Origin of the sequence: Chryseolinea serpens, assembly GCF_900129725.1 — a bacterium.
Lineage (GTDB): Bacteria > Bacteroidota > Bacteroidia > Cytophagales > Cyclobacteriaceae > Chryseolinea > Chryseolinea serpens.
Genome location: NZ_FQWQ01000002.1, coordinates 1 through 57,671, shown reverse-complemented (window position 1 = coordinate 57,671; position 57,671 = coordinate 1). Strand labels below are relative to the sequence as shown.

At 52.0% G+C, this 57,671-nt stretch carries 55 protein-coding genes and 1 pseudogene (1 of these 56 running past the window's edge); 44 read left to right on the top strand and 12 right to left on the bottom strand.

Translation table 11 applies throughout. The annotated features are described in order from the left end of the window. Positions 1-227, top strand: partial view of an arginase gene (locus BUB30_RS14355; protein WP_073135304.1) — the final stretch only. The gene continues 733 nt to the left of window position 1, outside the view; 227 of the gene's 960 nt are visible here — the last part of the coding sequence; its start codon lies beyond the left edge, outside the window; the stop codon is at positions 225-227. Positions 228-320: 93 nt separating this feature from the next. On the opposite strand, the gene BUB30_RS14350 is transcribed toward BUB30_RS14355, so the two are convergent. After that, complete coding sequence (locus BUB30_RS14350; RefSeq protein WP_073135302.1) at positions 321-968, bottom strand: SRPBCC family protein; 648 nt, start codon at positions 966-968, stop codon at positions 321-323. 262 nt (positions 969-1,230) lie between these two features. Between BUB30_RS14350 and BUB30_RS14345 the strand changes: the two genes are divergently transcribed. The 6 genes from BUB30_RS14345 to BUB30_RS14320 all read left to right on the top strand — a co-directional run bounded on the left by BUB30_RS14345 (position 1,231) and on the right by BUB30_RS14320 (position 6,870). Further along, on the top strand, positions 1,231-2,208 hold the full coding sequence (locus BUB30_RS14345; RefSeq protein WP_073135300.1) for a deoxyhypusine synthase family protein: 978 nt from the start codon (positions 1,231-1,233) through the stop codon (positions 2,206-2,208). A 186-nt stretch (positions 2,209-2,394) separates the two neighbouring features. Further along, complete coding sequence (gene argS / locus BUB30_RS14340; RefSeq protein WP_073135298.1) at positions 2,395-4,182, top strand: arginine--tRNA ligase; 1,788 nt, start codon at positions 2,395-2,397, stop codon at positions 4,180-4,182. Positions 4,183-4,380: 198 nt separating this feature from the next. After that, complete coding sequence (locus BUB30_RS14335) at positions 4,381-4,881, top strand: glutathione peroxidase (protein ID WP_245804101.1); 501 nt, start codon at positions 4,381-4,383, stop codon at positions 4,879-4,881. Then, a complete protein-coding gene (locus BUB30_RS14330) occupies positions 4,868-5,428 on the top strand; it encodes a glutathione peroxidase (protein ID WP_073135296.1) in 561 nt (186 codons plus the stop codon). Before BUB30_RS14335 ends, BUB30_RS14330 begins: the two co-directional genes overlap by 14 nt. Positions 5,429-5,455: 27 nt before the next feature. Then, the gene (locus tag BUB30_RS14325) at positions 5,456-5,914 is read left to right on the top strand and encodes a hypothetical protein (protein WP_073135294.1); all 459 of its coding nucleotides are present in this window, start codon (positions 5,456-5,458) and stop codon (positions 5,912-5,914) included. Positions 5,915-5,973: 59 nt separating this feature from the next. Then, a complete protein-coding gene (locus tag BUB30_RS14320) occupies positions 5,974-6,870 on the top strand; it encodes a 1,4-dihydroxy-2-naphthoate polyprenyltransferase (RefSeq protein WP_073135292.1) in 897 nt (298 codons plus the stop codon). A gap of 76 nt (positions 6,871-6,946) precedes the next feature. Here BUB30_RS14320 and BUB30_RS35625 read toward each other — a convergent pair. From BUB30_RS35625 to BUB30_RS14295, 5 genes and pseudogenes are all read right to left on the bottom strand, one after another. Next, positions 6,947-7,549 (bottom strand): annotated as a pseudogene (locus BUB30_RS35625) (YoaK family protein); the annotation flags it as partial. 77 nt (positions 7,550-7,626) lie between these two features. Then, the gene (locus BUB30_RS14310) at positions 7,627-8,097 is read right to left on the bottom strand and encodes a hypothetical protein (protein ID WP_073135288.1); all 471 of its coding nucleotides are present in this window, start codon (positions 8,095-8,097) and stop codon (positions 7,627-7,629) included. Between the two features lie 22 nt (positions 8,098-8,119). Further along, on the bottom strand, positions 8,120-8,599 hold the full coding sequence (locus BUB30_RS14305) for a hypothetical protein (protein WP_073135286.1): 480 nt from the start codon (positions 8,597-8,599) through the stop codon (positions 8,120-8,122). A 129-nt stretch (positions 8,600-8,728) separates the two neighbouring features. Further along, on the bottom strand, positions 8,729-10,108 hold the full coding sequence (locus tag BUB30_RS14300; RefSeq protein WP_073135284.1) for a HAMP domain-containing sensor histidine kinase: 1,380 nt from the start codon (positions 10,106-10,108) through the stop codon (positions 8,729-8,731). Then, the gene (locus BUB30_RS14295) at positions 10,105-10,797 is read right to left on the bottom strand and encodes a response regulator transcription factor (RefSeq protein WP_073135282.1); all 693 of its coding nucleotides are present in this window, start codon (positions 10,795-10,797) and stop codon (positions 10,105-10,107) included. The genes BUB30_RS14300 and BUB30_RS14295 overlap by 4 nt, the downstream gene beginning before the upstream one ends. 208 nt (positions 10,798-11,005) lie before the next feature. Here BUB30_RS14295 and BUB30_RS14290 point away from each other — a divergent pair, with 208 nt between their 5' ends. After that, positions 11,006-11,752, top strand: coding sequence for a phosphatase PAP2 family protein (locus BUB30_RS14290; protein WP_084138127.1), 747 nt, complete (start codon positions 11,006-11,008; stop codon positions 11,750-11,752). Between the two features lie 52 nt (positions 11,753-11,804). On the opposite strand, the gene BUB30_RS14285 is transcribed toward BUB30_RS14290, so the two are convergent. Beyond that, on the bottom strand, positions 11,805-14,243 hold the full coding sequence (locus BUB30_RS14285) for an ABC transporter permease (RefSeq protein WP_084138126.1): 2,439 nt from the start codon (positions 14,241-14,243) through the stop codon (positions 11,805-11,807). Between the two features lie 270 nt (positions 14,244-14,513). Here BUB30_RS14285 and BUB30_RS14280 point away from each other — a divergent pair, with 270 nt between their 5' ends. From BUB30_RS14280 to BUB30_RS14115, 34 genes are all read left to right on the top strand, one after another. Then, on the top strand, positions 14,514-15,137 hold the full coding sequence (locus BUB30_RS14280) for a DUF4136 domain-containing protein (RefSeq protein ID WP_178377113.1): 624 nt from the start codon (positions 14,514-14,516) through the stop codon (positions 15,135-15,137). A gap of 1 nt (position 15,138) precedes the next feature. Next, on the top strand, positions 15,139-15,753 hold the full coding sequence (locus BUB30_RS14275; protein ID WP_073135276.1) for an outer membrane beta-barrel protein: 615 nt from the start codon (positions 15,139-15,141) through the stop codon (positions 15,751-15,753). Positions 15,754-15,835: 82 nt separating this feature from the next. After that, positions 15,836-17,362 carry a glutamine-hydrolyzing GMP synthase gene (guaA, locus tag BUB30_RS14270; RefSeq protein WP_073135274.1) on the top strand — a complete coding sequence of 509 codons (1,527 nt, stop codon included), beginning with the start codon at positions 15,836-15,838 and terminating at the stop codon, positions 17,360-17,362. A gap of 116 nt (positions 17,363-17,478) precedes the next feature. Then, on the top strand, positions 17,479-19,200 hold the full coding sequence (locus tag BUB30_RS14265; RefSeq protein WP_073135272.1) for an ABC transporter substrate-binding protein: 1,722 nt from the start codon (positions 17,479-17,481) through the stop codon (positions 19,198-19,200). A gap of 89 nt (positions 19,201-19,289) precedes the next feature. Beyond that, positions 19,290-20,579, top strand: coding sequence for a glutamate-1-semialdehyde 2,1-aminomutase (gene hemL / locus BUB30_RS14260; RefSeq protein ID WP_073135270.1), 1,290 nt, complete (start codon positions 19,290-19,292; stop codon positions 20,577-20,579). A gap of 247 nt (positions 20,580-20,826) precedes the next feature. Then, entirely contained in the window at positions 20,827-23,310 is a 2,484-nt protein-coding gene (locus BUB30_RS14255; protein ID WP_073135268.1) for a GAF domain-containing protein, read from the top strand. Positions 23,311-23,484: 174 nt separating this feature from the next. Next, a complete protein-coding gene (locus BUB30_RS14250) occupies positions 23,485-24,531 on the top strand; it encodes a hypothetical protein (protein WP_143164928.1) in 1,047 nt (348 codons plus the stop codon). A gap of 521 nt (positions 24,532-25,052) precedes the next feature. After that, positions 25,053-25,583: an REP-associated tyrosine transposase gene (locus BUB30_RS14240; RefSeq protein WP_073135262.1), complete on the top strand. Its 531-nt coding sequence runs from the start codon at positions 25,053-25,055 to the stop codon at positions 25,581-25,583. A 367-nt stretch (positions 25,584-25,950) separates the two neighbouring features. Continuing rightward, positions 25,951-27,492 (top strand): flexirubin biosynthesis tyrosine ammonia-lyase FlxA, encoded by a 1,542-nt coding sequence (locus BUB30_RS14235; protein WP_073135260.1) that lies wholly within the window; start codon positions 25,951-25,953, stop codon positions 27,490-27,492. Further along, complete coding sequence (gene fabG / locus BUB30_RS14230) at positions 27,493-28,221, top strand: flexirubin biosynthesis SDR family reductase FlxB (RefSeq protein WP_073135258.1); 729 nt, start codon at positions 27,493-27,495, stop codon at positions 28,219-28,221. Positions 28,222-28,374: 153 nt separating this feature from the next. Next, on the top strand, positions 28,375-29,598 hold the full coding sequence (locus BUB30_RS14225; protein ID WP_073135256.1) for a beta-ketoacyl-[acyl-carrier-protein] synthase family protein: 1,224 nt from the start codon (positions 28,375-28,377) through the stop codon (positions 29,596-29,598). 3 nt (positions 29,599-29,601) lie between these two features. Next, positions 29,602-29,856 carry an acyl carrier protein gene (locus BUB30_RS14220; RefSeq protein WP_073135254.1) on the top strand — a complete coding sequence of 85 codons (255 nt, stop codon included), beginning with the start codon at positions 29,602-29,604 and terminating at the stop codon, positions 29,854-29,856. An 8-nt stretch (positions 29,857-29,864) separates the two neighbouring features. Continuing rightward, positions 29,865-30,749, top strand: a complete 885-nt coding sequence (locus BUB30_RS14215) for an LpxL/LpxP family acyltransferase (RefSeq protein WP_073135252.1) — start codon at positions 29,865-29,867, stop codon at positions 30,747-30,749. A gap of 18 nt (positions 30,750-30,767) precedes the next feature. After that, entirely contained in the window at positions 30,768-31,193 is a 426-nt protein-coding gene (locus BUB30_RS14210; protein ID WP_073135250.1) for a hotdog family protein, read from the top strand. An 11-nt stretch (positions 31,194-31,204) separates the two neighbouring features. Next, entirely contained in the window at positions 31,205-31,849 is a 645-nt protein-coding gene (locus tag BUB30_RS14205; RefSeq protein ID WP_073135248.1) for a hypothetical protein, read from the top strand. A 62-nt stretch (positions 31,850-31,911) separates the two neighbouring features. Beyond that, a complete protein-coding gene (locus BUB30_RS14200) occupies positions 31,912-32,331 on the top strand; it encodes an acyl-CoA thioesterase (protein ID WP_394334002.1) in 420 nt (139 codons plus the stop codon). Continuing rightward, positions 32,328-33,437: a beta-ketoacyl-[acyl-carrier-protein] synthase family protein gene (locus BUB30_RS14195; protein ID WP_073135244.1), complete on the top strand. Its 1,110-nt coding sequence runs from the start codon at positions 32,328-32,330 to the stop codon at positions 33,435-33,437. Before BUB30_RS14200 ends, BUB30_RS14195 begins: the two co-directional genes overlap by 4 nt. An 11-nt stretch (positions 33,438-33,448) precedes the next feature. Next, entirely contained in the window at positions 33,449-34,522 is a 1,074-nt protein-coding gene (locus tag BUB30_RS14190) for a methyltransferase (RefSeq protein WP_073135242.1), read from the top strand. A 138-nt stretch (positions 34,523-34,660) separates the two neighbouring features. Next, positions 34,661-35,902: an NAD(P)/FAD-dependent oxidoreductase gene (locus tag BUB30_RS14185; protein WP_073135240.1), complete on the top strand. Its 1,242-nt coding sequence runs from the start codon at positions 34,661-34,663 to the stop codon at positions 35,900-35,902. 3 nt (positions 35,903-35,905) lie between these two features. Next, entirely contained in the window at positions 35,906-36,511 is a 606-nt protein-coding gene (locus tag BUB30_RS14180) for a beta-ketoacyl-[acyl-carrier-protein] synthase family protein (RefSeq protein ID WP_073135238.1), read from the top strand. A 3-nt stretch (positions 36,512-36,514) separates the two neighbouring features. Continuing rightward, positions 36,515-36,772 (top strand): phosphopantetheine-binding protein, encoded by a 258-nt coding sequence (locus BUB30_RS14175; RefSeq protein WP_073135236.1) that lies wholly within the window; start codon positions 36,515-36,517, stop codon positions 36,770-36,772. 4 nt (positions 36,773-36,776) lie between these two features. Continuing rightward, the gene (locus tag BUB30_RS14170; RefSeq protein ID WP_143164927.1) at positions 36,777-37,973 is read left to right on the top strand and encodes a beta-ketoacyl-[acyl-carrier-protein] synthase family protein; all 1,197 of its coding nucleotides are present in this window, start codon (positions 36,777-36,779) and stop codon (positions 37,971-37,973) included. Between the two features lie 34 nt (positions 37,974-38,007). Then, entirely contained in the window at positions 38,008-39,036 is a 1,029-nt protein-coding gene (locus BUB30_RS14165; protein ID WP_084138123.1) for a beta-ketoacyl synthase N-terminal-like domain-containing protein, read from the top strand. Then, positions 39,030-39,803, top strand: coding sequence for a polysaccharide deacetylase family protein (locus BUB30_RS14160; protein ID WP_073135234.1), 774 nt, complete (start codon positions 39,030-39,032; stop codon positions 39,801-39,803). The genes BUB30_RS14165 and BUB30_RS14160 overlap by 7 nt, the downstream gene beginning before the upstream one ends. Next, positions 39,796-40,458: a flexirubin biosynthesis/transport protein LolA2 gene (locus tag BUB30_RS14155; RefSeq protein ID WP_073135232.1), complete on the top strand. Its 663-nt coding sequence runs from the start codon at positions 39,796-39,798 to the stop codon at positions 40,456-40,458. The genes BUB30_RS14160 and BUB30_RS14155 overlap by 8 nt, the downstream gene beginning before the upstream one ends. Then, positions 40,439-41,062, top strand: a complete 624-nt coding sequence (locus BUB30_RS14150) for a flexirubin biosynthesis protein LolB2 (protein WP_073135230.1) — start codon at positions 40,439-40,441, stop codon at positions 41,060-41,062. Before BUB30_RS14155 ends, BUB30_RS14150 begins: the two co-directional genes overlap by 20 nt. After that, entirely contained in the window at positions 41,059-41,427 is a 369-nt protein-coding gene (locus BUB30_RS14145) for an ApeI family dehydratase (RefSeq protein ID WP_084138122.1), read from the top strand. The genes BUB30_RS14150 and BUB30_RS14145 overlap by 4 nt, the downstream gene beginning before the upstream one ends. Beyond that, positions 41,427-42,257 carry a glycosyltransferase family 2 protein gene (locus BUB30_RS14140; RefSeq protein WP_245804099.1) on the top strand — a complete coding sequence of 277 codons (831 nt, stop codon included), beginning with the start codon at positions 41,427-41,429 and terminating at the stop codon, positions 42,255-42,257. Before BUB30_RS14145 ends, BUB30_RS14140 begins: the two co-directional genes overlap by 1 nt. Positions 42,258-42,271: 14 nt before the next feature. Further along, complete coding sequence (locus tag BUB30_RS35620; protein WP_245804098.1) at positions 42,272-42,607, top strand: DUF2062 domain-containing protein; 336 nt, start codon at positions 42,272-42,274, stop codon at positions 42,605-42,607. A 2-nt stretch (positions 42,608-42,609) separates the two neighbouring features. After that, a complete protein-coding gene (locus tag BUB30_RS14135) occupies positions 42,610-46,443 on the top strand; it encodes a trifunctional MMPL family transporter/lysophospholipid acyltransferase/class I SAM-dependent methyltransferase (RefSeq protein ID WP_073135226.1) in 3,834 nt (1,277 codons plus the stop codon). A 53-nt stretch (positions 46,444-46,496) separates the two neighbouring features. After that, positions 46,497-48,020: a phytoene desaturase family protein gene (locus tag BUB30_RS14130; protein WP_073135224.1), complete on the top strand. Its 1,524-nt coding sequence runs from the start codon at positions 46,497-46,499 to the stop codon at positions 48,018-48,020. Further along, the gene (locus BUB30_RS14125) at positions 48,001-49,659 is read left to right on the top strand and encodes a C45 family autoproteolytic acyltransferase/hydrolase (RefSeq protein ID WP_073135222.1); all 1,659 of its coding nucleotides are present in this window, start codon (positions 48,001-48,003) and stop codon (positions 49,657-49,659) included. The genes BUB30_RS14130 and BUB30_RS14125 overlap by 20 nt, the downstream gene beginning before the upstream one ends. Then, positions 49,656-50,030: a holo-ACP synthase gene (acpS, locus tag BUB30_RS14120; protein ID WP_073135220.1), complete on the top strand. Its 375-nt coding sequence runs from the start codon at positions 49,656-49,658 to the stop codon at positions 50,028-50,030. The genes BUB30_RS14125 and acpS overlap by 4 nt, the downstream gene beginning before the upstream one ends. Beyond that, a complete protein-coding gene (locus BUB30_RS14115) occupies positions 50,027-51,319 on the top strand; it encodes a flexirubin biosynthesis putative acyl-CoA ligase FlxY (protein WP_073135218.1) in 1,293 nt (430 codons plus the stop codon). Before acpS ends, BUB30_RS14115 begins: the two co-directional genes overlap by 4 nt. A gap of 55 nt (positions 51,320-51,374) precedes the next feature. On the opposite strand, the gene BUB30_RS14110 is transcribed toward BUB30_RS14115, so the two are convergent. Beyond that, the gene (locus BUB30_RS14110) at positions 51,375-52,121 is read right to left on the bottom strand and encodes a coiled-coil domain-containing protein (RefSeq protein ID WP_143164926.1); all 747 of its coding nucleotides are present in this window, start codon (positions 52,119-52,121) and stop codon (positions 51,375-51,377) included. A gap of 335 nt (positions 52,122-52,456) precedes the next feature. On the opposite strand from BUB30_RS14110, the gene BUB30_RS14105 reads away from it, so the two are divergent. Then, positions 52,457-53,773 carry a sialidase family protein gene (locus BUB30_RS14105; RefSeq protein ID WP_073135214.1) on the top strand — a complete coding sequence of 439 codons (1,317 nt, stop codon included), beginning with the start codon at positions 52,457-52,459 and terminating at the stop codon, positions 53,771-53,773. 94 nt (positions 53,774-53,867) lie between these two features. Here the strand turns inward: BUB30_RS14105 and BUB30_RS14100 are convergent, their stop codons facing one another. The 3 genes from BUB30_RS14100 to BUB30_RS14090 form a co-directional block, all read right to left on the bottom strand. Then, positions 53,868-54,494: a DsbA family oxidoreductase gene (locus BUB30_RS14100; protein WP_262485807.1), complete on the bottom strand. Its 627-nt coding sequence runs from the start codon at positions 54,492-54,494 to the stop codon at positions 53,868-53,870. Between the two features lie 248 nt (positions 54,495-54,742). Then, a complete protein-coding gene (locus BUB30_RS14095; protein ID WP_073135210.1) occupies positions 54,743-55,408 on the bottom strand; it encodes a hypothetical protein in 666 nt (221 codons plus the stop codon). A 29-nt stretch (positions 55,409-55,437) separates the two neighbouring features. Beyond that, entirely contained in the window at positions 55,438-56,202 is a 765-nt protein-coding gene (locus BUB30_RS14090; RefSeq protein WP_178377112.1) for a MarR family transcriptional regulator, read from the bottom strand. A gap of 971 nt (positions 56,203-57,173) precedes the next feature. Between BUB30_RS14090 and BUB30_RS14085 the strand changes: the two genes are divergently transcribed. Next, positions 57,174-57,377, top strand: a complete 204-nt coding sequence (locus tag BUB30_RS14085) for a hypothetical protein (protein WP_221408721.1) — start codon at positions 57,174-57,176, stop codon at positions 57,375-57,377. 55 nt (positions 57,378-57,432) lie between these two features. Here BUB30_RS14085 and BUB30_RS14080 read toward each other — a convergent pair. Further along, on the bottom strand, positions 57,433-57,671 hold a 239-nt coding region (locus BUB30_RS14080), incomplete at its 5' end, for an ATP-binding protein (protein WP_178377111.1).

The window sequence follows — 57,671 nt, the reverse complement described above, 5'->3', positions numbered from 1 at the left end:
ATTCAACTGTTTCCACCGGAACCGGTATGCCGCTGCCGGGTGGGCTCAGTATTGAGGAAGCGAAGATATTAAACGCCGCGCTGGCGAAAAGTCCTAAAGTTTGTGCCTGGGAGGTAAGCGAGGTCAATCCTACGCTGGATACTGAGAATCGGATGGCGGACAGCGCTTTTGAGATCCTGCAGGCAACGGCGCAGGCTGTTATGGGACGACCCGTGCTAGCGCAATAATTTTCACCGCCTCACCTTCGCTAAAGCTACGGCGAGCAAGCAAAGCCAACGCAAAGTCGCTTTGCGTTGGCTTTGCAGCTTTACCCGTAAATGTTACTTTGCTCCGGGCTCCAATAGCGCTACGTACTCCTCGATCGTCGTCATGATGTTGCTTCGGATGATGGGATCCGTGAGGAACTTTGGAATGCCGATCGGCATCGACAATATCCGGTAGGTCACCTTTACTTGTTTTGGCCCGATTTGCTCCAGTGTCCAACTGCCCGAGAGCTTCATCCGGGTCACGCCGTCGCGCTTCGGGGCTAATGTTTCGTTCACGCGCGATTCGAAGGTGATGAAGAGCTTTCGCATCGGGATGGTTTCCACAACTTTATATTCGAGAAAATGGTCCTGGTCGCTGACCGGCCAGGGAATGTCGTGGTAGGAGTACTCCTGCCAGGTGGTGGTGTCTTCCCGTTGCAGGTATACTTTGAATTCGGCCACATGGCCCTGCCAGTCCTTGATCTTCTTTTCGTCGCGGATGAGGCGGAGGCCAGCAAAGATGGTGTTGTTGAAATAGAATTCGCCTTTCACTTCACGCGCCTTCACGGGGGGATTGGACGCCGGAAAAATGATCCACCGTTCGTAGATGGAAACCGTGCCATCCTTTTTCACGAGGGTGAAACCCTCCTTGTCTTGCGCCAACGCCTGGGTGCAGGCAAAGAGCAGGAATAGGATGGAGGCTGATGATGGGTATTGGCGCATAATTGTATTTGAGAGACAAATGGTCCACCGCAAAGATGCCGGTTAGGGCACAAAGGTTGCTACGGGGCGTTTTTGGGTGCCGGGTTGTTGGGGAGAAAGGATTTTGGGGTGTCCGATGTTCATATCAACTTACAATATAACGATCGCGATCCGGGCAACGTGCATGGAATCCGGCAGGCGATAAAAATACTCCTTAAACTTCGGCCTTTTTCCTTAATTTCGCCCCCAAATTGAAGTTTTATCCCTATTTAAAATATTTGTCATGAGCCAAACCGCACCGATCTCTTCCTTTATCGAAAAGCACTATCTGCACTTCAACGCTGCCGCCCTGGTGGATGCCGCGAAGGCCTATAAGACCCATATTGCCTCCGGAAAGAAAATGATGGTCACCCTGGCCGGCGCCATGAGCACCGCCGAATTGGGTCTGAGCTTTGCCGAAATGATCCGCCAGGATAAGGTCCAGATCATTTCCTGCACCGGCGCCAACCTGGAAGAAGACATCATGAACCTGGTGGCCCATTCGCACTACAAACGCATCCCCAACTATCGCGACCTGACCCCCGAACAAGAGTGGGACTTGCTCCAAAATCACCTCAACCGCGTAACCGACACCTGTATTCCCGAAGAAGAGGCCTTCCGCAAATTGCAAAAGCACTTGTACAAAGTGTGGAAAGATGCCGAAGACAAGGGCGAACGCCTCTTCCCCCACGAATTCATGTTCCGCATGCTGAACAGCGGCGACTTGAAAGCAGAATACGAGATCGATCCTAAAAACTCCTGGATGATCGCCGCCGCCGAACGCAACATGCCGATGGTGGTGCCCGGATGGGAAGACTCCACGATGGGTAACATTTTCGCTTCCTACGTATTCACGGGCGAGCTGAAGGCGTCGACCATGAAGAGCGGTATCGAATACATGGCCTGGCTGGCCGACTGGTATATCAAAAATTCGGGTAAAGACGGCATTGGGTTCTTCCAGATCGGTGGTGGTATCGCCGGTGACTTCCCCATTTGCGTCGTGCCCATGCTCCACCAGGATCTTGAAAAAGACAACGTGCCGTTCTGGAGCTATTTCTGCCAGATCAGCGACTCGACCACCAGCTATGGTTCATATTCCGGCGCGGTTCCCAACGAGAAGATCACGTGGGGCAAGCTGAGCATAGAGACACCGAAGTTCATCATCGAGAGCGATGCTACCATCGTGGCTCCTTTGATGTTTGCTTATGTGCTTGGGTGGTAAGACTAATCGCAGTAAAAATATTAAACCGCAAAGGCGCTAAGAACCCTCCTTCGCTAAAGCTTCGGCGGGCAAGCAGCAAGGAGGACGCAGAGAAGGGCTTTGCGCTAACTTTGCGATCTCTGCCCGCCCGCCGAAGCTTTTGCGAAGGAGGGCGCCCTTTGCAGTAAAACATTTCTCTCAGCTTTCATGAATCTGGATTCAACACTCCGCACCGAAATACAAAAAGCGCTCACCGCACTCTTCAACCAAACGGTAGAAGCCGTGCAGCTGCAACCGACAAACCAGGAGTTTGAAGGTTCGCACACACTGGTATGCTTCCCCCTCACCAAGCTCTCGCGCAAAGGGCCGGAAGAAACGGCGCGCCTGGTGGGCGACTACCTTGTGCAGCACTCGGGCGTCGTGAGCCGCTTCAACGTGGTGAAAGGTTTTCTGAACCTCGTGCTGAACGATCGGGTTTGGCTGGACGTGTTTCAATCTATTTTCGTGAACCCGAATTATGGTCAGCTTTCTCCCAACGGGGAAGAGATCATGATCGAGTATTCATCGCCCAACACCAACAAGCCGCTGCACCTGGGGCACTTGCGCAATAATTTTCTTGGCTACAGTGTGGCGGAGATCTACAAGGCGAATGGTTACAAAGTGCACAAGGTACAGATCATCAACGACCGCGGTATACACATCTGCAAGTCGATGGCGGCGTGGCAACTGTATGGCCAGGGTGAGAACCCCGAAAACACCGGCATGAAAGGCGACCATTTGGTGGGGAAGTATTATGTTGAGTTCGATAAAAAATACAAAGCAGAAATCGCGGACCTGATAGGCCAGGGCATGAGTGAAGAGGAGGCCGGCAAGAAGGCCCCGATCATGCAACTGGCGGTGGAACTCCTGCGCAAATGGGAACAGAGGGACCCGGAAACTGTCGCTCTCTGGAAGACCATGAATGGCTGGGTGTACAGCGGCTTCGATGCCACCTACAAACGCATGGGCGTTGACTTCGAAAAGCTTTATTACGAATCGGACACTTACCTGCTGGGCAAGGAAGAAGTATTGAAAGGCGTTGAGAAAGGTGTATTCTTCAAAAAAGAAGACGGCTCGGTTTGGGTGGACCTCACGGCCGATGGCCTCGATCAAAAAGTATTGTTGCGCTCGGATGGCACCTCGGTATATATGACCCAAGATATCGGTACGGCGATCCTCCGCTTCACCGATTTCCCAAAGATCATGGGCCAGGTCTACACGGTGGGCAACGAACAGGAGTATCACTTCAAGGTATTGTTCCTCATCCTGCAAAAGCTTGGCTTCGACTGGGCCAAACGTTGCTTCCATTTATCCTACGGCATGGTGGACCTACCCACCGGCAAAATGAAATCGCGCGAAGGCACCGTAGTGGATGCCGACGACCTGATGCAGGAGATGGTGGACGAAGCCGAAAAACAAACCCGCGAACTGGGTAAAGTCGACGAGATCACGGAGGAGGAGGCGCTGAAATTATTCGAGATGATCGGTCTGGGCGCCCTGAAGTTTTTCCTGCTCAAGGTAGATCCCAAGAAACGCATGTTGTTCGACCCCAACGAATCCATCCAATTGCAAGGATTCACGGGCCCCTTCATCCAATACACGCACGCCCGCATCCGGGCCATCATTCGCAAGGCCGAGAGCATGGATATTGTATGTACGGAAGCCGACCTGAAACAAGTTGACGCTCTCGAACCCGCAGAACGCGATGCGCTCAATGTGTTGAGCCTTTTCGAAAGCCGCGTCAAGGAAGCTGCCCGCGAATACTCGCCGGCCGTCATCGCCAACTACGCCTTTGACCTGGCCAAGGAATACAACAAATTCTACCAAAACATCCCCATCTTCAACGAAACCAACCCCGCCCGCCTCAGGTTCCGAATAGCCTTCTCCAAAGCGACCGCCGATGCTATTAAAAAAGCTATGAATTTGCTGGGGATTGCCGTTCCGGAAAAGATGTAAGGATAGACTATTTCATCGGTAAACTTTACTACAAAGCTCACACGCCGAAGCCGCACTAACCTCCTGGCTCCTGGCTACCGGCTCCTGGCTCCTGAATTGTCACGCATCTGGTTACGCTACCCAAAATGTGATAAAAGGATGCTGGAAATGCGGAACAAATCGTAAATTTTCATGTTGATATAAAAGCGCAACTACCCTATGAAAACTCTCATTGTTACCTTTTTATTCCTGATCCCGACCATGGCCTCTTCCGTGTATGATTTCAAAAAGACGGCGATCGACGGAAAGGTCATTGATTTTGCCAAGTATAAAGGCAAGCCGCTGCTCATTGTGAACACCGCTTCCAAATGCGGCTTCACACCACAGTATGCCGAGCTGCAAAAACTGCAGGACCAGTATGGCAGCAAAGTGACCATCCTGGGTTTCCCCGCCAACAATTTTGGCGCGCAAGAACCCGGCACGAACGTGGAGATCTCTGAATTTTGTCAGAAGAATTATGGCGTGACGTTCCAGATGTTTGAAAAAGTATCGGTGAAAGGCAGTGACCAGGATGAACTTTATGCCTGGTTGAAAGAAAAGACCGGCGAAGAACCCAGCTGGAATTTCTGCAAATACCTGGTGAAGCCCGACGGCACGGTGAAATTCTTTCCTTCGAAAGTAAGCCCGCTCGACAAGCAAATTATTGATGCGATTAATTAAAGCAGCCCTTACGGTTATCGTTGTTATGAGCCTTGCCGCGTTTATTTCCAGTAAAATAGCTTCCGGCAAGGCCGGACCTGTCGAGGGTACGATCTACGATTTCAAGATCGCTGCCCTCGACGGTACCGTTATCGATTTTGCCCAATACAAAGGCAAGCCCCTCCTCATCGTGAACACCGCCTCCAAATGCGGCTTCACACCGCAGTATGCCGACCTGGAAAAGCTGTCTGAGAACTATGGTGGCAAGGTCGTGGTGCTCGGGTTCCCCGCCAACAATTTTCTGTGGCAAGAGCCCGGCTCGAGTGAAGAGATTGCGGCCTTTTGCCAGAAGAATTATGGCGTGACCTTCCAGATGTTTGAAAAGATCTCGGTGAAAGGACGCGACAAACACCCGCTCTACAAATGGTTGGAAGCTAAGACCGGCGAAACACCCTCCTGGAACTTTTGCAAATACGTGGTGAGCGCCGATGGCAACACGGTAAAATTCTTTTCCTCCAAAGTAAATCCGCTGGACAAGCAGATTATCGATGCCTTGGGGCAACCCTGACTTCCATTGAATCTTAACGAATGCGCGATGCTTGACCTGGCGATCAAAGGAGAATTGTTGAACGCCTGCAAAAAATACGCGGAGCAGCGACTGGCCACGGCCACGCAGGCCATGCACCATGCCCAACAAGCCGCCAACGAAGAAGGCAAGAGCAGCGCCGGCGACAAATACGAGACCGGTCGGGCCATGGCGCAGATCGAACGCGACAAGGCCGCCCAGCAGGCGCAGGAAGCCCTAAAGCTCAAACAAGCGCTCGACCACCTGGATGGCCTGCATCATCATCAGAAAGTGACGACCGGCAGCGTGGTGGCCACCGCCCACTATAACTTTTACATTGCCATCGGTGCGGGAAAAATGACCGTATCGGGTCTGGATTTTATTGTTGTGGGGCCCGGTTCACCCCTGGGAAAATCGTTGATGGGATTGACCGTGAACGATGCATTTACGTTTAACAATCAGCATCACAAGATTCTGCAGGTCCTGTAGGCGATCCCCGTAAACACCTCGGGGAATTTGAATTATATTCGCCCATATTTTCGAACATCATGGATATTAAAGTCTGGTTACAAGCCTTCCGCCTGCGCACGTTGCCACTGGCGTTGTCATGCATTGCGATGGGGGGATTTTTGGCCGCTTCGGCTGGCGCCTTCCGGTGGGACATTTTCCTGCTCTGCATTCTTACCACGATCTTTTTACAAGTCTTATCCAATCTCGCCAACGACTATGGCGACTCCGTGAATGGTGCCGACCATGCCGGGCGCAAAGGTCCGCAGCGGGCCGTACAAAGCGGGGCCATCACGGCCGCACAGATGAAGACGGCGGTGGTCATTTTTGTTTTGCTTTGTTTGGGCAGCGGCATCGCTTTGCTGCTCGTCTCCTTTGGATTGAATTGGAATGCGTTGCTGTTTTTCTTCGGCCTTGGTGTGTTGAGCATCCTGGCAGCCATCGCCTACACGGTGGGCAAGAAGCCCTATGGTTATGTCGGCCTCGGCGATTTTTCGGTATTGATCTTTTTTGGATTGGTAGGGGTGATGGGTTCCTACTATTTGTTCACGCAACAGCTGTCATGGCGCGAAATCCTTCCCGCCTTGAGCTGTGGGTTTTTCTCGATCGGCGTGCTGAACGTGAACAACATTCGCGACATCGAGTCTGATAGGGCGGCAGGGAAGTTTTCCATCCCTGTCCGCATCGGCAGGAGCAGTGCCGTGGCCTATCATTGGTTTTTATTGTGTGGAGGATTGCTGTCGGCCGTGTTGTACACCGTGCTCACGTATCATTCGCCGTGGCAGTTCCTGTTCCTGCTCAGCGCACCGTTGTTTCTTCGCAACGGGATGGCGGTCCAGCGGAAGCCTTCTCATGAGCTGGATCCTTTCCTGAAACAAATGGCTTTGTCAACGCTCGTCTTTGTGCTGTTGTTCGGTGTGGGATTGATGGTGGCGTAGGCGAGAGGCGCTTCGTTCCCAGGGTCAGGACCAGGCGCAAGAGGCCAACATAAATAACGTCATACAGCACGACCAACATCAGCAGGATACAAACGACGTAGAAGATCCCGAACTGCAACCCGGGGTAAATCAATCCCGCGGTAAGCGCACCGGTTATGAAGGCAAAAAAGGTGGAGGCGATCAATTTTGCTTTGTTGACCAGTTCGGTGTTGTTGCGGAATTTTTCCTTGGTAAACATCGACAATAAAATCCCCAGGTCAGTCGTGGCGCCCGTAAGGTGCGTTGTCTTCACGGCAAAGTTCGAGATGCCCGCCGTGAGTCCATTTTGCAAACCCATGGCAAAAAACATAATCGCCAGCAGCACTTCCGTTTCACGCAAGGTTTCCTGGTAAACGAATTGCCCGTAAAGTCCCACTATCAACAAGCACCCCATTTCTAAAATCACGGGCACCGCATGCGCGGTGTACTGGCCGCGGCGCCGGAAATGGATCACGATGAAATTGGAAGTGAAGCTGCCGGCGAAGAATAAGAATATCCACCCGATGACCATGAGCACCTGGTAATAATCTCCTTTGGTCATCTCTGCCGCAAAAATGGCAAAGTAGCCCGTCACGTTCGAAGAGAACGAGAAGAAGATGAGGAACGAAGCCACGTTCACCATGCCGGCGATGAACGCCATGAGGGTGCCCAGACGTAGGTTGTCGTTCAAGGTTCTGCGGTGACTATAGCGGCGTAGCACGTTATTTTTTTTTTTGTTTATCGGTGAAAGGTCAGTTTGGCGATGCCCTTCACTTGCATGTCGGAGTCGAAGTTCAGGATCATCTGTTCGTTGGTCAATGCCGTCAGGTTGTAGTGCTCCACGGTGTGGTCGCGGTGCTCGAGTTCGAGGATGTGGCCGCGGCCTTTCAGTTTCCAGCGGATGACTTTTACCGTGTGGGGACCTTCGAGCGTGAGCGTGCCGTCGGGGTGAAATTTCCAGGTTTCGGCGGAATGGATCATGAGGTGTTTACCGAGCTGATCCTTGACCGACTGCGCGATGGTGTCGCGGTCTTTCAACCGTTGCTTATCGGCCGGCGTGCTCACTTTTTCGTACTCCCACGACTGCTCGCTCCAGGTGCCCACGATCATTTGCTCCGGGCCGGACACGTGGCTTTTCGCCCACGCGAAACCGACAAGGGTCACGAGGATCAGCAAAACACAAACAGGCCACATCGACTTGATCTTCATAGTCCTATCACGTTAGAAATTTCTAAACAGCACTCACAAATAATTCAGTCAGCAGGTCGCGTTCCGGTGCGTAGGCATGCGACTCCAGGTCGACCTCGCGAAAAGGAACGGCCGATTTCCGGATGATCGGTGCCGGGTCGAAGCTCTGTTTGCGGGAAGCGGCCGGCGTGTGTGCAAGGATCGCTTCATCGATGCCGTTCATTTCGGCCATGATCTGAAAAGCGTCTACACTGCGCGCATGGAAAAGCTCGAAGCGGATGCTCTGTATTTTTTCCGGATATTTATTTTGGATCACCGCGCAGCCCTCGCTGAAGGCGGTGGTCACCGCAGCCTCGATGATTTTTTTTGGAGAATAGAACAACAAGTCGGTGATGGAATCGGGGAGCGAGGTGCAATACAGAAAGATCACATCCAATTCGACTGCGCTGGTTGCAGCGACGTGTTTCAGCAACAGCAAGGGAGTGATCGTAAAATCGGTCGGTATCAAAATAGTCTTGCGCATAGCCGTATGTTTTTTTGTGCAAGATGTGCCCGCCGGGTTAAGACGGCTTAAAAATGAAATTAAAATGCCATGAAAGCGGATTAAAATGTGATTAAAGACGGCTTTCTGAGCTGGAAACGGAGGGTTCGTTCAATGCTGGCCGATGTTTTCGAGGGGAAAGGTGAGGCGTACGGTGGTGCCTTCATTCACCGCGGAGGTCACCACGATCGTGGCGCGATGCTGTCGCATGATGTTGCGCGCCAAGGGCAGGCCGATACCGTAGCCCTCAAAATTGTGGGTGTTTGAAGCGCGATAGAAGGGGTCGTAGATATAGGCCATCTCCGATGGCGGAATGCCGATGCCGGTGTCCTGGACCACCACGATCACGCTGTCGTCGGTTGAGCCGATGGAAAGCTTTACGGGCTGGTGTGATGAATATTTGCAGCCATTGCTCACGATGTTGGAGATGGCCAGGTGGAGCAGCTGCGAGTTGCCTTTTATTTTTAGTTTGAGGTGATTGTCGGGCATCAGGCTCAGATCGATATTCACTTTGTTTTTAGGATTCATCTTTTCGATGGTCTCCTTCACATCCCAGACCAACTGGTCTACGCGCACGATCTCCATTTTCACTTTCTTGCCATCAAAACCGGTCTGTGCCAGGAAAAGCAGGGATTTTGTGATCCGCTCCAATCGCTCGGCCTCGTTTAGAATGATGCCGATGGTTTCGCGATATTCCTCGTGGCTGCGTGTCTTGGCAAGTGCCACGTCTGCTTCGCCGATAATGGCCGTGAGCGGCGTGCCCAATTCATGGGAAGCATTGCTGATGAAATTGTTTTGTGTGGCAAACGATGTTTCCAACCGGTCGAGCATGGTGTTGAAGGTGTTCTTCAGCTCATTCACATCGTCGTGGACGCTGGAGGCCTGCAAGCGAAGGTGTAGATTTTGTGAATTGATATCCTTCACCTGGTTGGTGATCTGGCGGACGGGCAGAAACACATAGCGCGAAAACCAAATGGAAACCGACAATACCAACAACGCCACCACCACGATGGCGATTCCCATAATGCTTCGCAGGTTGGTCAGGTGGTGCGAGTAGTAATAATTCTCTGCCGAGACGATGACAATAAAGGAGCGATGATCTTGCCGGTATAAGATCCCTGAAAAAAATATTTGGCCTTTCTGATATCGCGACGTTTTTCCACGAGCGATCTCGTCGAAAAAACTTACGGGCAGCTTCAGCGATTGGCTCTCCTGCTGAAAATCCTTGCCGGACGTGATCTCAAAAAAGTAGTCCTCTTCCTGTGGCAGCTTTTCCAGGATGCGGTCGCGCATTTCCTGGAAAGCGGTGGCCGAGGCGGGCTCATTCTCCAGCCGGATCCGGGCGGCCAACACGGCGCGTGTTTCCAGGCGTTTATAAAAGTCGTTGAAGGTATACTTGATGACAAAAAAATAGACGCCGCTGCCGAGCACGATCATAAGGGTGAGCGTGACCAGAAAGAACGTGAGTGCGATGCGTGTTTGTGTTTTCATTCTTCTTTCAAAACATAGCCCATGCCGACGACCGTGTGCAGCAGGCGTGACGATTGATTGACTTCCAGCTTTTTCCGCAGGAAGTTCACATACACGTCCACCACGTTGGTGCCCATGTCGAAATCCACACCCCAAACCTGCTCGAGGATCTCCATGCGCGAAAGTACGCGACGTTGGTTTTTGAGGAACATAAATAGGAGGCGATATTCCGTGGCGGTTAGCGAGATCACCACACCTGCCCGCGTCACGGTTTTTGTGAAATCATCGAGCTCCAGGTCGGCGATCCCGAAACGCGAAGGCACCGTGACATTTGGCGTCTGTACTGGTTCCGTTCTGCGTAAGAGCGATTTGATGCGTGCCAGTAGTTCAATGAACTTGAAAGGTTTTACGAGATAGTCGTCGGCGCCGGTCTCCAGGCCGAGCACGATGTTTTCGGCGGTGCCCAACGCGGTGAGAAAGAGGAGGGCCACTTTCTTGTTTTGCGCACGAATGTCGCGGCAAAGGTCCAGCCCATTTTTGCCGGGTAGCATGATGTCGAGAATAATGAGGTCGTATTCATGCGCCAGCGCCATCTGCATGCCCTGATGCCCATCGAGTGCGACGCTCACTTCATAGCCCTCTTCGGTAAGCCCCTTTTTTATAAAGGAGACCACGCTGCTCTCGTCTTCAATTAACAGGATTCGTTTCATGCGATGCGGTTGCTGGCGGTTAAAATAGTTAATTACCCAGGAACCTGCCTTGTTTTTTCAACAACCGGCATCCGAGAGCACTTTTCGCGTCCCCTGTTGGCCTGAGATTGAATCCAGAAATTCTACAAAATCGGTCTCTTATTTTGAGAAACATGAGTCGAACCATCCCCGGGGGCACTAGGGGTAAATACCAGGTGCCGCTATCCGTATGATCCGCAGAAACCACATTGCTTTGCTTTTGATGGTCGCAGGCCTGGCAACGAGACCGCTGTCGGCCCAGTCGATCGCGGACACCACGGTGCATCGTGAGGGATGGAAAAAAGTAGTGGTAGTGCCTTCCGTGTTGATCGGTGCGGGACTTGTGACCATGACCGACAACGATGTATTCGACCGGTTTGAAATCGAGGAAGAACGCAACGAACACCTGCCCAGGTTCCGGACGCATGCAGATGATTATCTCCAGTATGCTCCCATCGTCGCCGTATATGGATTGAATGCCCTGGGCATGAAAGGTGAACACGACTTTGCCAACCGCACGGTGTTGCTGGTCAAATCAGAATTGATCATGGCCGCCCTCGTATTGCCGCTAAAAAAACTGACCGCCGTTCCCCGGCCCGATACTGGCGCGCCGACATCATTTCCGTCGGGCCACACGGCGCAGGCCTTTGCAGCCGCCACGTTCCTGCACAAAGAATATGGAAAAGAACATCCACTCTACAGCGTTATCGGTTATACCACGGCTGCGGGGATCGGTGTGCTGCGGGTACTCAACAACCGGCACTGGATGTCCGATGTGCTGGCGGGAGCCGGCATCGGCATCTTGTCCACCAACCTGGCGTATCTGACCCATCAGTATAAATGGGGCAAGCATCACAAACATCTTTCCGGCGCTACGATCATTCCGTCTTACGGGCAAAAGGCCATGGGCCTGTACGTCTCCATACCGATCCGGTGATTTCAATTAATAGCATAATCCTGTCCGCGTTTCGGAAAAGCCGGCAGCACATTTATTCATATTTCAGCGTACTTACCGGATCGCGTTTAGCTGTTTTCAGAACCTGCCCACAGATCGTGCCCGCAGCAATCAACAAAATACCTCCCATTGGCATTACATACACGAGTACGCCAGGGTTGATCCGGTAGGCATAACGGCTCAGCCATTCCTCCATACCAAAATAGGCCAATGGTACCGATAGCACCACGGCCACCAGCACCAGTTTAATAAAGTCAATCGACAGCAAAGCAATAATGCTCATGACCGACGCCCCTAATACTTTCCGAATGCCAATCTCTTTTGTGCGTTGTATGGCCGTATAGGTAGAAAGACCGATAAGGCCAAGACACGAAATAATAACAGAAAGGATCGTAAACACTTTTGTAAGCGTGCTGAATTTCCGGTCGTCGTTATACTGCTTGTTGAACTGATCTTCCAGGAAATAATATTGGAAGGCATTATCGGGAAAGAATTTTTCGAACAGCGTCTTGATCTCCCGGATGGATGCCGGATGATCGCCACCAGTTAGTTTTACGGAAGTTGGATTGAAAGGTCCGTAGTCGGGCGTGAACAGCATCGGCTCTATGGCCGTATGAAGGGACTGCTGATGGAAATTCTCCACGACACCCACCACCGTCCATTCCTTATCGCCAATGTATATTTTAGCATCAAGTACATTTTCCGTATTCAGACCGAAAAGACTCATCGCGCTCCGGTTAATGATTATATTCTTTACCTTATTCCAATCGAAATTACAATCCGAAAACGCAAACGTCCTGCCCGCTAAAAGCTTGACCTCATAATTTGTGAAAAAGTCTTCATCCACGACCAGTTGATTTGCCGTATAGCGTTCCTGTCCTTCGTTCAATCGGATATCCGAAGTCGTGTAGGGACGTGCTCCCGGAATTTGGCTGGACGTTGTCACGCTCACCACCTGTGAAAGGTCTTGCAACGCGTGCTTGAATGTTTTCATTCTTCCCTGATAGGTGGAGTCAAACAAGGTCCTCATCGGCGGAGAGACCACCATCGTATTCCCGATCGCGATACCCATGTCCTTTTTGCGCATAAATTCCATTTGACGGGACACCATGAAGGTGGCCGTTACCAGCGCGCAGGCCGCTGTAAATTGAAAGACCACCAATATTTTTCGCATGAATTGCCCTTTCGCAGAGCGTTGAAATTTGCCCTTCAGCACTGTGACCGGTTGAAACGACGATAATATAAAAGCAGGATAAAATCCAGACAGCGCCAATCCGATGATGGACGCTGCGACAAGAATAATAATGCTTTTAGGATCCAGGGCCGCGAAGGTGGTCCACAGCGAGCGGTCGCCATCGACGATCGCGTTGAATGGCTTTTGTAGCAACAACACCAGCAGAACAGCAGCCAAAAGTGCCAAGGTGGTGACGAGAACGGACTCAAAAACAAACTGCTTCAACAATTGCCGGGCATTGGCACCCATTACTTTTCGCACACCCACTTCCTTGGCCCGGTCGAGCGATCTGGATGTGGTGAGGTTGATGTAATTGATCCAGGCAATCACGAGGATAATACCGGCGATCCATACCGTAGCCCAGACCACCTTACCGCTGCTGGTTTGTGCGTACTCGTATGCATAGTCAGAATATAAGTGCACCTGTTTTAAAGGTTGTAAAGTGAAGGCGTGCACTTTCCCCACCGCTTTATCGGCTGTAAAGTAGCGTTGGGAGAAGGCTATAAATTTTTCTTCGAGAACCTGATCATCCGTTTCGGGATGGAGTAATAGATAATGCCGTACATATGGTTTTTCTGTCAGGCTCTCCTCAAAGCTGCGATTGTCGGGGTGATACAATGAAGCATAGGAGATGAGCACGTCGAATTGCAGGTGGGAATTTTCGGGAACATCCTTAGCGATAGCCTTGACGGTATAAGGCGTCGGCTCTGTGCTCCAGAAGAATTCTTTTCCGATAAGTGATTGTGCATCGGCCTGGCCGAAATATTTCTTCGCCATGGACTCACTTAAAATGGCCGTATATTTTTCCTGCAACACAGAAGGTTGTCCGGCCACCAGCGGAAAGTCAAACACCGAAAGAAAATGTTCGTCGACAAAAAGGCATTTATCGCCCAGGTAGACCTGGTTATTTGCCTTAACAATCGATTCTCCAAAAGGCACGAGCATGCGGGTGTGGAGGGCAATCTCCTCGTAGTCCTTCGCCATCAGGGCGCCTACCGCCGGATAGGTCATGGTGCCATGCTGGATCTGCTTTCCTTGATAATCCACATCATCGATGACTCTGTAAATTTGATCGCTCTTCGAATGAAAACGATCATAGCTCCATTCGAAGCTTACAAATTGATAGATAAAAAGACATGCGGTAAGTCCTATAACAAGACCGGAAATATTGATCGCAGAAAAGGCTTTGTTTCGCAGCTGATTGCGAACAGCGGTTTTTAAATAATTAGCCCACATCATAGTTTCTTTTGAAGGGTCAGGGGGTTCTCTGGTTAACTTTTCTTATCCAATCAATTTAAATAATTATTTCGAAACGATGCTTTCCTGAAGCGCCATGGTCCGCACCGTCGCAGGTGGACCCCAAAACAGGAAGACCCTTGCGTTTGTTCTTCTTGAGGCTTTTTGTTATTTTTTCCACTACTCCTTAAACCATTCGCCCCCATTTTGTGTCTAAAGGAGGAGGTGCAATTTCCCCCCACCTTCATGCGTTTTATTCTCAGGAAAATGAATATGAAAAAGAACTTCTTTTTATTCGCCCTTGTCGCGGGGTTAGCCTGGGCTTGTGAGCCTACGCCCGACAACATGAAACTGCTGGACCAGCTTGTCGTGCAAACCCACTACGACACCGAAGTGAACTTCACCGACTACGCCACCTATTCCATCTCCACCGACACCATCGGTTTTATCTCCAACGCCAACCCTAACGACACGATCCTGACCGAACACGATACCCCCGGCTATCCACGCCCCGTGCTCAACCAGGTGGCAACGAATTTAAACAAAGTAGGCTATACCCGGGTGGAAAAGAACGCCAACCCCGACCTGGGCATCAACGTGTATGTGGTGAACGACTATAACCTGTTTCAGCAAGTGGTCTATCCCAGCTATTACTATCCATCCTACTACGGCTATTATGGATCGTATTATAACTATCCTTACGTCAACACCTACGCGCAGAACACGGGTGCCCTGGTGGTAGAGATCGTGGACCTGAAGAACATCGGCGCCGACAAGAAGGTGAGGGTGCTCTGGACGGCCTACATGGGCGATGTGTACAGCACGATCAACCTGGTGCAACAGTCCGTCGACGCCATCGACCAGGCCTTCCATCAATCACCTTACATCGGCAGATAACATGAAAAAGATAGCGATCATCATCGCGCTGGCCTGCGGATGCGGGTTGGTGCAGGCGCAAGAGAATTATTTCTTTGTGAACTGGGACGTCAACACCCCCATGACCAATACGAACTGGATCGGATCCACCTCCACGCGGGGCATCCGGGGCGGGTACCGGGCGGTATTTGGATCGCAACGCCAGTTTTCGGCGGGCCTGGATATGAGTTGGGCAACTTTTAGCGAATACAAACCCACGGAAACTTTCCAGCAGCAAGCCGGAGCGATCACCACCGACTACTTCAACTACATCTATCAGCTGTCTTTTGCGGCCAGCGGCCAATATTACTTTCACAAGAGCACCAACGAGCGCTTCTTCAGCTATGTGGGGATGGGATTGGGGGCAAACCAGAACAAGTACACCGTTTTCTACAATATTTATAAAGACCAGCACTCAGCCTGGGGCTTTCTGGCCCGCCCGGAAGCCGGCATTTTGCTGCGCATCAGCACGCGGAAGCGTATCGGATTGATGGCCGCCGTCCATTATGACTATTCCACCAACAAGAGCAACGACTACAACTACAGCAGTTTCTCGGCGGTGGGGGTTTCGGTGGGCATCATGTCGATGCAATGGTAGGGGTAAGGCGTTGATTTACAGCGGCTAGAATTTTTTGCGGCGCGGGTGTTCACACGCGGAGGCTTCTGTTATCTTTGCAGCCATGTCGCAACAGATCCTGATCCTCGATTTCGGTTCCCAATACACCCAATTGATCGCCCGCCGGGTGAGAGAATTGAACGTGTATTGCGAGATCCACCCCTTCAACAAAGTCCCCAAACTCACCCCCGACGTCAAAGGCGTGATCCTTTCCGGAAGTCCCTGCTCGGTGCGCGACAACGGTGCACCCAGCGTCGATATGTCGGCGTTTGAAAAAGTGCCCGTGCTGGGGGTGTGCTACGGCGCCCAACTGATCGCCCACCTCGGCGGCGGCAATGTGCTGCCATCCCAGATGCGGGAATATGGCCGGGCCCGTCTTTCGACCCTGAACCATCACAACGACCTCTTAAAAGAAATGACCCTCGATACCCAGGTTTGGATGTCGCACGCCGACACCATTGCCGCGGTACCTTCAAATTTTGAGATCATTGCCACTACGCCGTCGGTCGCGGTGGCGGCCTTTAAAGTAAAAGACAAAGCCGTTTGGGGAATTCAATTTCACCCCGAGGTGACCCACACCACCGAAGGCAAGAACCTGCTGCGCAATTTCGTGGTCCACATCTGCGGCTGCGCCCAGGATTGGACGCCCGACCAGTTTGTAGAGAGCACCATCGCCGACCTGAAAGCCAAACTGGGCAACGACCAGGTAGTGATGGCGTTGTCGGGAGGCGTGGATTCCACGGTAGCGGCCACCCTCATCCACAAGGCCATCGGCAAAAACCTGCATTGTATTTTTGTAGATAACGGATTGTTGCGCAAGAACGAGTTCCAGCAAGTGCTGGATTCCTACCAGCACATGGGTCTGAACATTAAGGGCGTAGATGCCCGTGAGAAATTCTACGCGGCGTTGAAAGACCTGACCGAACCGGAGGCGAAGCGTAAAGCCATTGGCAGAACTTTTATTGAAGTGTTCGACGAAGAAGCCCATCTTATCCAGGATGTGAAGTGGCTGGGGCAGGGCACCATCTATCCCGACGTGATCGAGTCGGTGTCGGTGAATGGTCCATCCCAAACCATCAAATCGCACCACAACGTGGGCGGTCTCCCGGAGAAGATGAAGCTGAAGATCGTGGAGCCGTTGAACACCCTCTTTAAAGACGAGGTGCGCATCGTAGGCAAGACGTTGGGCATAGACCCTACCATCCTGGGACGCCACCCATTCCCCGGACCGGGGCTCGGCATCCGCATTTTGGGCGACATCACGGCCGACAAAGTGCGCATCCTCCAGGAGGTGGACAGCATCTTCATCGGCGGCCTCCGCGAAAGCGGCCTTTACGACAAGGTGTGGCAAGCCGGCGCGATGTTGCTCCCCGTGCAATCGGTGGGTGTCATGGGAGACGAACGCACCTACGAGCGCGTGGTCAGCCTCCGCGCCGTGACCAGCACCGACGGCATGACAGCCGACTGGGCACACTTGCCCTACGAATTTTTAGCAAACGTGTCGAGCGACATCATCAATAAAGTGAAAGGCGTAAACCGCGTGGTCTACGACATCAGCTCCAAACCGCCGGCAACCATCGAGTGGGAATAACCAAGGTGCCCTTGTTGGTGTTCTTCACCAACAAGACTGTGGGGGTGCACACTGATGATACCAGACACCAGCGCTCTTCACACCGATGCGACCGCTTATTTTTTAACGTCAATACTATGCTGAGAAAAGGAGTTTTATTTTTTGTTCTGATAGCATGCCTGCAAAGCGCCGCCTTTGCACAAGTGGATTTCACGAAGCAATACTTCAACGCCAAGACCTTGTTCCGCGAAGGCAAGTGGAACCTGGCCATGGAAAGCTTCAAACCCCTGATGCCCTACAGCACCGGCAACCCCTTTTCCGAATACGCATCCTTCTTCTATGCCCTGGCAGCCTATAACCAGAACTATAAAGCCGTAGCCAAATCCACCCTCGTCCAAATCAAAACCCTGCACCCGACTTGGGACAAAATGGATGAAGTGAACTTCTGGTTGGGCAAGATCAATCTGGAAGAGAAAGATTATTTCCAGGGTCTGAAAATGTTTGCCGGATTGCAAGACAAAAAATTACAGCAAGACGCGGAAGCCATCAAGGCCAAGAACATCAGCACCATCACCGACGTGGAGACCCTTCGCATGATGCTGGAGGAATATCCCAAAGATCCCGTTGTGGGCACGGCCCTGGCCACGGCGTTGTCGAAAAACCCCGCCACACCGGAGGACAAAGAATTGCTGGAATCGGTGATCAAAAAATTCAACCTCGACCGCGCCGGCTTTATTCCCGAGGCGCCGAAGTCTTACTTTAAAGATACCTATACGATCTCCGCGTTATTGCCCTTTATGGTCAACACACTGGATGCCTCGCCGGTGAAAAAACGCAACCAAAGCGTGCTGGATCTGTACGAGGGCATGAAGCTGGCGGTGGACACACTGGCCAAGCAAGGGGTGAAGATCAGCTTCCGCGCCTACGACACGGAACGCAACCTGGAGAAGATCAAATCGATCCTCAACACCGAGGAGCTGAAAAGCACCGACCTCATTGCCGGCCCTTTCTTCATGGAAGAAAGCAAACTCATCACCGACTTTTCGCTGGCCAACCGCATCAACGTCTTCAACCCGGTGCACAACAACAGCGAGCTCATCGGCAACAATCCCTATGCTTTTTTATATCAGCCTTCGCTGGAGATCCTGGGAAGGAAGTCGGGCGAGTTCATGGCCGACAATGTGAAAAAGAAAAACTGCCTCGTGTTTTATGGCACCAGCAAGCGCGACTCGGTGTTGGCCGCCAACTTCATGCAAGCCGCCAAAGAAAAAAACTTCAAGATCATGAAGGCGCACCGTGTGTCCAAAGAAGGCTCACAGATGATCTTCACGACGCTGGCCACGCCCACGGAGTATGACGAGTTTCACTACCCCAAACAATTCACGCTGAAGAAAGACAGCGTCGGAAGCATCTATGTCGCCTCCGACGATGCCCTCATCTACGCCAAAGTGCTCAGCAGCATAGAGACGCGCAAGGATGACATCACCGTGCTGGGATCTGAAACCTGGCTGGATCAAACGGCCGTGGACCTGGAGAAATTCCAGAACCTTTCGGTGGTGTTGGCCTCGCCAAACTTTGTGGATCAGAACAAACCCCTGGCAAAGACCTTTGTCCGGAAATATATCAAAACTCACGGTCGCGCGCCGTCGAACTATGCCGTCCTGGGCTATGCGTATATGCTCTTCGTGGGCAACGAGCTGAAGAAGAACGGCGTGTACTTCCAGGATGCCCTGGCCAAAGAGGGCATCATTCCCGGTAACCTCACCGAGGGCTACAACTATCAGCAAGGCCGAAGCAACGAACTGGTTCCGTTTGTCCGCTTTGAAGAAGGTGAGATGAAGGTGCTGGAGCGCCGGTGATCCAACCATGAAACCTTTTCGATCTACTCCCGACAACAAGCTTCCGTGACGTCGCTGTGCAACGGCATGGAGCGATAACCGATTTCACCATGAAAGACTTTTCCAAGAGCAAATCCTTGTTTGAACGCGCCAAACATTTCATCCCCGGCGGAGTGAATTCACCCGTCAGGGCCTTTCGCGCGGTAGGGGGCAACCCGTTGTTCATGAAGCGCGCCAAGGGAGCATTCCTTTACGACGAGGATGGCAACGAATTTATTGACCTCATCAATTCCTGGGGTCCCATGATCCTGGGGCACGCGCATCCGGCCGTTGAAGAAGCGGTAAAAGAAGCGCTGGCCACATCGCCATCGTTCGGAGCGCCCACGGCAAGGGAAGTGGAGATGGCGGAACTGATCTGCTCGATCATTCCCTCCGTAGAAAAAGTACGCATGGTGAACTCGGGCACCGAAGCCACCATGTCGGCCATCCGCGTGGCGCGGGGCTACACCGGCCGCGACAAGATCATCAAGATGGAAGGCTGCTACCACGGCCACGGCGACTCCTTCCTGATCGCCGCTGGCAGCGGCGCCATGACCTTCGGCACGCCCGATAGCCCGGGTGTTACCAAAGGCACGGCCAAGGACACGCTCATCGCGCCTTTCAACGACATGCGGGCGATGGAGAAATTGGTGGAAGAGAACCACGGCGAAGTAGCGGCCATCATCCTGGAACCCGTGGTAGGCAACATGGGATGTGTGGCTCCTCAACCCGGCTACCTGCAAGGGTTGTGCGCACTCTGCGACAAACATAAGATCCTCCTCATCTTCGACGAGGTGATGACCGGTTTCCGGCTGGCCTTGGGTGGAGCACAGGAGTTGTACAGCATCAAGCCCGATCTCACCACGCTGGGCAAGATCATCGGCGGCGGCTTGCCGGTGGGCGCGTATGGCGGAAGGAGAGAGATCATGGAAGCGGTGTCGCCGGCAGGACCGATCTATCAGGCGGGCACCTTGTCGGGAAACCCCCTGGCCATGGCAGCAGGCTTGGCGATGTTAAAGGAATTGAAAAACAATCCCTCCGTCTACCACCAGATCAACACGGCCACCAGCGCGATCGTGGGCGGCATCCGGCAACAACTTTTCAAGAAGGGATTGAACTACACTGTCAACCAGGTGGGCTCCATGTTCACCCTCTTTTTTACCGACCAGATCGTGATCGACTTCGACACGGCCAAGACTTCCGACACGTTGCAGTTCGCAAAATATTTTCAGTCGATGCTGCAGCAAGGCATCTACATGGCGCCGTCGCAATACGAAGCGATGTTTGTTTCGGCGGCCATCGACGATGAAGCCGTGGGCCGGGTGTTGAAGGCAAGCGAGCTGGCGTTGAAGAGCCTGTGATGTTTTTGAACGTTCTGTCAATATTCCTACAACCGGCAAACGCCACGTGTTCTTCGGGGCAAGCGAACGGCGCAGGTTTAGGTTGGTCAATTCGTTGAAAATGCATGCTTTTCCTACATTTAAAACGTTTGATTTGTCTTGCGCCTGCTTTCAAATCTTTTCTTTTCCCCCTATAATTACCTAACTTTTCAACAAAAGCCTTCTTCGTCTTTTAACGACCTAAAACTACGATCATCCTGTAGCGCCAATGAGAAATCGTGCCTTCAAGTACACCATCGGATTTGCCCTCACGGGCCTGATCATAACCCTTCTTATCGGTTATGTTCAACGCAGAACACTCGCCACCTACCAACACAACCTTCCTTTCATCACCCTGGGCGACAACATCAAGAACCGTGTCACCAAAGCACACCTGTCGTTTGAAGAGTTGATGGGCGGCGACCAAAGCCTCAACTTCGAACGCGATGTGGTGGGCCCGCTGAAAGCTTCCGGCGCCATCCTGCAAGGCACCTACGACGGCAAGCAAACCGAGGTGGGCAACCTGGGCGCGATCGACGAAGAAGAGACCAAGGCATTGCTGAAAGAATCGATCTTTGCCATAGAGAAATTGATCGAGTCGGGGCAGGATCGCTACAAGAACAAGAAGGCAGGCATTGCGGCCACCGACAGTACGGCAGCCGTTGCCGGGAGTCACGCCGGCGACGCGGCCGATCAGCAATTTGATGCTGCATTCGAATCCTTCCTGGCCACCCTCGACAGACTGGTTGACCACATTCAACAAGGCACATCCACCGATGCTTCTTCGCTGAGCATGCTCTCCTGGTTGTCCATCGCGTTGCTCGTGGTGGCCTTTGGAGCGCTCTGCCTGTTCCTGTACCGCCTGCAAAGCAGCGCCACGAAATTGGTCGTTGAACATGAATCGCGTTCCGAACAACAAGGCCGCGCCGTGGCATCGCTCTCGGGCTTCATCGAAGCCATCTCCGCCGGCAACTACACGGCCGACCTCAGCCTGGACGAAGAGAGCAGTGGCTCACTGGGCACCACGCTGCTCACCATGCGCGACAAACTCCGCGTGAACGCCGAAGAAGACCGCCGGCGCAACTGGTCGACCTCCGGATTGGCACAAATCGGAGAAATCTTACGTGCCTCCACCGGCACCACCGAAGAACTGTTCGACAACATCATCAAGTTTGTTGTAAAATATACCAAGAGCAACCAGGGTGGCCTGTTTGTTCTCAATGAAGAGAGCGAAGGCGAGAAGTTCCTGGAATTGGTCGCCTGCTACGCCTTTGAGCGCAAGAAATTTCTGAGGAAGCAAGTGAGCGTTGGCGAAGGCCTGGTAGGCCAGAGCTTTCTCGAAGGCGAACGCATCTATTTGCTGGAAGTGCCCGCGGAATATGTCACCATCACCTCTGGCTTAGGAGGGTCGACACCCAACGCTTTATTGCTGGTGCCGCTCAAAGTGAACGACAAGATCTTTGGTGTGATGGAACTCGCCACCTTCGGAAAATATGAACCACACGAAATTGAATTGGTGGAGAAACTAACGGAGAGCATCGCGTCCACCATCTCGTCGGTACGCATCAGCGAAAGCACACGGCTCTTGCTGGAGCGCACGCAACAACAAGCCGAGGAAATGCGCGCCCAGGAAGAAGAAATGCGCCAGAACATGGAAGAGCTGGAAGCCACGCAGGAAGAAATGCGGCGCAAGGAAAAGCACATCCAGAACATGCTCGACGGCGAGAAACGGCGCAACGAGATCAGCCAGAAGAATCGCACCGTGCTGATGGAACTCACCAAGAACAAAGATATTCAGGACGGCAACTGGAACGCTTCGTTGGAGAAGATCACCAGCACCATCAGCCGCCAGTTGGGCGTATCGCGGAGCAGCATCTGGACGTATCATTCCAAGGAGAACACGATCCGCCAGGAGAAATTATACCAACACAGCAAAGGCACCTTCGAATCGGGATCGGAGTTGCACGGCCGTGACTTCCCCAGCTATTTCGAGGCCGTCACCAGCGAGGAGATCATCATCGCCAACGATGCGAATACCCATACCGCTACCCGCGAGTTTTCGGATGTGTACCTGAGACCGCTGGGCATTCAGTCCATGCTGGACGTGCCTTTCTTCAACGAAGGCAAGATCGCCGGCGTGATCTGCTGCGAACAACAGAACGAACAAAAGGAGTGGACCGAAGAGGACGTGGAGTTCCTGAAGTCGTGTGCCGACCTCCTCACCGTGGCCTACAACACCTCCAAGATCAACCTCATGCTCGACAAGCTCGGCGACGACCAGGAGACCATGCAGGCCATCATCGACAACATTCCCCGCGCCGTATTCTGGAAAGACAAAGACCTTCGCTTCCAGGGAGCCAACCGCATTTTTGCGCAGGTGGCCGGGCTCAAATCCTACAAGGATATGGTGGGCCGCACCGACTTCGACATGCCCTGGAAAGAACACGCCGAAGCCTACCGCGCCGACGACCTGGCGGTGATGAACAGCCGGGTGCCCCGCCTGGACCAGGAGGAACGCAACGTGAACAGCGCAGGCGAGGAATCGTGGGTGTTGACCAGTAAAGTACCCGTTACCAACAAGCACGGCGAAGTAGTGGCCGTATTGGGTATGTTCGAGGATATTACCGACCGCAAGCGCAAGGAGGCCGAAGTCATTTCGAAGTTGAAGGAGTTGGAAGAGCTGAAGAAGCGCCTGGAGAAAGGGGCGAACTAGGTCCGATGACGCCTGATTGGGGACCTTGCGAGGCCCCAAACGAGGTAATTTTGCATCAAAGTATTACATCTGTCGGGCTAGCCGTATGTATAGGGACTAATTTTTACCCGGAGATTTACTATTTTTACCTATTATACCCAATTTACGAAGGTTATGAACCATCGCTTTTTAATCTTGATAGCTGTGTTTTTGACGGCTTCCGTCAATCTTTTTGCACAGGGCGAACGAAAGGATAAAACCGCCGTTACCTACGAAGAGCTATACGACGAACCCTATTCGGTCAACAAGCTGTTTGTGGGCATCCAACCCCTCTACGCCGAGATGTTCGTGACCAACGTCACGGCCGGCTTTGGCGCCGAGGCAGTCTACTATCACAAGGACAAAGCCGATTTCCGGGTAGCCTTCCGCAAAAGCTACAGCCAACAGTTCTTCGACATGGCCCGCGACTTCGCCGTGAAGCGAAGCGACGTGGACAACCGCGCCGAAGTATTCAACTACTATGAATTCGGTGGCACCTATCACATCAAGGATTTCGAGGAAAGTTCTAAAACCAAGATGTTCCTCTACAAGAACAGCTACAAAGGCAACAAATGGGCCGCCCGCGTTCCCCTCAGCGCCGAAGTGCCCTGCAAAGTGCGCAAGATCTACGGAGCCCGCTTAGGCGCCATCATCTGGGACAGCTCTACCGACATCGGCCGCGCCCTCGAAAAACAAGGACTCACCAACGCCGACCTGAAAAACTCCGAAGGCGTGGGCCTCCCCAAGACCATCTTTGTGAACGGCCGCAACGAAACCTTCGACGTCTTCAGCAACATCGCCTCCAAAGGATTGTATGTGGGCGGATCCATGACCTGGATCAAAAACGTAGCCGTTAACTTCGACAAATTCGAAGAAGGCCTCGACGACCTCATCTTCACCGCCTACTTTGACGTGCTGGTAGCCCCCTCGATAAAAATCGACAACATCGTCTACACCGACGCCGACCCCAACAGCCCCAACGCCGGCACCCACACCTACGACATCAGCCCCCTCAAAACCAAAATGCTCGGCTTCCGCCTCGGCATGGACGGCCGCTTCAACCGCATGTTCAGCTGGTCCTACGGCGGCGAAGTAGGCTACCGCCCCAGCCTCCAAGGCCGGGGCTTCTACGCCATGCTCAAAATCAGCTTCCCCGTGTTCGGAACGAACTTGGATTATAAGGTGGAGTCGTTTGGCAAATAACCCTAACGCCTTGTTGGTGTTCCATCGCCCTTGTTGGTGTTCTTCACCAACAAGTTTCGGCCGCCACACATGAAATTCATCAACTAACTTTAGTCACCCCCAATTTGGTGCCCCTCACCAAATTCACCCCATCGCCCTTGTTGGTGTTCTTCACCAACAAGTTTCGGCCGCCACACATGAAATTCATCAACTAACTTTAGTCACCCCCAATTTGGTGCCCCTCACCAAATTCACCCCATCGCCCTTGTTGGTGTTCTTCACCAACAAGTTTCGGTCGCCACACATGAAATTCATCAACTAACTTTTCGTCATCCCCAATTTGGCGCCCTCACCAAATTCACCCCATCGCCCTTGTTGGTGTTCTTCACCAACAAGTTCTGCCGCCACATATGAAATTCATCAACTAACTTTTCGTCATCCCCAATTTGATGCCCCTCCCCAAATTTACCCCGCATAAAATGTTCCGATAAAAAACACCACTGCAAAACCAATGCAGTACGCATGGCTATTTTCCATCGCCCATGGAAAAAGAAAACTTTGTTCACGCCAAGACGCATCCCGAATTCGTCACCATCACTTGCCTGAAGTGGAAGCCCGTATTGGCGGATGATCGTTTCAAAGATATAATCATCTCCAGTTTATCTTTCTTAAGTATGACAAACCGTGCGACCATCTATGCCTTCGTCATTATGCAAAATCATATGCATTTGATTTGGCAAATTCTCGGTGATCATTCCAGAGAAAATGTGCAACGCGATTTTTTAAGATTTACAAGTCAACAGATTCTCAAAATTTTGAGAAATGAAAATTCATCCCTGCAAAGAGAATTACGGGTCGAGGCACGAGATCGTAAATATCAGATTTGGGAAAGAAATTCGCTAGGGATCTCTCTTTGGTCGGAAAAGGTGATGAGGCAAAAGATTGATTATATTCATTTGAATCCCGTCAAAGCGGGGTGGTGTGAATTCCCGGAGGAGTATAAATATTCAAGTGCTGGATTTTATAGTAATGGGGAGAGGAGATGGGAATTTCTTGTTCATATCGATGGGTGAGAATTGGGATAAACGACCAACTCTGATTGGCTCGAATAGAGTGGCTGGAAGGAGATTGTTGGTGAAGAACACCAACAAAGGCGGTATTTTTTTGATGGGGATTTGCTGCTGAATGCGCTTTGTTGGCGTTGCCCGACAAAGGACGGGTGGTTGCATACTTCGAGCGAGCGATTTTGGGATGAATGTTATTCGCGGAGAATATTACGTGTGGGTGGCGTAGGGGCAGGTTGGGGTGGCGACTTTGTTTGTCGGGCGGTTGGAAGTAAACAAAATATGGCCAAACGAACCCATTCGTGTGATTATTACACTCGTCTTTACTATTTTGCGCCCGTTTTAAACCTCGATCTTTAAACCAGTATTAGCGCATATGATCAAAGTAGGACAGGAGAAGCTGTCAGTGGCGGATTTCGAAAAGGTTCTCTATCAGGGAGAAGTTGTGGAATTGGACAGTGCCGCAGTGAAGAAAGTAGAGCATAATTTCACCTTTCTGAAGTCCTACTCCCAGCACAAGATCATCTACGGGATCAACACCGGCCTGGGGCCGATGGCACAATATAAGATCAGCGAAGACGATCAGCGTCAACTGCAATTCAACCTCATTCGCAGCCACAGCTCCGGTGCGGGCCAGCCCATCGCCGAAGATCTGTCGCGGGCAACCATGCTCGCGCGCCTGAGCAGTCTCATGCAGGCTTCCTCGGGTGTTCACCCTAGCGCCGTTGCCCTGCTGCGCGACCTACTCAATGCCCGCATCAGCGCCTGCATCTTCGAGCGCGGTGGCGTGGGTGCCAGCGGCGACCTGGTGCAGCTCGCCCACCTGGCCCTGAACCTGATCGGCGAAGGCGAAGTGCTGGTAGACGGTAAGTTGCAATCCACCAAAGAAGTTTACGCCGCCCGCAAGATCACCCCGCTGGATGTGCACCTTCGCGAAGGCCTGGCCCTCATGAACGGCACGTCGGCCATGACCGGCATCGGCATGGTCAACCTCATCCATGCACAATACCTGTTCACCTGCTCGGTGATCCTTTCGGCCATCACCAACGAGTTGATGAAGTCGTTCGACGATCACTTCTCGCTGGAGCTGAACCATGTGAAGCATCACCCCGGCCAATCCAAGGTCGCCGAATCCATTCGCACCCTGCTGCACGACAGCAAACTGATCCGCAAACGTCCCGACCATTTATACCACCGCAAGATCGAAGAGGCCATCTTCACCGACAAGGTGCAGGAATACTACTCGCTGCGCTGTGTTCCCCAAATTCTGGGACCCGTGTACGACACGCTGGCCGAGGTCCGCAAAGTGGTGGAAGACGAGGTGAACTCCGTCAATGACAATCCCGTGATCGACCATGAACGCGAGAACGTCTACCACGGTGGCAACTTCCACGGCGACTATGTGTCGCTGGCCATGGACAAGCTCAAGATCGTGATGACCAAGCTCACCATGCTGTCGGAACGCCAGTTGAATTATCTGCTGAACGACAAGCTGAACCAGAAGCTGTCGCCGTTCATCAACCTGGGCACGCTGGGGTTGAACCTGGGCTTGCAGGGCATGCAATTCACCGCCACCTCGACCACGGCCGAGAACCAGACGCTGTCGTTCCCCATGTACCTCCACAGCATCTCCAACAACAACGACAACCAGGACATCGTGAGCATGGGCTGCAATGCCGCTTTGATGACCCGCAAAGTGATCGACAACGGTTTTGACGTGCTGGCCATCCAAACCATCGCCTTGGCGCAGGCCATCGACTTCCTGAAGTGTCAGCCACGTTTGTCGTCGTTCACGCATAAGTTCTATGAGGAGGTCCGTGCCGTGGTGGGGCCTGTCCTGGAGGATAAGCCGTTGTATAAAGACATCCAGGCTGTGCGCAAATATTTAGTGACGTTGGGCTCAACTACAAAATTATAGATGAAATACGCATTAGTTACCGGGGGTTCGCGAGGCATAGGACGCGCCGTGTGCGTGAAGTTGGCCGAGCAAGGCTATCACATCCTGATCAACTACAAGAGCAACGACGCCGAGGCGGCTAAAACAGCCGAGCTGGTGCGCGAGAAGAATGTTACGGCCGAGACGCTGAAGTTCGATGTGGGCAACAAAACCGATGTGGATGCGGTGTTGGGAGGCTGGGTGGAAACCAACAAGGACAAAGTGATCGAGGTGCTGGTGAACAACGCCGGCATCCGCGAAGACGCCCTCATGATCTGGATGACCGACCAGCAATGGAAGAACGTGCTGGGCTCCAGCCTGGACGCTTTCTATTATGTTACGCGCCAGGTGATTAATGGCATGTTGGCCAACAAATATGGTCGTGTCGTGAGCGTGGTGTCGCTGTCGGGCCTGAAGGGCATGCCGGGACAAACCAACTATTCGGCGGCAAAAGCCGGCGTGATCGGTGCCACCAAGGCACTGGCGCAGGAAGTGGCTCGCCGGGGAGTGACCGTCAACGCCGTGGCGCCGGGCTTTATCAAAACCGACATGACGCAGGACTTGAACGAGGCCGAATTGAAGGCCATGGTGCCCATGAAACGTTTTGGCGAACCCGAAGAAGTAGCCGACGCCGTGGTGTTCCTGGCATCGACGAGAGCTTCTTACATCACGGGAAACGTCATCTCCATCAACGGAGGGCTTTACTCCTGATCCCCTGACCAAAGTGTAGAGAATTTTATACATCTACTTTGCGGAGGGTGGTTAGGATAATCACGAATTTAAACTATATTTTTGCGGATTGAAGTAATGGTATGCATGCCGATAAAAGGTGTTTGGCATGGTGATTTAGCGTATTAATTCTGAATGAACAGAGTCGTCATAACAGGTCTGGGGATTTACTCGTGCATCGGCAAAAGCCTGGAGGAAGTGCAGCAGTCGCTGTATGCCGGAAAATCCGGCATCATCCTCGATCCCAAGCGTACGGAAATGGGCTATCGCTCCAGCCTCACGGGGTTTGTGGAAAGACCTGCCCTGAAAGGCGTGCTGGACCGCCGTGCTCGCGTGATGTTACCCGAACAGGGGGAATATGCCTACATGGCGACCACCCAGGCGCTGGCCCAGGCCGGCATCGACCAGGACTTCATCGATCAGCACGAACTGGGCATCATCTATGGCAACGACAGCTCGGCTGCGCCCGTGATCGAAGCCGTGGACATTATCCGCGAGAAGAAAGACACTATGATGGTGGGCTCCGGCAACGTGTTCCAGGTGCTCAACTCGACCGTGAACATGAACCTGGCCACCATTTTCAGGCTCAAAGGAATCAATTTCACCGTGAGTGCTGCCTGCGCCAGCGGATCGCACGCCATTGGCATGGGAGCCATGTTCATCCGCAATGGCATGCAGGATTGCATCATCTGTGGAGGAGCACAGGAGACGAACGTCTACTCGATGGGCAATTTCGACGCCCTCGGCGCTTTCTCTATCCGCCACGATAACCCCACCGCAGCTTCGCGCCCCTTCGACAAACACCGCGACGGCCTGGTGCCCAGCGGGGGAGCTGCCACCGTGATTTTGGAGAGCCTGGAATCGGCACAGAAACGCGGGGCGAAAATATTAGCGGAGGTGATCGGCTATGGCTTCTCGTCCAATGGCGAACACATCTCCAATCCCACCGTGCAAGGTCCCGCCCGTTCGTTGCGCATGGCGATGAAGAGTTCGGGTCTTAAACCCAGCGAAATCGATTACGTAAATGCACACGCCACTTCCACACCGGCAGGCGATGCGAGCGAAGCGAAGGCGATATTTGATGTTTTTGGAGAAAATCATACACCGGTCAGCTCAACCAAGTCAATGACCGGACACGAGTGCTGGATGGCCGGCGCAAGCGAAATCGTCTATTCCATGCTCATGATGGAAAACGGTTTTATCGCTCCAAACATAAATTTTGAAACACCGGACGAAGATTCAGCACGCCTCAATATTGTGGCGAAGACGATGAATAAAAATATTGATGTATTTTTGTCTAATTCTTTCGGTTTCGGAGGAACGAATTCGACTTTGATAGTTAAAAAGTGGAGCAAATAAGTGATGGAAACAAAATTTATTGTTGACAAGATCAACGGTTTTTTGGTAGAAGAGTTTGAAGTGGACCCCGGCAAGATCACGCCGGCCGCCAACCTGCGTGAAACGCTGGAACTCGACAGCCTCGACTACATTGATCTGGTGGTAGTGATCGAAAGCAACTTCGGTTTCAAAGTGAAACCCGAAGACTTTACAAACATCGACACCTTTCAAAGCTTCTACGACTACGTAGAGCACCGTGTAGGCGAAAAAGTAGCCTAACCGAAGATATGCCGCGCTGGCAGGGTAAATCCAAAGGCACCCCGTTGGGGTATCGGATTTTTGTTTTCATCATCAAGACATTGGGTGTCTTGCCTGCCTATGTTGTGCTGCGTTTTGTAGCCTTCTATTACTTTCTTTTTTCCTGGAGTTCTACGCGTCCCATCTACGCCTATTTCCGCCGGCGTCACGGCTATGGTGTGCTGAAATCCATTTTCAAGGTCTACCGGAACTATTACATCTTTGGCCAGACCCTGCTCGACAAAGTGGTGGTCATGGCGGGTATCGGGAACCGCTTTACCTACGATTTTGACGGCGAGGAGAACCTTCGCGAGATCGTCCGCGGTGGCAAAGGGGGGATCTTGCTGAGCGCCCACGTGGGCAACTGGGAAGCTGCCGGCCACCTGCTGCGCCGCCTCGACACCCGCGTGAACGTGGTCATGTTCGACGGCGAGCACCAACGCATCAAAGACTACCTGGAAAGCGTGACCGGTGGACGCAACCTCCGCATCATCGTCATCAAGGAAGACATGTCACACGTATTTGCCATGGGCGAGGCCCTGCAGAACAACGAGCTGATCTGCCTCCATGCCGACCGCTTCCTGGAGGGCAATAAGATCACCTACAAGAAATTGCTGGGCGACGAGGCGCCGTTCCCCATCGGGCCGTTCCTGTTGTCGGCCAGTTTCCGCGTGCCGGTCTCCATCGTGTTTGCCTTCAAGGAAACATCGACCCACTATCACTTTTTTGGCAGCAGCCTGCTCACCCGGAAGGACGACGAAACGAAGGCTGAATTCATGGAGCGCCTCCTGTCGGCATTTGTGGGCGAGCTGGAACAAAAAGTGCGGGCCTACCCCGATCAGTGGTTTAATTATTTTAACTTTTGGGGAAAATAATCAATTTTTGCGCTGCCAATGTTAGCAAACCAAACCGACATCCTCCAATACATTCCCCAGCGCAATCCCATTGTGATGGTGCACAACCTGCTGGAAGCAAGCGACACCCGTGCGGTGACCCAGCTTGCCATTGACCCCACAAACCTTTTCGTCTCCGCGGGCCACTTTATGGAGCCGGGTCTGGTGGAGAACATCGCGCAGACCGCCGCCGTGCATGTGGGCTATCAATGCTCGAAGAAAAATATTCCCATTCCCATCGGCTATATCGCGGCCGTAAAGAACCTGAAGATCGCGGGTCTCCCGAAAGAAAATACGACCATCACCACCTCGGTGGAGATCGTCAACAAAGTGCTGGACATCACGGTGGTGCAAGGTAAGGTGGAGCAGGATGGAAACGTGCTGGCGTCTTGCGAGATGCGGATCTTCGCCAAGCTGCAATCCTAAAAACCAGAGATATGAACCTGAAAAGAATCGCATTCCTGTTTTTCGTGTTGACGGCCTTCTCTGCGAAGGCGCAAACCAAGAGCGATGTGTTTCGCCCTGAGGTGCCCGTGACCTGGCTGGGCCTGGACTTTTCGCGCGCAAACTTTATCGGCGACCGCGAGAAATTCGGCTCCGAGTCGGACGTGCGTCACTTGTTGGATGCCTGGAATGATCTCATCCTGAAAGAGCCCGACAAATACGACATCGCCAGGGCCATCGGCCGCAAGAAGGTGGAGAACAACCTGCAAGCGGTGAAAGCCCACAACTCCGAGTTGGATGTGCTGAGCATGTTTTCGGATGCAGAAAAAGACTACCTGCACCTGAAAGTTTCCGACATCGACGAGATCATCGCCGGCTACGACCTGAGCGGCTTGAGTGGCATCGGGCTCATGTTCAATGTGGAGAGCTTCAACAAGACGAATAAAGAAGGTTCCATTTATGTCACCTTCATCAACCTCAATACGAAAGAAGTGCTGTTTTCGGAACGGATGGTAGCGCCGCCACATGGAAATGGGATGCGTAACTTCTGGGGAGGCTGCTTGTTCGATGTCCTGGAAAAGATCGGCAGCAAAAAAGATGGTTTTGAAATGTGGCGTAAAAAATATTATCGCCCTTAATAACGAACAGCGGACAGGAGCTACCTGTCTTTTTATATTTTGATTTTTTAACGGAACGAATTGTGTTGATCCACCAAACTGAGATTCTTGTACGCTTCAACGAGGCCGATCCCCTGGGCATCGTATGGCACGGGCATTACCTGCGCTATTTTGAAGACGGCCGCGAGGCGTTTGGGAAGGTCCACGGCATTTCCTATCTCGACTTTTATCGAAACGGGTTGGCCGTTCCCGTGGTGTCGGTCAACTGTGACTACAAAAAGCCATTGCGCTATGGCGACAGTGTGATCGTGGAAACGATCTACATGCCGAGCCCAGCCGCCAAGCTGCATTTCGAATACCGCATGTTCGATTCGACCCACCGGAATCTCGTGGCCACCGGCGCTTCCACGCAAGTGTTTGTCGACGCAAAATCGTTCGAACTTCAATTCACCACACCGGCTTTCTTCGAGGCCTGGAAATCAAAACAGAACTTCAACGCATGAAGCGCGTGTGGATGGTGGCCGATAGCATCGTGTCTCCGTTGGGATGGACCACGGAAGAAAACTATGCGAAGGTCCGCAAAAGCATTTCCGGCATCCGCCGTGTGGAGGATGCAACGTTGAGCCAACAGGCTTTTTCGGGTGCGTTGATGACGGAGAAATTACCAGCGTCACCGTTGTCGCGTTTTGAATATCTGTGCGACCGTGCGTTGCAGCAAGCCCTGCAAAACATCACCCTTCCAAAAGACCGCACCGTTTTTATCCTCTCCACCACGAAGGGGAATATCTCATTCTTAGAGGACGGAAAACCCAATCATCCCCGCATTCATCTCCACGCCGTAGCCAAGATGCTGGCCGACCGCATCGGCATTCCCAACCCATTGGTGATCTCCAACGCTTGTATCTCGGGCGTGATGGCCGCCATTGTTGCAAGAAGACTGCTGTTGTCGGGACAATACGACCACGCCGTGGTGCTTGGCGCCGATGTGCTGAACCGTTTTGTGATCTCGGGCTTTCAGAGCCTGCAGGCACTAACCGCAGAGCCCTGCCGGCCATTCGACGCAGGGCGCAAAGGCATCAACCTTGGCGAGTGCGCCGCAGTCATGATCCTCTCCACAGCTCCGGAAGCGTTGGGCGTTTCAGCATCGGTGGAGATCCTGGGCGGTGGCTTGAGCAACGACGCCAACCACATCTCGGGGCCATCGCGCACCGGTGAGGAGTTGGGGTTTGCCATCCGCCAGGCGCTGCAGGAATCGGGGCTTACCGAACATGATATTGATTTCATCTGCGCCCATGGCACCGCGACGCTGTATAACGACGAGATGGAAGCCAAGGCATTCAATCACGTAGGAATGGAAAACATCCCGCTCCACAGTTTGAAGGGATATTTCGGCCATACGCTCGGTGCAGCCGGTGTAGTGGAAATGATCATCAGCGCCGAAAGCCTGAAACGCGATGAACTGGTGCCGTCGCTGGGTTTTGAAACACTGGGCACGTCGCAGCCGGTGAATGTTATTCGAACGTTGGAGCAGCGCACCTTGAAGACCTGCCTGAAAACAGCGTCGGGTTTTGGGGGATGTAATGCCGCTATAATTTTACAGGAACAATAATTTTTTTAAACATGAATTTTTACGAGAAAGAAAAACTGACGGCCCTGCAGGCAAAAGAGGAAGCACAATGGATCACGTTTGCACCGTTCGTTTTCCAGGCCACCCGCGTGTTGCGCGACAGTGGAATTTTAACCACCGTGGAAGCCCACAGAGAAGGCATTACGCTGGAACAACTCAACGGAAAAATAGATCTCCCGGCCTATGGCATCCGCGTGTTGGTAGAGGCTGGGCTCGGTATCGGCCTGCTCGTTCTCTCTGAAGGAAAATACAAGATCACAAAGACAACCTACTTCATTCTGCACGACGAGCTCACCAAAGTGAACATGGACTTCACACACGACGTGTGCTACAACGGCATGTACTTCCTGGAGGAGAGCATCAAGAATCAAAAGCCCGAAGGCCTCAAAGTTTTCGGCGAGTGGCCCACCATTTACCAGGCCTTGTCGACTAACCTTCCCGAAAAAGCCAAGAAGAGCTGGTTCTCGTTCGATCACTTCTATTCCGACTATGCATTCCCCGAAGTGCTTCCGCACGTGTATCACTACAAACCGAAGACCTTGCTGGATATTGGCGGGAACACCGGCAAGTGGTCGATGCAGAGCTTTGCGCACGATCCGGATGTGAACATCACCATCATGGATTTGCCCGGCTATGTGGATGGAGCAAAAGGCAAGATCGAGTCGCTGGGCTATGGCAACCGCATCAAGTTTCATCCCGGCAACGTGCTGGACGACTCGCATAAATTTCCCCAGGGATTTGATGCCGTGTGGATGAGCCAGTTCCTGGATTGCTTCTCGGACGACGAGATCGTGTCGATCCTGACGCGATGCAAAAAGGCATTGAATCCGGGTGGAAGAATTTTTATCCTCGAGACATTCTGGGACCGTCAGCGGTTTGAGGCGTCGGCGTTCTCGCTGCAACAGACGTCTTTGTATTTTACAGTGATGGCGAATGGAAATAGCCAGATGTACGATTCGAAGGTGTTCATCAAGTGTGTGGAGCGCGCGGGGTTGAAAGTGGTGGAGGAGAAGGATTACATTGGGGTGAGTCATACTTTGTTGGTGTGTCAGCCAGCGGAATCTTAGCCGCCTCGCCTTCGCTAAAGCTCCCGTCTTCGCTAAAGCTACGACGGGCAAGTCGGCGGGCAGGCCCTCCTTCGCTAAAGCTTCGGCGGGCAAGGCAAAGAAGACAAAAATAGAAGTATCAAATATTATTTAAGGAGCATGAATAAAATTGATGTTTTGGTGATTGGTGCGGGACCGGCGGGGTCGGTGTCCGCAGCGATGATTCATAAGGCGGGCCTTTCGGTTCGCGTGGTGGAGCGCGAGAAGTTCCCGCGTTTTGTGATCGGCGAAAGCTTGTTGCCGCGGTGTATGGAGGTGTTGGAGGACGCGGAGTTTTTGGATGCCGTGAAGGCCAAGAAATTTCAGGAGAAGTTTGGTGCGAAGTTCATGAAGGAGGAGAAAGTTTCCGACTTCAATTTCTCCGATCAATTCTCCAAAGGATGGACGTGGACGTGGCAGGTGCAACGGGCAGAGTTCGATCTGACCCTCATCACCGATGTGCAACGCCGCGGCGTGCCCGTAGATTTCGAGACCACCGTAACGGCCATTGAATTCCAACCCGACGAAAGTTCGATCACCACCGTTGAAAAGAAAGACGGCACGACCGAAAAAATAGAAGCCCGCTACATCATCGATGCCAGTGGCTATGGCCGGGTGATCCCGCGCCTGTTCAACCTGGACAAACCGTCCAACCTGGACCCGCGGAAGGCCGTGTTTGCCCACGTGAACGACATTCACCGCAACAACCACGACGAACCCAACCGCATCATCGCCGTGATGTATGCGCCCGGCATCTGGTCATGGATCATTCCCTTTTCGACCGGCGTCACGTCGCTGGGCTTCGTGGGCAGCTTTGACTATTTCAACGCGATGGGGGGCGATCCCTCATCCCAGTTCAGAACCTTCATCGATGGCAACGCCTATCTGAAACAACGCTTTGGCGATGTGGAATGGGTGTTTGAGCCCCGCAAGCTGGAAGCCTGGTCGGCAACCACCGACAAGTTCTATGGCCACGGCTTTGTGCTCACGGGCAACGTGACCGAGTTCCTCGACCCGATTTTCTCCTCCGGTGTGATGTTCGCCACTGTATCGAGCCATATCGCCAGCAAGATGGTGATCCGCAAGTTGAAGGGCGAGAACGTGGACTGGGACAACGACTATACGAATTTTATCCGCCAGGGCGTAGACACGTTCCGGACCTATGTGATGGCCTGGTACGATGGCACCCTGGAGAAAATATTCTTCTCCAAAAATCCCGACCCTGAGATCAAACGTCAGATCTGCTCGGTGCTGGCGGGTTATGTGTGGGATCAAAGCAACCCGTATGTGAAAGATCACGCCGGGTCGCTGAAGCGCCTCGCAAAATTGATCGACGTGAGCGAACGGTTAGACGCACTCTGATCCGTGTCTGCCATCACCCGATATTGCCGCATTCACAACCGCACCCTGTACAACCAGGGCCAGCCGGTCTTTACCCAAGCGGAAGGCACCCTGGACGACTTCCTCGACGCTGCCCTGCAGGCTTTGAGCATCCCATACCCGAAATTTTACAAGATGGACCGGGCTTCTAAGCTGGGTTTCCTGGGAGCCGAGATGCTGGTGAAAGACGCACCCTTGTTGTCACGGTATGCACCGGAGCAGGTGGCTTTGGTCCTGGCCAACGCCCACGCCAGCCTGGATACCGACATTCGTTACTACGAATCGACCAAAACACTGGCAAGCCCGGCCTTATTCGTGTATACGCTGGCCAACATCGTGGGCGGCGAGATTTGCATCCGGCAGGGCATAAAAGGAGAGAATGCCTTCTTTGTGACGCCGGCGTTTGACCCTGACTTGCTGCACACGTATGTGGAGCTGGTGATGGCCACCGACAAGACCCAGGCCTGCATGGCAGGCTGGGTGGATGTGCTGGGTGACCAACACGATGTTTTCTTATATTTGCTGGAAAAACAGCAACCCGCCGGAATGCCGGAACATACTGCAGAACAACTTCGAAAACTTTATCAGTAAATTATGGAACAGTTGATGGCCGATCTGAAAAAGCAGATCATCGAGGCGTTGAATTTGAAGCATTTGAAACCCGAAGATATCGGCGACGATCAGCCGCTTTTTGTGGAAGGTTTGGGACTCGACTCGATCGACGCCCTGGAACTGATCGTGCTGCTGCAGCAACACTACAACATCAAGCTGGCCAATCCACAGGACGGCCCGCAGATCTTCAAATCGGTGAAGACCATCGCCGAGTACATCCGAGCCAACCAACCTTCCTGATCCCTTGAAAGGCACCGTGCACGTGGCCGGCACCGGCATCATCTCCGCCATCGGAAATTCCGTCTCCGAAACACTGGCCGCATTTCAGGCACAGTGCTCCGGCATCGGGCACATCACGCTGTTTGATTCCGTCCACAAGAATGTGCTCCCTGTCGGCGAGGTCAAGCTTTCCAATGAAGGTCTTTGCGATACGCTCTGGATGCCTGCCCACACGTCGCGCACGGCGTTGTTGGGGATCTATGCAGCGCGCGAAGCCGTAAAAGCTTCGAAGGTGGACATCAAGCGCTGGCGCACGGGCGTGATCTCCGCCACCACCGTGGGAGGGATGGACAGAACGGAAAACTTTTTCATCGACTATCTCGCCGATAACACCAAGGGCAAGCTGCGCAACGTGCTGCATCACGAATGCGGCATGTCGACCGAATTGATCGCCGATGACCTGGGAGTGAATGGATTTATTTCCACCATCAACACGGCGTGTTCATCGTCGGTGAATGCCATTGCATTGGGTTCGCGACTCATCAAGCACAACCAACTGGATGTGGTCATTGCCGGAGGGACCGATGCACTGTCGAAGTTCACTCTCAACGGATTTAACAGTCTCATGATCCTGGATCAGCAACCTTGCCGGCCGTTCGATGCGAGTCGCGCGGGGTTGAACCTGGGTGAGGGGGCAGCGTTTGTCGTGCTGGTTTCGGATCGTGTCCTGGAGGCAGAGAAAATAAAGGCTTCGGCGTATGTCAATGGCTATGCGAATACCAACGATGCCTATCACCAAACCGCGTCATCGCCGGAAGGTCGGGGCTCGTTTGGAGCGATGCAGAAAGCGCTGGCCATGAGCGGACTTTCACCGCAGGATATCGACTACATCAATCTTCACGGCACCGGCACATTGAACAACGACCTCTCGGAAGGCACAGCCATCGCGCGTCTGTATGGTGACCGTTACCCGAGGCTTAGTTCCACCAAAGCGTTTACGGGCCACACGCTCGGTGCCAGTGGGGGAATTGAGGCGGTGTTCTCCGTGATGGCGATCCGGGAGCAATGTGTTTTTCCGAACCTGCGTTTTGAAACACCGATCCCCGAGGTGGGCATTGTTCCTCAGAAAAGTTTTGAATCGGGTATAACCGTAAACCATGTGATGAGCAACTCCTTTGGTTTTGGAGGTAATTGCTCTTCTATCATATTTTCAAAAAATTAAACGCCGGTCTTTCCGGTTGGCGAACGTATAGCGTATGGCGATCTACATCAAAGGCAAAGGCAACATCTCACCGCAGCAAACCTGGGGTGATTCACCGTTGCTGGAAACGCCTGTGCTGGCCAACGGAAATCGCTTTGCCTGCGTGGAGCCGGACTACACGCAGTTCATGGACGTGCGCCAACTGCGCCGTATGAGTCGCATTTTGAAAATGGGTGTGGCCTCCGGGAGCATGGCCCTGAAAGATGCCGGCATCACCGTACCCGACGGCATCATCACGGGCACCAGCTATGGATGCCTGGAAGACACCGGAATTTTCCTCAGCAAAATGATCAGCAACGTAGAGCACGCGCTCAACCCGACGCCGTTCATTCAATCCACGCACAACACCATCGGTTCGCAGATTGCCTTGTTGCTGCAATGCCAAGGCTACAATCAAACCTATACGCAGCGCGCATTTTCATTTGAGAATGCTTTATTGGATGCGTTGATGGAATTGCAGGAAACACCCGCTCAATATTTTTTGGTGGGTGCTGCCGACGAGATCACCGACACCAGCCACGCCATTCAACAACGCTTTGGGATCTTCACAGACGAACACCACGCCGGCGCCATAAACGGAGAAGGGGTAGCGTATTTTGTTTTATCCGGAGAGAAGAGCAGCCAGGACAAAGTTTCGATCCATTCGCTGGCAACATTTTATAACGCCGACGAAACGGCATTGAACAACGGCGTGCATCAATTCCTGGCCGATGCCAACCTGAAGGCAGCAGACATCGACTTGCTTTTAATGGGAACACAAGGCGACGCTTCGGAAGAAGCCGTTTTGCAAAGTACAGCAGGCTCACTTTTTCCCTCCAGCGCCAAGGGCCACTTCAAACATCTTTCAGGAGAATATCCTACCGCCACCGCTTTTGCCGTGTGGCTGGCAGCCCGGATGATCGAAACCCAAACTGTTCCGGAAAGCGTTTCGATCGGGAAAGCCAACCGGCCGCTGCAACGCGTGCTGATCTTTAATTCGTACTTTGGTAAATACCACTCGCTGATTTTACTCGAAGCATGTTGAAATACAAAACCATCACGATCGTGTTCATTGTTGCCCTGGCAGCCATGGTGGCGTACGATGCCATGGAAACTTTGCCGTGGTGGTATTATTTGATCCTGGCGATTATTTACTTGGGGATAGTCGGATATGGAACGTCGGTCTTGTCGGCGCAGTTTTTTCTTCCGGTGCGGTACAAGGGTGACCACGGCTCCAACAGCATTGCCATCACATTCGACGACGGACCGATCCCGGGCAACACCGAAAAAGCCCTGGAGATCTTAAAAGCGCGCGGCGTGAAGGCAGCGTTCTTCTGCATCGGCAATCGCATTGCCGCCCATCCTCAACTGACAAAAGAGATCCATACCGCGGGCCATCTGATCTGCAATCATAGCTACTGGCATGCTGCCACGTTCGATCTGCAGACCGCTTCGCAAATAGCCAAGGAGTTGACCGATACCGACAAGGTTATCGAAGAGACCATTGGGGCTAGACCCACTTTCTTTCGTCCTCCTTATGGCGTGACCAACCCCATGCTGGCCTCAGCCGTGAAGAAAGGCGGATACAAAACCATCGGGTGGAGCGTGCGGTCGTTCGACACTGTGAGCAAGGACGCCGCCCTGTTGATGCAGCGCGTGACAAGATCCCTGAAAGGTGGCGACGTCGTGCTGTTTCACGACTACTGTGATATCACCCTCGACATCCTCCCCGCATTTCTGGATCACGTGGCAAAACGTGGATTGAAAATTGTGAGGGTTGACGAACTATTGAACGAGCGAGCGTATGCGTGAAAGAAAGACAACCATTTTTTTTAACCTGTTGGGATTGCTGATGGGCATTGCCTTGCTGAGTTCTCATCCCGCGAAGGCGCAATACACCGGCTTCAAACCGGTAGCCGACCTGGCAGCGTTCAAAAAACAATTCGCCACCGAGTCGGCAAAAGTGTCGACGATCACCAGCAACTTCACCCAGGTGAAAACGCTGACGGCGCTCACGGAGACGATCACCTCTACCGGTAAGTTCTGGTTTCAACGCAGCAATCGCGTGCGCATCGATTATCAAAAGCCCTTTCACTACCTCATCGTGATGAACGGCGACAAAATGCTTGTCAAGAACGATCAGAAGGAAAACCGGATCAACGTAAAATCGAATAAGCTTTTTCAACAGGTCAATCGCATCATGATCGACTGCGTGCAGGGCACTATCCTCGATAGCAAAGATTTTACCACGAAAGTGTTCGAGAACGAGAAAGGCTACTTGCTGGAAATGACTCCCACTTCAAAAACCTTGAAGGAGTTCTTCCAAACCATCGTGTTGCAAGTGGAGAAAAAAGATTACACGGCCCGATCCATCGAGATGAACGAACCCTCGGGCGACAAAACGGTGATTTCCTTCACCGACAAAACCTTAAACACCACGCTGGCCGATGCGCTGTTTTCTCTTTAGCATCGGCTGTCTGCTGCTCATGCGATGCGCCTCCGACTACAAGGGGCTGCAAGCAACAGCCCCCGATGACGCATGCGCGGCCAGGATCGTTCCTGCACGGGTAAACACGTCGTGGTACAATGCCGATGTGGATGTGGTGGGAAGGCATATCAGTGGCTTGCTGCTGGTCAAACACATGCCCGACAGTTCCTACCGCGTGGTGTTCACCAACGAAGCCGGGGTGACGTTCTTCGACTTCGGATTTCTCACCAACGGCGACTTCAAAGTATATAATGCCATCCACCAGCTCAACAAAAAAGCGGTGATCCAGACCCTTCGGAAAGACTTCGAATTGGTTTTAGGGCTGCCATTCCGCCAGGGCGTGTACCAGCGCTGGACGGAAGGAGAGGAGGTTTTCTTCGGGGTGCGGCAAAAAAAGGAAACCGCCTATTTTATTACCAGTAAAGATTGTGCTTCTTTGCGCAGGTTGGAATGGGGCGCTCCCCGGAAACGCAAGGTGACGGTGCAGCTGCCCGGATCGCCTTATCCCTCGCCGGACATGCTGGAACTGAAGCACCACACGTTCAACATGCAGATTAAACTGGCACGTATCACAAAAGAATGATGTTGCTCAACGATTTTTATACGCTATCACACCACGAAGCCGCTCCCGGCACCGTGAAAGCCACGCTTGCCCTCCGCCGCGACCACAAGATCTTCGACGGTCACTTTCCCGGCCTGCCCATCGTGCCCGGAGTGTGTATGATGCAGATCGTGCGCGAGCTGATGGAGGTCACCACTAAAAAGACCTTGCGCATCGCCGAAGCCGACAACATGAAGTTTCTTTCGGTGATCAATCCCGATCAGAACAAAGATGTGGAGGCCAGTCTTACCTATACCGAAGAGCCCGGCCAATGGGTAGTGAACGCCACACTGTTTGCCGGCGCGGTCACCTTCTTCAAATTAAAAGCCACGCTGAAAATTGCCTGATGGAACCTGCAGCATTCCAAGCGTTAGCGGAGCAAAAGAAAGTATGCGTGCTGATACCGACCTACAACAATGAGCTGACGGTCGGCCAGGTGATCCGCGATGTGCTCGAGTATACCAGCCAGGTAATCGTGGTCTGCGACGGAGCAACGGATACTACACCTGAGATCTTAAAACAATTTCCCCAAGTCGATCTCGTCAGCTATCTCCCCAACAAAGGAAAAGGCTATGCCCTGCGTCAAGGATTTAGGCGCGCGGTGGAGATGGGGTATGACTATGCCATCACGATCGATTCGGATGGACAGCATTTTGCCGTGGACCTGCCTAAATTCATCAGCGCATTGGAAGAACATCCGGCGGCGGTGATCATTGGGGTGCGCAACATGGACCAGGCCAGCGTGCCGGGCAAGAGCAGTTTTGGGCACAAGTTCTCCAACTTCTGGTTTTGGGTGGAGACAGGGTTGAAGCGCAACGATACACAAAGCGGCTACCGGCTGTACCCGGTGAAACTCTTACAAAATACTTCGTTCATCACGCGCAAATTCGAATTCGAGATCGAGGTGCTGGTGCGTTCGTCATGGCGCGGCATCGAGATGGCGGAAGTGCCAGTGCGGGTGTTTTATGCTCCCCGCGAAGAGCGGATCTCGCATTTCCGGCCGTTCAAGGATTTCACGCGCATCAGCATTTTGAACACGTTCCTGGTCACCATCGCCTTGTTGTACATCCACCCCCGCGACTTCTTCAGAAGCTTTAAAAAAAAAACTTCGGGCAATTCGTCCGTGAGCAGCTTTTCGGCGAACATGAAACCGACGCCGTCAAAGCCCTCTCGGTAGGCTTTGGCATTTTTATGGGTATTGTTCCCTTGTGGGGATTTCAACTGGTCATTGCCATAGCGCTATCGTTTGCTTTTCGATTGAACAAAGCGTTGGTCATTATCGCGGCCAACATCAGCATACCGCCCATGATTCCCATCATCCTTTTTTTGAGCCACTACACGGGCCGGATTTGGATGGGCGAGAAGGCACAATACCTCTCCTTCAGCAGGAACATCACGCTGGAGCTGATGTGGCAAAATTTTTTCCAATATGTTCTCGGTGCCACTACGCTGGCTGTCGTGGCAGGTGTTATTTTTGGGGGATTGACCTACGTGGGGTTGAAACTCTTTAAGCGTCGGCAATCCTGATTATGGCCCGGATCTTTCTTTTCCTGTACGATTTCTTTCAACGGCGCAAACCCTTGTTCTGGGCGGTGTTCCTGGGCCTGTTCGCCTTGTTGGGAGCCGGCGCATCGCGGATCGAACTGGAAGAGGACATCACCAAGTTTTTTCCGGACGATCCCCGGGTGGAGGAATTGAACTATGTGTTCAAAAACTCCAAGTTCGTCGAACGCATGGTCGTGATGGTGTCGGTGAAAGACAGTACCACAGCTCCCGAGCCCGACAGCCTCATCGCCCGCGCCGAAGCCATCGCCGCCCGCATCGACACGGACCTGAAGCCCTACGTGAAGCAAATGGTGACCCGGGTCGATGACGAGAAGGTGATGGAAGTGTTCCGCGCCATTCAAACGCAACTGCCCATCTTCCTCGATGAAAAAGACTACCGGCAGTTGGATTCGTTGAGCCGTCCGGAGAATGTTCAAAAGATCTTGAATGAAAATTATCAGCAACTGATCTCTCCGGCAGGTGTGGCGTTGAAGCGGATCATTGTACAAGATCCTTTAGGTTTCTCTTTCCTGGCCCTGAAGAAACTGCGTCAATTGCAATACGACGAGAACTTTGAGTTGTACGATGGCTACATCATCACGAAAGATCACCGGCACTTGCTGTTTTTTATTCAACCGGTATACGGTCCCAGCGAAACAGGCAACAACACAAAATTTATTGCTGCGCTAAACAAGATCGTGGAAGAGACAACGCCGGCCCATTCGCCGGTAATGGCGTCTTACTTTGGAGCGTCCGCGGTGGCGGTAGGGAATGCTAACCAATTGCGCAGCGACTCGATGCTCACGGTGGGCCTGATGGTGGTATTGCTGGCCGTGTTGCTCATTGGTTATTTCCGGAAGAAGCGGGTGCCGTTTCTTATCCTGATCCCTGTATTATTTGGCGGTGTATTTTCACTCTGTTGTATTTATTTGTTGAAAGGGACGGTCTCTATCCTGGCCCTGGCCGCCGGTTCGGTCATCCTGGGGATCGCGGTCAACTATTCCCTGCATTTCCTGGCCCACCTAAAGCATACACACGACGTGAAAGTCGTCATCAAAGACCTGGTGGCACCTATGACCCTGGGTAGCGCCACCACGGTGCTGGCGTTTTTCTGTTTGCAGTTTGCCAACGCGGCAGTGTTGCGCGATCTGGGATTGTTCGCGGCCTTCAGTCTGATCGGGGCTTCGTTGTGTTCGCTGATTTTTTTGCCCCATTTCATTTCCGCACAAATGTTTCCGGCACACGTGGAAGAGGAGGGAAGGATCGAGCGCATGTTGCTGAAATTCGAGTCTCCCAAAATGATGGTGATCATCATTCTCCTGGCAACCCCCGTGTTCCTCTATTTTGCCGGACGCGTTTCTTTCAACAGCGACATGGGCAAGCTGAATTTCATGCACGAGGAGACGCGGCAGGCGCAAGAGCGTCTGGAGAAAGTGAATAAAGCTTCACTCAGTGCCGTGTATGTTGTTTCGACGGGCCGCACGCTGGAAGAGGCACTTCGAAAAAATGAGCAGGCCACACCGGTGTTGCAGTCGTTGAAAGAGGAACACGCCCTTCATAAATTCTCCTCCGTATCCCTTTTCCTCATCTCCGATTCTCTCCAGCGCGTGCGCATCGCCCGTTGGAATGAATTCTGGTCGGCGCAAAGAAAAGAAACCGTCATCGCGACGGTGAAAAGGGAAGCTACGGCGTTGAAGTTTTCACAAACCGTGATCGGCAACTTTGATCAGCTCATCACCAAAACGTATCAACCGGCTTCTTCCGAAGATATGTCCGGCATTCGTGCGGCATTCTTTGATGACTATATCATTGAAAAAGACGGTCGTGCAACCGTGATCTCGCTGGCCAATGTTGATCCGGCAAAGAAGCCGTTTGTTTATAAACAACTGGAACGTACGCCGGCGCAATCGTTCGATCGCCAAATGCTCACCAATCTTTTTGTAGAGTATGTGCACGCCGACTTCAATTTCATTGTCACCTTCACCGCCTTGCTGGTGTTCGGAGCCTTGTTCCTGTCGTTTGGTCGCATCGAGCTAACGCTCATCACCTTCGTGCCCATGTTCATCACCTGGATCTGGATCCTCGGCATCATGGCGCTGGCGGGTATTGAATTCAATATCATCAACGTGATGGTGTCAACCTTCATTTTTGGATTGGGGGACGACTATAGCATATTCATCATGGATGGATTGCAACAGGAATATGCCTATGGCCGGAAGAACCTTCCCTCGATTCGCATCTCGATACTGTTGTCGGCAGCGACCACGATTGCCGGCTTGGGTGTGTTGATCTTTGCCAAGCACCCGGCGCTGCGTTCTATTGCGTCTATTTCCATCATCGGCATTGTTTGCGTGTTCATCATGTCGCAGACCCTGGAGCCCTATTTGTTTCGCTGGCTTATCACAAATCGCACGAAGAAAGGTTTTGCACCGATGACCTGGGTTGGGATTTTGCGCACGGGTTTCACCTATGGTTTATTTGTACTAGGTGCCCTGTTGCTTACGTTGATCGGATTTGTTTTTCGCCTGATCCCTTTTGGAAAAAAGAAAATAAAGATCGTGTATCATACCATGATCCGGTACATCACCTGGTCGCTCATTTATTTTGAACCCACCGTCAAGAAACGCGTGATCGGCCGCCAGCCGGATACGTTTTCAAAAGCCAGCGTGATCATTGCCAATCATTCGTCGGTGCTCGACATTTTGCTCAGCACCCTGCTCCACCCCAAACTGATTTTGCTCACCAACGAGTGGGTCTGGAAATCGCCCGTGTTTGGCGGGGTGGTGCGGTTAGCCGATTACTACCCGGTGATGGAGGGAGCCGAGGAGGGGATTGAGCGATTGCAGGCGCGCGTAGACGAAGGATATTCCGTGGTGGTATTCCCCGAGGGCACACGATCCGAAGACGGCAAACTGAGACGCTTTCACAAAGGCGCGTTCTTTATGGCCGAGGAACTCAAGGTCGCCATTCAGCCCTTGCTCATTCACGGCGCGGCCGACGCCATTCCCAAGGGAACGTTCTATCTCAACAAAGGCGAGCTCACCTTGAAATTCCTCCCGCGCATCGAACCCAACGATCCGCGTTTCGGAACAACCTATTCCGAGCGCACGAAGGGGATAAGCCGTTATTTCAAACAGGAGTATGCTGCCCTGGCAAAGGCGATCGAGACCCCGGATTATTATGCTTACCGATTGATTTCTAATTACCTCTATAAGGGGCCTATACTGGAGTGGTACATGCGCGTGAAACTGCGGCTGGAGAAGAATTACGAGCCCTTCCACCGCATGATCCCGCTTAAAGCGACCATCCTGGACCTGGGCTGTGGCTATGGATTTCTCAGCTATATGCTGCAATTTCTTTCACCGGACCGCATCATCACCGGCGTGGATTATGATGAAGATAAGATCGAAACCGCCCTTCACGGTTATGCGCGCACCGGGCGTTTGAATTTCTTCTGCGCCGACGTTACACAATTTCCGTTGGAGAAATATGACGTGATCATCATCAGCGACGTGCTGCACTACCTGGAAACAAATGCGCAGGAAGCCTTGCTGACGCGCTGTTTCGAGGCGCTGAACCCCGGTGGCAAACTCATTGTGCGCGATGGCAATGCCGACCTGAAGGAACGCCACAAGGGTACGAAACTCACGGAATTCTTCTCGGTGAAGCTCCTCAAGTTCAACAAGTCGGTCAATGCCCTGAATTTTGTTTCGGGCCAAAACCTTACATCCCTGGCCCGGAAACACGGTTTAAAAGTAGCGCAGCAGGATGATGCAAAGTTTACCTCGAATGTTATTTTTGTGTTTGAAAAAAATTGAACAAACCTGAAAATCAGGGTGTTTTGACTTCATCCGGCTAATTTTAAGAATTCATGAACGAATACGATGTGGTGATTGTGGGGAGTGGCCTCGGGGGCCTGGCGTGTGGCACGATCCTGGCAAAGGAGGGCTACAAGGTCATTGTGCTGGAAAAGAACAAACAGATCGGCGGCAATTTGCAGACCTATGTGCGCGACCGCGTGATCTTCGACTCCGGCGTCCATTATGTGGGCGGCTTGGATAAGGGCCAGAACCTCTACCAGCTTTTCCGCTACCTGGGCATCATGCACAAGCTCAAACTCCGGAAGATGGACGAAGATGTGTTTGATGCCATCCTCTTTGAAGGCGACCCGGTGGTGTACAAGTACGCCCAAGGCTATGAAAATTTCATCAACACGATGGTCGGTTATTTTCCCGAGGATGAAGCGGCCATTCGCACCTACTGTGCCAAGATCAGGGAAGTGTGTCTCCAATTCCCGCTCTACAATCTCCGTAGCGGCGGCGGATTGTTCGATAAGATGTCGGCATTGGAAACCGACACCAAGACCTATCTGGAGTCGATCACCGACAATAAAAAATTGCAAAGCGTGCTGGCCGGAAACAACTTGCTCTATGCCGGCTCGGCCTACAAAACACCGCTTTACGTTCACGCCCTCATTGTGAACAGCTACATTGAAAGCTCGTATCGTTTTGTGAATGGCGGCTCGCAGATCGCGCGCTATCTCCACCGCGAAATAAATTCGATGGGTGGCAAGATCGTGAAGCATATCAAGGTCGTGAAATTCCAGGAAGAAGGCGGCGAGATCCGCTACGTGGAGACCGATAAAGGCGAACGCTTTTATGGCAAGCAATTCATCTCAAACATCCATCCGGCCCAAACGCTGGAGATGGTGGAGAGCCAGGTCATCAAAAAAGCCTACCGTCACCGTATTATGAACCTGGAGAACTCCATCGGCACGTTCTATGTGAACGTGGTGATGAAGAAGGACAGCTTCAAACACCTCAACCATAATTATTATTATTTCGAAACCCAGGATCCCTGGGCGGTGGTGAACTACAACGCCGAAAACTGGCCCATGGGCTTTGCCCTTTTCTACACCACCTCGTCGATGAACGATGAATATACCGATGGTGTCACCATCATGGCCTATATGCGCTACGAGGATGTGGAAAAATGGAAGGATACATTCAACACCGTGTCCGAAGAAGAGAGCCGTGGTGAAGATTATGACGAGTTTAAACGGGAGAAATCGGAAATCCTGATCGACTATGTGGACCGCAAGTTCCCCGGCTTCCGCGACGCGATCCATTCCTATACATCGGCCACCCCGCTGTCGGCCCGCGATTACATCGGCACCAGCGATGGCTCCCTATACGGACTCACAAAAGACTATCGCGACCCCCTGAAGACCTTTATTTCACCACGCACCAAAATACCCAACTTATTGTTGACGGGACAGAATCTCAATCTCCACGGGGTGTTGGGTGTAACGGTAAGCTCCGTGCTCACCTGCTCACAGCTGTTGGGAATGGACTATCTCATCGAAAAGATCAAGAATGCTCAAGAAGTTTCTTAAAGTACTGGCCTGGATATTCGGCATTCTCGTGCTGCTCATCGCTGGGCTGTTGATCTATGTGCGCGCCGTAGCCGTAACGTCGCCTCCGATGATCACGCCAACCGAAGCCTTCGACGAGGCCGTGACCCAACCCGATTCGGGCCTTTATAAATGGAGGAACGACTGGTTCCGCAAAAGCGAAAGCGGTCTCTATGAGCTATATGTCGAGGGAGCGCCCTATGAACGTGGCGTGGCCAACGGCAAACTCACTCACGACCTGGTGCAATACCAGGAACAGGTGTTCACCGACCAGATCCACCGCCTGGTGCCATCGGATTTCTATCTCGGGATGTTGAAATATTTTGTAGGCTGGTTCAACCGCGACCTTGCTGACAATATCTCGACCGAATACAAACAGGAGATCTACGGCGTATCACAAGCCGCATCCCACGACTTCGACGACATCGCCGATCCCTATCAACGCATTCTCAACTATCACGCCGCGCATGACATCGGGCATGCCCTGCAGAACATGTCACTGGTGGGCTGCACGTCGTTTGCCACATGGGGCGACCAGTCGGAGGACAGCACGCTGATCATCGGTCGCAATTTTGATTTTTATGTGGGAGATGAATTCGCGCGCGACAAGATCATCGCGTTCTACAACCCAACAAAGGGCCACAAATTTATGATGGTGACGTTTGGAGGCATGACCGGCGTGTTGTCGGGCATGAACGATCAAGGGCTCACCGTCACGATCAACGCTGCAAAATCAGAGATCCCTTCCGCTTCCGCCACACCGGTGTCGCTGGTGGCGCGCGAGATGTTGCAATACGCCACCAACATCAAAGAAGCCCAGGCCATTGCCGCCAAACGAAAAATGTTTGTCGCCGAATCGTTTCTCATTGGCTCCGCCCGCGATGGCAAGGCCGCCATCATCGAGAAAACGCCCGATGGCATGGATTTTTTCGAGACGAACGAAAACTACATCGTCAGCACCAATCATTTTCAAGGCAAGACGTTGGGCGAGACGCAACTGAACAAAGATCACATGGCCACCAGCGCTTCGCCGTATCGCTTCAAGCGTGTAAAGGAATTGCTGGCACAACAGGGAAAGAACTCTGTGCAGAAGACAGCGGTCATCCTGCGGAATCAACAAGGGCTGGGCGGCGAAGATATCGGCATGGGAAATGAGAAGGCCATCAACCAACTCGTGGCCCACCACGGCATCATCTTTCAACCGGAAAAAGGTTTGGTGTGGATCTCCACCGCGCCGTGGCAACTGGGCAAGTTTGTATGCTACGATCTCAAAAAAGTATTTGCAAAGAATATGATGGCCAATGAAGAGATCATCGAACAAGACCTGACGATCCCGGCCGATTCATTCTTGCTGACAAATGCCTACCGGCAATACATCAAATTTCACCCCTATAGATTTCCCTTCAATCCACGGACGGATTTGATGCCGGATAGCCTGGTGAAATGGAATCCGCAGTCGTATCACGCCTATATGCTCGCCGGCGATTTCTATGTCGACCACAAAGAATGGGAAAAGGCGATGCCGTTTTATGAAGAAGGATTGAAAAAAGAAGTGGCCACGCAACAAGAACGGGAGCACATGCAAAAAAATCTGGAGCATTGTAAAGCCAGCATCAAATGATCGTGGGCGTGGGCATGGATATGATCGAAGTGGACCGCGTCATGGAAAAAGTGCGCAAGAACAACGGCTTTCGCGAGAAGATCTTTTCCTTACAGGAGATTGCTTTCTGCGAGGCGCAAACGCACCCGGAGCAAAGTTATGCCGCCCGCTTCGCCGCCAAGGAGGCTTTTTTGAAGGCCACTGGCAAGGGTCTCGCGCTGGGCTACGACCTGGCCGAAATCGAAGTAGTGCCCGATGCCAACGGCCAGCCGCATCTTCATTTGCGTGGAAATTTTAAGGCGATCGCGCTTCAAAACAACTGGAATAAAATACATTTGTCCCTTTCGCATCTCGCCACGGTAGCGTGTGCGGTAGTTATACTTGAGCAATGAGTCATATCCCGGAAATAGAACGACAATCGGCGGCGGCTATAAAACGCTATCAGGAAGAAAAACTAAAGACCGCGTTAACCTACCTGGTCACGCATTCCCCATTCTACAAAAAGAAATTTGAAACGCATCGCGTCGACATCGGGGCGGTTAAAAGCCTGGAAGACCTGGCCACATTGCCCGTCACGACGAAAGACGATTTTCAACAACACAATTGGGAATTTCTTTGTGTGCCCCGCGAGCGCATCGCAGAGTATACCAGCACATCCGGAACACTGGGCAGCCCCGTGATCGTGGCCCTGACCGAAAACGACTTGCAGCGCCTGGCCTATAACGAGAGCATCTCGTTTGCCTGCGCCGACGGCTCGTCCCGCGACCTGTATCAACTCATGCTCACACTGGACCGCCAATTCATGGCGGGCATCGCCTATTATCAAGGCATTCATAAATTGGGGGCAGGCCTTATCCGCGTAGGACCCGGGTTGCCGGCCATGCAGTGGGAAACCATCCAACGGCTCAGACCCACCGTGCTCGTGGGCGTTCCCTCGTTCATCGTGAAGCTGATCGAATATGCCCAGGAACATCGCATCGACCTTCAGCAATGTTCCATCCAGCGCGCGATCTGCATCGGCGAAAGCCTCCGCACAGCCGACCTGCAATACAATGCCCTGGGTAAAAAGATCGTAGACGCGTGGGATCTCAAGCTCTACAGCACCTATGCCTCCACGGAGATGCAAACCGCCTTCACCGAGTGTGGCGAAGGCAAAGGAGGTCATCATCACCCGGAGCTGATCATTCTCGAAGTGTTGGACGCCGACGACAAGCCGGTAAAACCCGGCGAAGTAGGCGAAGTGACCATCACCACCCTGGGCGTGGAAGCCATGCCGTTGCTGCGCTATAAGACCGGCGACATGGCCGCAGCCTTTCATGACACCTGTGCCTGCGGAAGGACAACGGTGCGACTAGGTCCGGTGATCGGGAGAAAACAACAAATGATCAAGTTGAAGGGCACGACCCTATATCCCCCCGGAATTTTCGAAATACTCAACCAGGTGGAAGGCGTCGTAGACTATGCCGTCGAAGCCGTGACGGGCGAGTTGGGAACGGATGAACTCAACCTGCATATTCTGGCGACGGAAGATCAAAAAGAGAAAACCGCCGATCGGTTGCGGGCCGCATTCCAATCGCGTTTGCGCGTGGTTCCCACCATCTTGTTCAGCACGCCACCCGCATTGGAAAAGCTCCAGCACGCCGGGAGAAAGATCAAGAAGTTTATCGACAGCCGTAAATAGAAAAGGCTGATGTTTTGCAACATCAGCCTGATCAAACCTACTACCAAATCTATAATTAGGAAAGTTCTTTTTCGAGTTCGTCTATGCGGGCTTGCGCTTCAGACTTTCCAAGGGAGAGCGACAGTTTGTAAAGCTCAAGGGCTTCACGACGGGTCTCTTTCTTTTTCTTGGGCGCAAACTTGGTTCTGTCGGCAGCGGTTTCGAGCGCTTGGGCTTGTGCGAAATACAAGTCAGCTTGGCTGGCCTTGGAGGCTGCGTTCACTTCTTCTACACGAGCTTCCAGGTTGGCAACATCCTGCTCCTTCATCTTGATGGTTTCAAGCTTGGTAGTAAGGATAGAGTCCTTTTGGGTCACCGTTTTGGCCAAGGCAGTGTTTTCGCCTCTCATCCGGTCTACTTCACTTTGCAGCGCAGCGATTTGTTGCGTGCTCAGTTCGAGGTCGGCTTTCAGTCTCTTGATGGTTGTTGCATAACCACCTTTCACATTCTTCAAAGACTTTTCAAGTTGAGCGATCTTTGTCTGTGTGTCTTTGATGTGGCTGTTGATGCTTTGCAGGCGGCTCTTATAGTCGGTATAGGATGTACCTTCTACAACGTCCGTACGAAGCAATTGACGGCTGGCGTCAATGGAATCGATCAACGTACCGATCTCTGACAATTGCGCGGCCGTTTGTTGGCTGGTTTGAAGTTCGGTTTTCAGCGAGTCAACCTGGGCCTTAAGCTGTTCTTTTTCTTTCTTATCGCAGCTTCCCAATAATATCATACCTGCTACAGGTAATGCTAACAAGAGTTTTCTAATCATAACTTTTGAATTTAAGTTTCTTGATCAGGGGATTGCAAAAGGGTGGACAGAAAATAAAACCCCTGATTTTTGGCGACGAAATGCTGATTTCGGGGGTCGAATGGAAAAAGCTCACCTTTTTAGCGGGAGGTAAGCTCCTAACCGTCAACGATTTTGGGGAGTATTTCTACAACTTGGGTATCACAGCGGGAAGTTGGGAATGAAATCGTGTACGAAAAACCGGTGGGCGGAATCATCATCGAAGCCGTTGTGGCCAGTCGCCAGTGATAAATAGAAAGCCTGATATTGATCCACAAAACTATCGTTGTGTATATTCAGGCTCGAAAAAGGATCATATGAAAAAAACCACCTGGTTGCTCGCGTTGTGTTCATGCTCATATAGTATACAGGCCCAAATCAAGAACATCAAGATAGCCGACGCCCCCGCCGGTGCCACAGGCCTGGAAGCCTCCATCGTCGTGAGCGGCGACAAAACGCCGGCTATCGTGGTGGCCACCGCCCCTGACAATATTTACTATTCATCCGACGAAAGCAAGACCTGGACTCCCTCCAAGCTAACATCAACCGGTGGTCTGTACGGTCGCCCGCTGCTGATTGCCGACGACAACGGCACGGTCTACGCCCTCCATTTGTCGGACCCCAGCGGGGAAGGCCTGAAGAACGATAAGAGCCTTGACCAGATCCTTTGTCATATCTCCAAAGACGGTGGCAAGACCTGGGAGGAAGGCGGTGGAGTGGGCCTCAACGCCCCGAAAGACCAATTCCGCCCCGGCGTGACGTTAGATGCCAAAAACAATTTGCTGGTGGCCTGGACGGAGTTTGATGCCTATAAAAGCAACGAGGCAAGCTGCCAGTCGCGGATCTTGTACAGCACATCCTCTAATGGAAAGAAGTGGAGCAAGCCCTTCGAACTCTCTCAAACCCCCGGCGATTGCAAGGATGAAAGCTCCAGCGCCGAGGGCGCCATGCCGGCGATCACGTCCGATGGAAAAGCGTTTGTTACCTGGGCCAATCAGAATAAAATATTTATGGACCGCTCGTTCAGCGGCGGCAGCATGTGGCTCACCAACGATATCGGTGTAACCGAACAACGCGCCGGCTGGAACCTGAAGATCCCCGGTGTGGCCGGCAGCCAGGGCTTTCCGATCTTGTTGACCGACAAAAGCAAAGGCAAACTGCGGGGCAGCCTCTACCTGGTATGGACCGACCAACGCAACGGCGCCGACGACACCGACGTCTGGTTCATGCGCTCCCTCAACTATGGCGACAACTGGACCTCGCCCATTCGCATCGGTGAAGACAGCAAAGGACACCAATACAATCCCGCCGCCGTCATCGACCCCACCAATGGCAATTTGTATATCCTGTATTTCGACCGTCATGCCTATGACGACACACAAACCGATGTGTACATGGCCTACACGGCCAACGGCGGCACGAATTTTCAAAACGTAAAGATCAGCGAAACACCCTTCGTGGCCACAGAGGCCCCCGGCCTGGATACACGCAGCAGCATCTCCGCCTACAAAGGAATCATCACCCCCTTATGGACCCGGACCGACGACAGCAAAGCCAGCCTCTGGACGGCCGTCGTCAAAGAAGGCGACATCATCACCCCACCGGCACCACAGACCGCAAAAAAGAAGAAGTAGTCTGGAGAGTAGTGAGTCCTTAGTACATAGTCCTTAGTTTTAATCTCAGGACTATATGTACTAAGGACTCACTACTTAATACGCTGTACTTTCATTAACAGTTATTGCCATCCACATCGCAAGCCGCGCCCTGTGCCATTTCCACACCGATCTCCTTGAACGCCTTCACAAAAGCATCAGACGCCTGGGCTCCCGACACACCGTACTTATTGTTGATGATGTAGAAAGGCACACCACTGATACCCAATTTGGACATTTCTTTTTCTGTGAACGCCACTTGTGCGAGGGCGGTCTCGTCGGCAAGAACAGCTTCGGCTTTTTCTTTTGACCAACCGGCACCCACAGCCACGCTGATCAGATTTTCCTTTTTAGAAAGATCCACGCCGTCTGTGAAATAGGCTTTGAAGAATGCTTCGGTTAAGGCCAGTTGTTTGCCGTCTTCGGCAGCGGCCTGGATGAGCACGTGTGCCAGGCGCGTATTGGGAGAAACATTTTGTTTTGAGAAGTCAAAAGACAACCCTTCGTCGCCGGCCACGCGGGTGGTGTGTTGCGTGATCTGTTCATAGCGGGCGTCCCCGCCAAATTTATTGGACAGGTATTGTTTTTGGTTCTTGCCTTCGGCGGGCATGTCGGGGTTGAGCTCGAAAGGCAGATAGTGTACATCGAAATCGTATTCGGAGGCCACCGCGGCCATCGCCTTTTCGATGCGACGTTTACCAATATAACATATTCTAAGCCCTGATTATCAGTGCGTTATGTGGGTAAGCAACAAATTAACAACAAAAAATCATCTCAGTATCGCTAAAGGAGACTAAGAAAATCCCCGAAGAAACCTGTTGCCGCACGAAGGTAGAAAATGTTTCGAATTTTAAAAGCAGGTCACCGATCTGACAGGGCCTACAGGTTATCGTATCAAGGCTGGAGTTATTCATGCATCAAGCAATACCACTAGCGTGTTCTGCCGAGACTTTATTCCTGGATCTGAAGTTTATCGGCAAACTTTAATAACAAGTCATACATTCTTTTCACCGTACTATCGTTGATGTCTTCGAAGAGTATTTTCTTCCACGTACTGAGGTAATCTATTGTGCCTGGATTACGAGTCAGGACTTTGATCACTAGCGCGCGATGCAGCGCCATATTGCCCCCCGAGTCGGTGATAAAAGACTGCAATTGCTCGTCGGGAAGGGCAGAGATCTGTTCATCCACTGACTCCAAGGTAGTGTAACGCTCAAAAAAAGGTCTGGCGCCTTTGTCATAAAACTCTTTGAGGTAGCCGGCAAAGATGTTTTCCTCGGACTCTGAATTCACATTGAACAGCCGCTTATCCAAGACCAATCCCGGAAGTCCAACCTCAAGGAACGCATGCTGATGGATCGTGCCCAAATCATCGGGTGAAAGACCAGCCACCTCCGCGATGACCTGCTCCACCCGTTGGAAAGTCACCCTCACCCAGGGTGTTTCAAATTTATTGTTGTTCGGATTCTGACTCGTCGAATAATCGCGGTGCGTTATATAGATCTTTTCCTTTCTACCAGCAGTTTCGCGCGTGAAGGCGTAGACTGTGATATAGCCCACCTTTGACTGCCGACAGGTAAATCCTGCTTCGTCGAATATATGTTCCAGGTTAATCATCTAATTAAAAGATTTCATTGTCCTGTTATCTACCATATATGATCCGTTATGATTTTCTCAAGCGCCTGCTCGATGCGCTCGTCTCGACGATCTTTCAGGCTTAAGAACAGAGATAATGGATAAACATAGGTATTTTCAGTTGCATCCCCGACTAGTATTGTTGGATCATATTTCCAAACTTCCAAGCAATAGTCTCCTTCGTATGGGTTGGCATTCAAGAGAGCTCCTTTTTTCTCAAGGTCGTAATATGTGTTTCTTTCTATTGCTCGGAATTGCTGTTTCGATTCTGATACTTCAGAATACTCAGGCAAGGCTGAAGTGTTGGATTTCATCAAAACGACATTTTTGGGCAGGATATCTACATACACCTTCTTGATCACAGGGTTGGTCAACAACGGCAGTGCGTGGTGCCAGAGCTCCGGGACCGGCTGCGGAAAGTGAATAAACTTTTCCTTCGTTCCTTTTAGCTCACAAAGGTTATGTTGCCGGAGGTTATCCGCTGCTTTGGAGATCGCCGCACCAGTATATTTTAGCCGAGCAGCGATCTTCTTCATGGGCAGGTTATCAAATCCTTCATGGCGTTTGAGTATTCGGTAAAGGAGTATAACCTGTGCCGAAGGCAACAGAGCTTTTGTTGGCTTTTTCTCTTTTCTTAATTGGTCAGTGGCCAGCAATAGCAGCGTGGGCAGAAACAGTTGTTTTCCAGGGACGATGAAATTAATAGTCTTCTGAATCAATCTCCTTCGGGTAATGGCAGAAATGTCTTCGATGACAATTACAGGAATTTTATCCAATGTCACTTTAATGGTTTCGAGCTGTTTTGCGATCTGTTGAAGATCAAGGGGAATGAGGTAAGGTTCAAAAACCTACAGGGAATCGGAACAGTTTTTTAGCGCCGATTGCTAACAGTCACAAATTGGCCGGATTTACTCCGCATTTTGCTTAATTTGAGTTATGGAACTGATCGTGGGCAATTACGTCAGCAATGTAAAGTGCGAAAACTTCAAAGATTCTGAAACGGGACGGATCAGAGTCAGACCCTTGCCCGATCAGGGATTACCAACTGACTTGGTTATTAATGCAGCAAGTATGAAAGAGAAAGACATCCGTTGGGTACAAAATTCATAACCGCCGACGTAAAAGTTTGCGCCAAGCCGGACGGGCGGATTTATCTCAGGGCAAGGGATCAGATGATCAACAAGCTCTAGACCAACCGCAATATTTATTCTGCAACGATTTCAATTGGCATTTTGAGATTTGTAACGAAACCTAAAACCTTTGACTGACTGAACAATAGAACGGTATTTGTATAAGTAGCTTTATGTTAACTAGGATCGTATCCAGCAGGCCCATAAAGGCCGAATTTTCCCGAAGCACTTAATGTGCCATCGATCAATTAATATTTATTCACGATCGGAATTTTCAAAGATAAAATTACAGGGCCGGAATAACCTGGCAACTGTACAATAAAAATTTTGTTTCTGTGGAATTTGGTTTGCAAGTGGGTTCCCGGGTGTCGCCGCGTATTACGATGGGCATCGGATATGTCCACCGTTGGGGCTTTAGCGAATCGTTCAGCAATTTTATCAAGGACAAACTCATCAAATATGTAATGCTCTGTTTGTCAGGTATTTAATGGTGTTAAATGCTGCCAATGACCCTTATTTACTAGCTTTGCCTGGGGAAAATTCCCTGTTGATCGGGACAAAGGAAGATTGGCAAGTTCAAGTTAAATTGATAAATAGTAATAGTAATGGGAATTCAAATGAAAAAACAAATAAGCAATCCATTTATTCTTGCGCTCACCGCCCACAATCTGACGGTAGAGATACACAAGCATTCCGCCTACCAGGTGGTATTGTCAAACGATGCTCCATTTACTTCTACTATCCATGGGAAGGTGTGCAAAGTGGAAATTCCGAGCAAGCTGACCACCAATTTCCGAGGCAAAGTGACCACCCAAAGTTAACTGGTAAATTGAGGTTTGATCAGTATCGGTTTTTCGGTTAATAATGGCCGGAGTTTTAGTTTTGGTTTTCAGTTAAATCTTCCGTTAAGATAGTTCTTTTCTTTCTCATGGATTCTCCCTTGAGTTCAAGTCGGTGAGCGTCATGGATGATGCGATCCAGAATAGCATCGGCTATCGTTTGTTCACCAATGACCTCGTGCCAGTTATTTACCGGAACCTGCGAGGTAAAGATGGTGGAGCGCTTCCCGTGCCGGTCTTCAATGATCTCCATCAGGATTGTCCTGCTTTGCTGGT

Coding starts and splice junctions, on each gene's coding strand:
- BUB30_RS14350 (WP_073135302.1), bottom strand. CDS start 968: ATGCGCCAATACCCATCATCAGCCTCCATCCTATTCCTGCTCTTTGCC.
- BUB30_RS14345 (WP_073135300.1), top strand. CDS start 1,231: ATGAGCCAAACCGCACCGATCTCTTCCTTTATCGAAAAGCACTATCTG.
- argS (WP_073135298.1), top strand. CDS start 2,395: ATGAATCTGGATTCAACACTCCGCACCGAAATACAAAAAGCGCTCACC.
- BUB30_RS14335 (WP_245804101.1), top strand. CDS start 4,381: ATGAAAACTCTCATTGTTACCTTTTTATTCCTGATCCCGACCATGGCC.
- BUB30_RS14330 (WP_073135296.1), top strand. CDS start 4,868: ATGCGATTAATTAAAGCAGCCCTTACGGTTATCGTTGTTATGAGCCTT.
- BUB30_RS14325 (WP_073135294.1), top strand. CDS start 5,456: ATGCTTGACCTGGCGATCAAAGGAGAATTGTTGAACGCCTGCAAAAAA.
- BUB30_RS14320 (WP_073135292.1), top strand. CDS start 5,974: ATGGATATTAAAGTCTGGTTACAAGCCTTCCGCCTGCGCACGTTGCCA.
- BUB30_RS14310 (WP_073135288.1), bottom strand. CDS start 8,097: ATGAAGATCAAGTCGATGTGGCCTGTTTGTGTTTTGCTGATCCTCGTG.
- BUB30_RS14305 (WP_073135286.1), bottom strand. CDS start 8,599: ATGCGCAAGACTATTTTGATACCGACCGATTTTACGATCACTCCCTTG.
- BUB30_RS14300 (WP_073135284.1), bottom strand. CDS start 10,108: ATGAAAACACAAACACGCATCGCACTCACGTTCTTTCTGGTCACGCTC.
- BUB30_RS14295 (WP_073135282.1), bottom strand. CDS start 10,797: ATGAAACGAATCCTGTTAATTGAAGACGAGAGCAGCGTGGTCTCCTTT.
- BUB30_RS14290 (WP_084138127.1), top strand. CDS start 11,006: ATGATCCGCAGAAACCACATTGCTTTGCTTTTGATGGTCGCAGGCCTG.
- BUB30_RS14285 (WP_084138126.1), bottom strand. CDS start 14,243: ATGATGTGGGCTAATTATTTAAAAACCGCTGTTCGCAATCAGCTGCGA.
- BUB30_RS14280 (WP_178377113.1), top strand. CDS start 14,514: ATGAAAAAGAACTTCTTTTTATTCGCCCTTGTCGCGGGGTTAGCCTGG.
- BUB30_RS14275 (WP_073135276.1), top strand. CDS start 15,139: ATGAAAAAGATAGCGATCATCATCGCGCTGGCCTGCGGATGCGGGTTG.
- guaA (WP_073135274.1), top strand. CDS start 15,836: ATGTCGCAACAGATCCTGATCCTCGATTTCGGTTCCCAATACACCCAA.
- BUB30_RS14265 (WP_073135272.1), top strand. CDS start 17,479: ATGCTGAGAAAAGGAGTTTTATTTTTTGTTCTGATAGCATGCCTGCAA.
- hemL (WP_073135270.1), top strand. CDS start 19,290: ATGAAAGACTTTTCCAAGAGCAAATCCTTGTTTGAACGCGCCAAACAT.
- BUB30_RS14255 (WP_073135268.1), top strand. CDS start 20,827: ATGAGAAATCGTGCCTTCAAGTACACCATCGGATTTGCCCTCACGGGC.
- BUB30_RS14240 (WP_073135262.1), top strand. CDS start 25,053: ATGGAAAAAGAAAACTTTGTTCACGCCAAGACGCATCCCGAATTCGTC.
- BUB30_RS14235 (WP_073135260.1), top strand. CDS start 25,951: ATGATCAAAGTAGGACAGGAGAAGCTGTCAGTGGCGGATTTCGAAAAG.
- fabG (WP_073135258.1), top strand. CDS start 27,493: ATGAAATACGCATTAGTTACCGGGGGTTCGCGAGGCATAGGACGCGCC.
- BUB30_RS14225 (WP_073135256.1), top strand. CDS start 28,375: ATGAACAGAGTCGTCATAACAGGTCTGGGGATTTACTCGTGCATCGGC.
- BUB30_RS14220 (WP_073135254.1), top strand. CDS start 29,602: ATGGAAACAAAATTTATTGTTGACAAGATCAACGGTTTTTTGGTAGAA.
- BUB30_RS14215 (WP_073135252.1), top strand. CDS start 29,865: ATGCCGCGCTGGCAGGGTAAATCCAAAGGCACCCCGTTGGGGTATCGG.
- BUB30_RS14210 (WP_073135250.1), top strand. CDS start 30,768: ATGTTAGCAAACCAAACCGACATCCTCCAATACATTCCCCAGCGCAAT.
- BUB30_RS14205 (WP_073135248.1), top strand. CDS start 31,205: ATGAACCTGAAAAGAATCGCATTCCTGTTTTTCGTGTTGACGGCCTTC.
- BUB30_RS14195 (WP_073135244.1), top strand. CDS start 32,328: ATGAAGCGCGTGTGGATGGTGGCCGATAGCATCGTGTCTCCGTTGGGA.
- BUB30_RS14190 (WP_073135242.1), top strand. CDS start 33,449: ATGAATTTTTACGAGAAAGAAAAACTGACGGCCCTGCAGGCAAAAGAG.
- BUB30_RS14185 (WP_073135240.1), top strand. CDS start 34,661: ATGAATAAAATTGATGTTTTGGTGATTGGTGCGGGACCGGCGGGGTCG.
- BUB30_RS14175 (WP_073135236.1), top strand. CDS start 36,515: ATGGAACAGTTGATGGCCGATCTGAAAAAGCAGATCATCGAGGCGTTG.
- BUB30_RS14165 (WP_084138123.1), top strand. CDS start 38,008: ATGGCGATCTACATCAAAGGCAAAGGCAACATCTCACCGCAGCAAACC.
- BUB30_RS14160 (WP_073135234.1), top strand. CDS start 39,030: ATGTTGAAATACAAAACCATCACGATCGTGTTCATTGTTGCCCTGGCA.
- BUB30_RS14155 (WP_073135232.1), top strand. CDS start 39,796: ATGCGTGAAAGAAAGACAACCATTTTTTTTAACCTGTTGGGATTGCTG.
- BUB30_RS14150 (WP_073135230.1), top strand. CDS start 40,439: ATGCGCTGTTTTCTCTTTAGCATCGGCTGTCTGCTGCTCATGCGATGC.
- BUB30_RS14145 (WP_084138122.1), top strand. CDS start 41,059: ATGATGTTGCTCAACGATTTTTATACGCTATCACACCACGAAGCCGCT.
- BUB30_RS14140 (WP_245804099.1), top strand. CDS start 41,427: ATGGAACCTGCAGCATTCCAAGCGTTAGCGGAGCAAAAGAAAGTATGC.
- BUB30_RS35620 (WP_245804098.1), top strand. CDS start 42,272: ATGGGTATTGTTCCCTTGTGGGGATTTCAACTGGTCATTGCCATAGCG.
- BUB30_RS14135 (WP_073135226.1), top strand. CDS start 42,610: ATGGCCCGGATCTTTCTTTTCCTGTACGATTTCTTTCAACGGCGCAAA.
- BUB30_RS14130 (WP_073135224.1), top strand. CDS start 46,497: ATGAACGAATACGATGTGGTGATTGTGGGGAGTGGCCTCGGGGGCCTG.
- BUB30_RS14125 (WP_073135222.1), top strand. CDS start 48,001: ATGCTCAAGAAGTTTCTTAAAGTACTGGCCTGGATATTCGGCATTCTC.
- acpS (WP_073135220.1), top strand. CDS start 49,656: ATGATCGTGGGCGTGGGCATGGATATGATCGAAGTGGACCGCGTCATG.
- BUB30_RS14115 (WP_073135218.1), top strand. CDS start 50,027: ATGAGTCATATCCCGGAAATAGAACGACAATCGGCGGCGGCTATAAAA.
- BUB30_RS14110 (WP_143164926.1), bottom strand. CDS start 52,121: ATGATTAGAAAACTCTTGTTAGCATTACCTGTAGCAGGTATGATATTA.
- BUB30_RS14105 (WP_073135214.1), top strand. CDS start 52,457: ATGAAAAAAACCACCTGGTTGCTCGCGTTGTGTTCATGCTCATATAGT.
- BUB30_RS14095 (WP_073135210.1), bottom strand. CDS start 55,408: ATGATTAACCTGGAACATATATTCGACGAAGCAGGATTTACCTGTCGG.
- BUB30_RS14085 (WP_221408721.1), top strand. CDS start 57,174: ATGAAAAAACAAATAAGCAATCCATTTATTCTTGCGCTCACCGCCCAC.